The organism is Aeromicrobium sp. SORGH_AS_0981 (assembly GCF_031453195.1).
GTDB lineage: Bacteria > Actinomycetota > Actinomycetes > Propionibacteriales > Nocardioidaceae > Aeromicrobium.
The window spans coordinates 2307136-2363162 of record NZ_JAVIZD010000001.1; the positions used below are offsets into that span (position 1 = coordinate 2307136).

The 56027-nt window shown below is 72.3% G+C and carries 55 protein-coding genes and 1 riboswitch (1 of these 56 running past the window's edge); of the genes, 34 read left to right on the plus strand and 21 right to left on the minus strand.

The genetic code is table 11. The features are described from left to right. A protein-coding gene (lipA, locus tag QE370_RS11690) for a lipoyl synthase (protein WP_253023217.1) crosses the window boundary here: on the minus strand, nt 1–950 show its 5' portion. Its footprint begins 16 nt before the window's first position; only the first 950 of its 966 coding nucleotides appear in the window; it begins with the start codon at nt 948–950; the stop codon falls past the left edge of the window. Nucleotides 951–1028: 78 nt separating this feature from the next. On the opposite strand from lipA, the gene QE370_RS11695 reads away from it, so the two are divergent. The 4 genes from QE370_RS11695 (at nt 1029) to QE370_RS11710 (ending at nt 5713) form a co-directional block, all read left to right on the plus strand. Then, nucleotides 1029–2300, plus strand: coding sequence for a sensor histidine kinase (locus QE370_RS11695; RefSeq protein WP_309634462.1), 1272 nt, complete (start codon nt 1029–1031; stop codon nt 2298–2300). Continuing rightward, on the plus strand, nt 2297–2953 hold the full coding sequence (locus QE370_RS11700; protein WP_309634463.1) for a response regulator transcription factor: 657 nt from the start codon (nt 2297–2299) through the stop codon (nt 2951–2953). The genes QE370_RS11695 and QE370_RS11700 overlap by 4 nt, the downstream gene beginning before the upstream one ends. Before the next feature lie 676 nt (nt 2954–3629). Then, on the plus strand, nt 3630–4508 hold the full coding sequence (locus QE370_RS11705; protein WP_309634464.1) for an ATP-binding cassette domain-containing protein: 879 nt from the start codon (nt 3630–3632) through the stop codon (nt 4506–4508). Next, nucleotides 4505–5713, plus strand: a complete 1209-nt coding sequence (locus tag QE370_RS11710) for an ABC transporter permease (protein WP_309634465.1) — start codon at nt 4505–4507, stop codon at nt 5711–5713. Before QE370_RS11705 ends, QE370_RS11710 begins: the two co-directional genes overlap by 4 nt. Before the next feature lie 41 nt (nt 5714–5754). Here the strand turns inward: QE370_RS11710 and lipB are convergent, their stop codons facing one another. Then, nucleotides 5755–6480, minus strand: a complete 726-nt coding sequence (gene lipB / locus QE370_RS11715) for a lipoyl(octanoyl) transferase LipB (protein ID WP_309634466.1) — start codon at nt 6478–6480, stop codon at nt 5755–5757. Between the two features lie 67 nt (nt 6481–6547). On the opposite strand from lipB, the gene QE370_RS11720 reads away from it, so the two are divergent. After that, nucleotides 6548–6973, plus strand: coding sequence for a hypothetical protein (locus QE370_RS11720; protein ID WP_309634467.1), 426 nt, complete (start codon nt 6548–6550; stop codon nt 6971–6973). 3 nt (nt 6974–6976) lie between these two features. On the opposite strand, the gene QE370_RS11725 is transcribed toward QE370_RS11720, so the two are convergent. The 3 genes from QE370_RS11725 to lpdA are packed head-to-tail and all read right to left on the minus strand — an operon-like array spanning nt 6977 to nt 11187. Then, entirely contained in the window at nt 6977–7867 is an 891-nt protein-coding gene (locus QE370_RS11725; protein ID WP_309634468.1) for a TIGR01777 family oxidoreductase, read from the minus strand. A gap of 7 nt (nt 7868–7874) precedes the next feature. Beyond that, the gene (gene sucB, locus QE370_RS11730; protein ID WP_309634469.1) at nt 7875–9752 is read right to left on the minus strand and encodes a 2-oxoglutarate dehydrogenase, E2 component, dihydrolipoamide succinyltransferase; all 1878 of its coding nucleotides are present in this window, start codon (nt 9750–9752) and stop codon (nt 7875–7877) included. Nucleotides 9753–9774: 22 nt separating this feature from the next. Further along, complete coding sequence (gene lpdA / locus QE370_RS11735) at nt 9775–11187, minus strand: dihydrolipoyl dehydrogenase (protein WP_253025535.1); 1413 nt, start codon at nt 11185–11187, stop codon at nt 9775–9777. Nucleotides 11188–11389: 202 nt separating this feature from the next. Between lpdA and QE370_RS11740 the strand changes: the two genes are divergently transcribed. Next, nucleotides 11390–11992, plus strand: coding sequence for a hypothetical protein (locus QE370_RS11740; protein ID WP_253025523.1), 603 nt, complete (start codon nt 11390–11392; stop codon nt 11990–11992). A gap of 103 nt (nt 11993–12095) precedes the next feature. On the opposite strand, the gene QE370_RS11745 is transcribed toward QE370_RS11740, so the two are convergent. The 3 genes from QE370_RS11745 to QE370_RS11755 are packed head-to-tail and all read right to left on the minus strand — an operon-like array spanning nt 12096 to nt 15401. Next, nucleotides 12096–12551, minus strand: coding sequence for an ASCH domain-containing protein (locus QE370_RS11745; protein ID WP_253025521.1), 456 nt, complete (start codon nt 12549–12551; stop codon nt 12096–12098). Then, nucleotides 12551–13918, minus strand: coding sequence for a serine hydrolase domain-containing protein (locus QE370_RS11750; RefSeq protein WP_309634470.1), 1368 nt, complete (start codon nt 13916–13918; stop codon nt 12551–12553). The genes QE370_RS11745 and QE370_RS11750 overlap by 1 nt, the downstream gene beginning before the upstream one ends. After that, complete coding sequence (locus QE370_RS11755; protein ID WP_309634471.1) at nt 13911–15401, minus strand: leucyl aminopeptidase; 1491 nt, start codon at nt 15399–15401, stop codon at nt 13911–13913. The genes QE370_RS11750 and QE370_RS11755 overlap by 8 nt, the downstream gene beginning before the upstream one ends. 39 nt (nt 15402–15440) lie before the next feature. Here QE370_RS11755 and gcvT point away from each other — a divergent pair, with 39 nt between their 5' ends. Together gcvT and QE370_RS11765 are read left to right on the plus strand one after the other, a co-directional pair. Then, on the plus strand, nt 15441–16556 hold the full coding sequence (gene gcvT / locus QE370_RS11760) for a glycine cleavage system aminomethyltransferase GcvT (protein ID WP_309634472.1): 1116 nt from the start codon (nt 15441–15443) through the stop codon (nt 16554–16556). Between the two features lie 87 nt (nt 16557–16643). After that, a complete protein-coding gene (locus QE370_RS11765) occupies nt 16644–16838 on the plus strand; it encodes a hypothetical protein (protein ID WP_067858399.1) in 195 nt (64 codons plus the stop codon). A gap of 33 nt (nt 16839–16871) precedes the next feature. Here the strand turns inward: QE370_RS11765 and QE370_RS11770 are convergent, their stop codons facing one another. Then, a complete protein-coding gene (locus QE370_RS11770; protein WP_253025503.1) occupies nt 16872–17438 on the minus strand; it encodes a DUF3043 domain-containing protein in 567 nt (188 codons plus the stop codon). A gap of 69 nt (nt 17439–17507) precedes the next feature. Here QE370_RS11770 and QE370_RS11775 point away from each other — a divergent pair, with 69 nt between their 5' ends. The 11 genes from QE370_RS11775 to QE370_RS11825 all read left to right on the plus strand — a co-directional run bounded on the left by QE370_RS11775 (nt 17508) and on the right by QE370_RS11825 (nt 28277). Continuing rightward, the gene (locus tag QE370_RS11775; RefSeq protein ID WP_309634473.1) at nt 17508–18218 is read left to right on the plus strand and encodes a PspA/IM30 family protein; all 711 of its coding nucleotides are present in this window, start codon (nt 17508–17510) and stop codon (nt 18216–18218) included. Continuing rightward, complete coding sequence (gene htpX / locus QE370_RS11780; RefSeq protein WP_253025498.1) at nt 18193–19098, plus strand: zinc metalloprotease HtpX; 906 nt, start codon at nt 18193–18195, stop codon at nt 19096–19098. The genes QE370_RS11775 and htpX overlap by 26 nt, the downstream gene beginning before the upstream one ends. A 27-nt stretch (nt 19099–19125) precedes the next feature. Then, complete coding sequence (locus QE370_RS11785; RefSeq protein WP_253025496.1) at nt 19126–19698, plus strand: PspA-associated protein PspAB; 573 nt, start codon at nt 19126–19128, stop codon at nt 19696–19698. A gap of 37 nt (nt 19699–19735) precedes the next feature. Next, nucleotides 19736–21004 carry an aminotransferase class I/II-fold pyridoxal phosphate-dependent enzyme gene (locus QE370_RS11790; protein WP_309634474.1) on the plus strand — a complete coding sequence of 423 codons (1269 nt, stop codon included), beginning with the start codon at nt 19736–19738 and terminating at the stop codon, nt 21002–21004. Nucleotides 21005–21008: 4 nt separating this feature from the next. Next, the gene (locus tag QE370_RS11795) at nt 21009–22109 is read left to right on the plus strand and encodes a glycerate kinase (RefSeq protein WP_309634475.1); all 1101 of its coding nucleotides are present in this window, start codon (nt 21009–21011) and stop codon (nt 22107–22109) included. A gap of 121 nt (nt 22110–22230) precedes the next feature. Continuing rightward, complete coding sequence (locus QE370_RS11800; protein WP_067858379.1) at nt 22231–22608, plus strand: iron-sulfur cluster assembly accessory protein; 378 nt, start codon at nt 22231–22233, stop codon at nt 22606–22608. A 339-nt stretch (nt 22609–22947) separates the two neighbouring features. Continuing rightward, nucleotides 22948–23922: a PfkB family carbohydrate kinase gene (locus QE370_RS11805; protein WP_253025784.1), complete on the plus strand. Its 975-nt coding sequence runs from the start codon at nt 22948–22950 to the stop codon at nt 23920–23922. Nucleotides 23923–24042: 120 nt separating this feature from the next. Then, nucleotides 24043–24891 carry a cytochrome c oxidase subunit II gene (gene coxB, locus QE370_RS11810; protein WP_309635258.1) on the plus strand — a complete coding sequence of 283 codons (849 nt, stop codon included), beginning with the start codon at nt 24043–24045 and terminating at the stop codon, nt 24889–24891. Between the two features lie 86 nt (nt 24892–24977). Further along, entirely contained in the window at nt 24978–26648 is a 1671-nt protein-coding gene (gene ctaD / locus QE370_RS11815; protein ID WP_309635259.1) for a cytochrome c oxidase subunit I, read from the plus strand. A gap of 3 nt (nt 26649–26651) precedes the next feature. Beyond that, a complete protein-coding gene (locus tag QE370_RS11820) occupies nt 26652–27056 on the plus strand; it encodes a cytochrome c oxidase subunit 4 (protein ID WP_308207072.1) in 405 nt (134 codons plus the stop codon). 39 nt (nt 27057–27095) lie between these two features. Further along, nucleotides 27096–28277, plus strand: a complete 1182-nt coding sequence (locus QE370_RS11825; protein ID WP_309634476.1) for an Ig-like domain-containing protein — start codon at nt 27096–27098, stop codon at nt 28275–28277. An 800-nt stretch (nt 28278–29077) separates the two neighbouring features. Here the strand turns inward: QE370_RS11825 and QE370_RS11830 are convergent. The 4 genes from QE370_RS11830 to QE370_RS11845 form a co-directional block, all read right to left on the minus strand. Then, nucleotides 29078–30781: a cytochrome bc complex cytochrome b subunit gene (locus QE370_RS11830; protein ID WP_067858368.1), complete on the minus strand. Its 1704-nt coding sequence runs from the start codon at nt 30779–30781 to the stop codon at nt 29078–29080. Further along, on the minus strand, nt 30778–31845 hold the full coding sequence (locus QE370_RS11835; RefSeq protein ID WP_253025780.1) for a ubiquinol-cytochrome c reductase iron-sulfur subunit: 1068 nt from the start codon (nt 31843–31845) through the stop codon (nt 30778–30780). The genes QE370_RS11830 and QE370_RS11835 overlap by 4 nt, the downstream gene beginning before the upstream one ends. Before the next feature lie 5 nt (nt 31846–31850). Next, complete coding sequence (locus QE370_RS11840; RefSeq protein ID WP_253025778.1) at nt 31851–32681, minus strand: c-type cytochrome; 831 nt, start codon at nt 32679–32681, stop codon at nt 31851–31853. A gap of 96 nt (nt 32682–32777) precedes the next feature. After that, a complete protein-coding gene (locus QE370_RS11845; RefSeq protein ID WP_236749881.1) occupies nt 32778–33347 on the minus strand; it encodes a heme-copper oxidase subunit III in 570 nt (189 codons plus the stop codon). A 93-nt stretch (nt 33348–33440) separates the two neighbouring features. On the opposite strand from QE370_RS11845, the gene QE370_RS11850 reads away from it, so the two are divergent. Both QE370_RS11850 and trpD read left to right on the plus strand, forming a co-directional pair. Continuing rightward, complete coding sequence (locus QE370_RS11850; RefSeq protein ID WP_374208294.1) at nt 33441–33851, plus strand: hypothetical protein; 411 nt, start codon at nt 33441–33443, stop codon at nt 33849–33851. Then, entirely contained in the window at nt 33848–34894 is a 1047-nt protein-coding gene (gene trpD, locus QE370_RS11855; RefSeq protein ID WP_253025775.1) for an anthranilate phosphoribosyltransferase, read from the plus strand. Before QE370_RS11850 ends, trpD begins: the two co-directional genes overlap by 4 nt. A 9-nt stretch (nt 34895–34903) precedes the next feature. Here trpD and QE370_RS11860 read toward each other — a convergent pair whose 3' ends face one another. Both QE370_RS11860 and QE370_RS11865 read right to left on the minus strand, forming a co-directional pair. Beyond that, the gene (locus QE370_RS11860; protein WP_067858357.1) at nt 34904–35179 is read right to left on the minus strand and encodes an Lrp/AsnC family transcriptional regulator; all 276 of its coding nucleotides are present in this window, start codon (nt 35177–35179) and stop codon (nt 34904–34906) included. Then, nucleotides 35176–36915 (minus strand): DEDD exonuclease domain-containing protein, encoded by a 1740-nt coding sequence (locus tag QE370_RS11865; RefSeq protein ID WP_309634477.1) that lies wholly within the window; start codon nt 36913–36915, stop codon nt 35176–35178. The genes QE370_RS11860 and QE370_RS11865 overlap by 4 nt, the downstream gene beginning before the upstream one ends. 802 nt (nt 36916–37717) lie before the next feature. Here QE370_RS11865 and QE370_RS11870 point away from each other — a divergent pair. The 3 genes from QE370_RS11870 (at nt 37718) to QE370_RS11880 (ending at nt 40463) form a co-directional block, all read left to right on the plus strand. After that, on the plus strand, nt 37718–37939 hold the full coding sequence (locus QE370_RS11870) for a hypothetical protein (protein ID WP_067858351.1): 222 nt from the start codon (nt 37718–37720) through the stop codon (nt 37937–37939). A gap of 95 nt (nt 37940–38034) precedes the next feature. Then, nucleotides 38035–38198: riboswitch (cyclic di-AMP (ydaO/yuaA leader) on the plus strand. Between the two features lie 24 nt (nt 38199–38222). After that, on the plus strand, nt 38223–39188 hold the full coding sequence (locus QE370_RS11875) for an NlpC/P60 family protein (RefSeq protein WP_309634478.1): 966 nt from the start codon (nt 38223–38225) through the stop codon (nt 39186–39188). Nucleotides 39189–39215: 27 nt separating this feature from the next. Then, nucleotides 39216–40463, plus strand: a complete 1248-nt coding sequence (locus QE370_RS11880; protein ID WP_309634479.1) for a hypothetical protein — start codon at nt 39216–39218, stop codon at nt 40461–40463. Here the strand turns inward: QE370_RS11880 and QE370_RS11885 are convergent. Continuing rightward, entirely contained in the window at nt 40430–42217 is a 1788-nt protein-coding gene (locus QE370_RS11885; RefSeq protein ID WP_309634480.1) for an AMP-dependent synthetase/ligase, read from the minus strand. The two genes, QE370_RS11880 and QE370_RS11885, sit on opposite strands and share 34 nt — an antisense overlap. Nucleotides 42218–42318: 101 nt before the next feature. Here QE370_RS11885 and QE370_RS11890 point away from each other — a divergent pair, with 101 nt between their 5' ends. The 4 genes from QE370_RS11890 to QE370_RS11905 are packed head-to-tail and all read left to right on the plus strand — an operon-like array spanning nt 42319 to nt 45130. Beyond that, nucleotides 42319–42756 (plus strand): SRPBCC family protein, encoded by a 438-nt coding sequence (locus QE370_RS11890; RefSeq protein ID WP_309634481.1) that lies wholly within the window; start codon nt 42319–42321, stop codon nt 42754–42756. Then, complete coding sequence (locus QE370_RS11895) at nt 42749–43078, plus strand: hypothetical protein (RefSeq protein ID WP_309634482.1); 330 nt, start codon at nt 42749–42751, stop codon at nt 43076–43078. Before QE370_RS11890 ends, QE370_RS11895 begins: the two co-directional genes overlap by 8 nt. Continuing rightward, complete coding sequence (locus tag QE370_RS11900) at nt 43075–44094, plus strand: ROK family glucokinase (RefSeq protein ID WP_309634483.1); 1020 nt, start codon at nt 43075–43077, stop codon at nt 44092–44094. Before QE370_RS11895 ends, QE370_RS11900 begins: the two co-directional genes overlap by 4 nt. A 1-nt stretch (nt 44095) precedes the next feature. Beyond that, complete coding sequence (locus QE370_RS11905; protein ID WP_253025969.1) at nt 44096–45130, plus strand: ROK family glucokinase; 1035 nt, start codon at nt 44096–44098, stop codon at nt 45128–45130. On the opposite strand, the gene QE370_RS11910 is transcribed toward QE370_RS11905, so the two are convergent. After that, nucleotides 45036–45479, minus strand: a complete 444-nt coding sequence (locus QE370_RS11910; RefSeq protein WP_309634484.1) for a hypothetical protein — start codon at nt 45477–45479, stop codon at nt 45036–45038. The genes QE370_RS11905 and QE370_RS11910 overlap by 95 nt on opposite strands. Then, nucleotides 45472–46245 carry an alpha/beta fold hydrolase gene (locus QE370_RS11915; RefSeq protein ID WP_309634485.1) on the minus strand — a complete coding sequence of 258 codons (774 nt, stop codon included), beginning with the start codon at nt 46243–46245 and terminating at the stop codon, nt 45472–45474. Before QE370_RS11915 ends, QE370_RS11910 begins: the two co-directional genes overlap by 8 nt. A gap of 80 nt (nt 46246–46325) precedes the next feature. Between QE370_RS11915 and QE370_RS11920 the strand changes: the two genes are divergently transcribed. The 3 genes from QE370_RS11920 (at nt 46326) to QE370_RS11930 (ending at nt 49138) form a co-directional block, all read left to right on the plus strand. Beyond that, nucleotides 46326–47078 (plus strand): 1-acyl-sn-glycerol-3-phosphate acyltransferase, encoded by a 753-nt coding sequence (locus QE370_RS11920; protein WP_067858325.1) that lies wholly within the window; start codon nt 46326–46328, stop codon nt 47076–47078. Between the two features lie 121 nt (nt 47079–47199). Then, on the plus strand, nt 47200–47703 hold the full coding sequence (locus QE370_RS11925) for a DUF427 domain-containing protein (RefSeq protein ID WP_253025953.1): 504 nt from the start codon (nt 47200–47202) through the stop codon (nt 47701–47703). Between the two features lie 133 nt (nt 47704–47836). Further along, the gene (locus QE370_RS11930) at nt 47837–49138 is read left to right on the plus strand and encodes a class II 3-deoxy-7-phosphoheptulonate synthase (protein WP_253025992.1); all 1302 of its coding nucleotides are present in this window, start codon (nt 47837–47839) and stop codon (nt 49136–49138) included. A 57-nt stretch (nt 49139–49195) separates the two neighbouring features. On the opposite strand, the gene pknB is transcribed toward QE370_RS11930, so the two are convergent. Further along, nucleotides 49196–51235, minus strand: a complete 2040-nt coding sequence (gene pknB / locus QE370_RS11935; RefSeq protein ID WP_309634486.1) for a Stk1 family PASTA domain-containing Ser/Thr kinase — start codon at nt 51233–51235, stop codon at nt 49196–49198. 130 nt (nt 51236–51365) lie between these two features. After that, entirely contained in the window at nt 51366–52394 is a 1029-nt protein-coding gene (locus QE370_RS11940; RefSeq protein ID WP_309634487.1) for a polyprenyl synthetase family protein, read from the minus strand. Nucleotides 52395–52433: 39 nt separating this feature from the next. Between QE370_RS11940 and metF the strand changes: the two genes are divergently transcribed. Next, nucleotides 52434–53342 (plus strand): methylenetetrahydrofolate reductase [NAD(P)H], encoded by a 909-nt coding sequence (metF, locus tag QE370_RS11945; protein ID WP_253025947.1) that lies wholly within the window; start codon nt 52434–52436, stop codon nt 53340–53342. 13 nt (nt 53343–53355) lie between these two features. Here the strand turns inward: metF and QE370_RS11950 are convergent, their stop codons facing one another. Beyond that, complete coding sequence (locus QE370_RS11950) at nt 53356–54636, minus strand: FAD-dependent oxidoreductase (protein ID WP_309634488.1); 1281 nt, start codon at nt 54634–54636, stop codon at nt 53356–53358. Between the two features lie 74 nt (nt 54637–54710). On the opposite strand from QE370_RS11950, the gene QE370_RS11955 reads away from it, so the two are divergent. Then, nucleotides 54711–55442: a methyltransferase domain-containing protein gene (locus QE370_RS11955; protein WP_309634489.1), complete on the plus strand. Its 732-nt coding sequence runs from the start codon at nt 54711–54713 to the stop codon at nt 55440–55442. Nucleotides 55443–55464: 22 nt separating this feature from the next. Next, a complete protein-coding gene (locus tag QE370_RS11960; protein WP_253026636.1) occupies nt 55465–55857 on the plus strand; it encodes a DUF3040 domain-containing protein in 393 nt (130 codons plus the stop codon). Nucleotides 55858–56027 lie beyond the last annotated feature (170 nt).

The window sequence follows — 56027 nt, forward strand, 5'->3', positions numbered from 1 at the left end:
GTGTGGCGGAGCACGACCTCGCCGGTGGACTCACGCTTCTCGACGGCCTGCTGGTAGAGGCGTCCGGCGCGGTACGACGAGCGCACGAGCGGGCCCGACATGACGCCCGCGAAGCCGATCTCGTCGGCCTCGTCCTTGAGCTCGACGAACTCCTCGGGCTTCACCCAGCGCTCGACGGGGTGGTGGCGCGGAGAGGGGCGCAGGTACTGCGTGATGGTGATGAGGTCGCAGCCCGCCTCGTGCAGGTCGCGCAGCGCCTGCGAGACCTCCTCGCGGGTCTCGCCCATGCCGAGGATGAGGTTGCTCTTGGTGACCAGGCCGTAGTCGCGCGCCTGCGTGATGACGTCGAGCGAGCGCTCGTACGTGAACGCCGGACGGATGCGCTTGAAGATGCGCGGCACGGTCTCGACGTTGTGCGCGAGGACCTCCGGCCGAGAGCTGAAGACCTCCTCGAGCAGGTCGGGCTTGCCGTTGAAGTCGGGGATGAGGTTCTCGACACCGGTGCCCGGGTTCAGCTCGTGGATCTTGCGGACCGTCTCGGCGTACAGCCACGCGCCACCGTCGGGCAGGTCGTCGCGGGCGACGCCGGTGATCGTCGAGTAGCGCAGCTCCATCTTCTGCACGCTCTCGGCCACGCGACGCGGCTCGTCGCGGTCGAGCGGAGCCGGCTTGCCGGTGTCGATCTGGCAGAAGTCGCAGCGTCGCGTGCACTGCTCGCCGCCGATGAGGAAGGTGGCCTCGCGGTCCTCCCAGCACTCGAAGATGTTGGGGCAGCCGGCCTCCTGGCAGACCGTGTGCAGACCCTCGCCCTTCACCAGCTTCATCAGCTCGTTGTACTCAGGACCCATCTTCGCGCGGGTCTTGATCCACTCGGGCTTCTTCTCGATCGGGGTCTGGCTGTTGCGGACCTCGAGTCGAAGCATCTTGCGGCCGTCCGGTGCGATCGTCACGCCGTCCAGCGTACGCCGCCGTCCCAGCGTCGCCACGGGCGCACGCCTACCCGGGCGTAGCCTCGCTAGGGTCGAGGCGTGAGCATCCTCGACCGCTCCTGGACCCGACCGCGGCCCACGCGCGCCCAGCTGGCGACCGACGTCGTCCTGGGGGTCGTCGCCGCCCTCGTGAGCGTCGCGTCCGTGCAGGTCTACGCCAGCGCCTCGGGCGTCTCGACGGGCTGGAAGGGCGTCGAGGGCTACCTGTGGTTCGGGCTCGGCGGACTCGCGCTGTGCTGGCGCCGCCAGTACCCGCTGACCGTCCTCGTGGTGGTCTCGGCCGTGTTCATCGTCGTCGGCGAGCGGCTGCTCGAGCTGGGCGCCGTGTTCACGATCCAGATGGTGCTGTTCGCCGCGCTCTACGCCGCGTGGGCGTGGTCGCGGCGGCCGAGGTCGCTGATGGTCGTCACCGTCGTGGTGCTCGTCGGCATGTTCGGCTGGCTGCTGTGGTCGTTCGGCCGCGACCTCATGCCGCCACTGGGGGAGCAGACCGGGCTGCTGCCGCCCAAGGTCGCGCTCATCGTCTACAGCGTCGCGCTGAACGTCATGTACTTCTTCGGCGCCATCGCCTGGGGGCAGGCCGCCTACCTGAGCGCCCGCCGCAGCGCGCTCGTCGAGGACCAGCGCGAGCGCGAGCGGGCCGTGCAGGACGTCGAGCAGCAGCAGGCCGTGCAGGCCGAGCGGGTGCGCATCGCCCGCGACCTGCACGACGTCGTCGCGCACCACGTCAGCGGCATCGGCGTGCAGGCGGCGGGTGCCAGCCGCCTGCTCGAGGCCCGCCCCGAACGAGCCCGCGAGGCGCTTGGGGCGATCGAGACGTCGTCGCGCCAGGCCGTCGCGCAGATGCACCAGATCGTCGGGTTGCTGCGCTCCGACGACGAGACCGCGCCCACCAACCGTGGCCCGCAGCCGGGCCTCGACGACGTCCGCCAGCTCGCCGTGACCACCGACCGCCCGTCCGTCGAGGTGCACTGCGTCGGGGAGACGTTCCCCGTCCCGGACACGGTCGGGCTGTCGCTCTACCGCGTCGCGCAGGAGGCGCTGAGCAACGTGCGACGCCACTCCGCGGCGACGTCGGCGCGGGTGACCCTGCGCCACCTCAGCGAGCCGGGGGAGCGCGCCGCGGTCGAGGTCGAGGTGCTCGACGACGGTCCGGTCCGCTCCACGCCCCGCGAGGACGGCGGCGGGTTCGGGCTCGACGGCATCCGCGAGCGCGTCGCCATGCACGGCGGCCTCGCCGACATCGGCCCCCGACCCGCGGGCGGCTTCCGCGTGCGGGTGCGCATCCCCGTCGACCGGGAGGACGCATGAGCGACCCGACCCCCATCCGCGTCCTGCTCGTCGACGACCAGGAGCTGATCCGCGCCGGGTTCTCGATGATCCTGGAGATCGAGGACCACATCGAGGTCGTCGGCGAGGCGCGCGACGGCGACGAGGCGCAGCGCCAGGTCGCGGCGCTCTCGCCCGACGTCGTCCTCATGGACGTGCAGATGCCCGGCACCGACGGCATCACCGCCACCGAGCGCATCGTCGCGGACCACCCCGGCACGCGGGTGCTCATCCTCACGACGTTCGACGACGACGAGTACCTCTTCGCAGCCCTCCAGGCCGGGGCCAGCGGCTTCCTGCTCAAGAACTGCCCGCCCGAGGACCTCGTGAGCGCCATCGGCCTCGCCGCGCAGGGCCACGGGCTGCTCGCGCCCGAGGTCACGCGTCGGGTCATCGCCCGCTCCACCGGTCGCGCCCGCGGCGACGCGACCGTCCTCGACGACCTGACCGACCGCGAGCGTGACGTGCTCCGCGCCCTCGCGCGCGGCCTCAGCAACGCCGAGATCGCCGCCGAGATGTACGTGAGCAGCGCGACCGTGAAGTCGCACGTCTCGCGCATCCTCACCAAGCTCGGCGCCCGCGACCGGGTGCAGGCGGTGATCGTCGCGTTCGAGTCGGGCCTGATGGATGACTGAACCCGATGCCCGAACCCGACTGAGCGCAGCGAAGGAGCGGTGAGGGCAGGTCGAGTGGTCTCACCGGCGAAGCCGGTTCCCTCTGTATCGAGACCTCGGCAGCGAAGAAGCTTGGGTGCGTGCTCGCTCGACGCTGATCCGCGCCGAGTGGTCTCGATACGTCGATGCGGCGCTCGTGCCTCGCGCGCGTCGACTACTCGACCAGCGGTTGGAGGGCGTGCCCGCTCGACGCTGATCCGCCCCGGGTGGTCTCGATACGTCGATGCGGCGCTCGTGCCTCGCGCGCGTCGACTACTCGACCAGCGGTTGGAGGGCGTGCCCGCTCGACGCTGATCCGCCCCGGGTGGTCTCGATACGTCGATGCGGCGCTCGTGCCTCGCGCGCGTCGACTACTCGACCAGCGGTGGGGGTGGGTGCTGGGGTGGATGCACGATTCTGCGTTCGCGTGCGGGAGGGTCGAGGACGCTGCGTTCGTGAGGGGATCCCGTCACGAACGCAGACGCGTTCGCCCTCCGTCGGTGGATTCCCCACCGCAGGAGCGGTCCTGAGGGTGCAGATCCACCGATGGGGCGTGAGATCGCCGGAGACGAGACGCAGCAACGGGTAGCCGGAGGGAGGAGGCGGCGTGGCCGCGCGGCCGATGCGGCGAACCTGGACGGATCTCTAGCGTGGACGCATGATCACCGTCGAGAAGCTCAGCAGACGCTACGGGGACGTCACGGTCGTCGACGACGTGTCCTTCGAGGTCCGGCCAGGACGCACCACGGGCTTCGTGGGCGCGAACGGCGCGGGCAAGACCACCACCATGCGCATGATCATGGGGGTGCTCGGGGCCAGCGCGGGAGACGTGCTGTGGAACGGGCAGCCGATCACCGCCGACGTGCGCCGCTCCTTCGGCTACATGCCCGAGGAGCGCGGGCTCTACCCGCGCATGAACCTCGTCGACCAGCTCGTCTACTTCGCGCGCCTCCACGGCCTCGACCCCCGCGACGCCCGCTCGCGCGTCGACGAGCTGCTCGAGCACTTCGACCTCACCGACCGCGGCGGCGACCTGCTCGACACGCTCTCGCTCGGCAACCAGCAGCGCGTCCAGATCGCCGCGTCGCTCGTGCACCGCCCGAGCGCGCTCGTGCTCGACGAGCCGTTCTCCGGCCTCGACCCGCTCGCCGTCGACTCGATGGTCGAGCTGCTGCAGCAGGAGGCCGCCGACCTGCCGCTGCTGTTCTCCAGCCACCAGCTCGACCTCGTCGAGCGGCTCTGCGACGACCTCGTCATCCTCTCCGGCGGCCGCGTCGTGGCCGCCGGACCCGTCGACGAGCTACGCGACCGTGGTGCCGTCCGCTACCGCGTCGTCATGGACGACACCGACGCCGCCTGGCTGCGCGACCTGCGCGGGGTGCGCACCCTCGACGTCGACGGCGAGGAGGCGCTCGTCGAGCTCGACGGACTCCAGCCCGCCGAGCTGACGCGTGCCGCCTTCGAGCGCGGTCCGGTCGTCGAGGTCGCCCGCGTGCACCAGCCCCTGTCCGACATCTTCCGGGAGTCCGTCCGATGAGCACCCACACCCCGCACCCCGACCAGAGCAGCGGCACCCGCGCGCCGCGCGACGCGTGGAAGGTCGTCGCGCGTCGCGAGATCGACGTGCAGGTGCGGACCAAGTCGTTCCGCATCGGCCTGCTCGTCACGGTCGTCGGCATCGTCGCCACGATCGTCGGCGTCCACTGGTTCCAGAACCGCGACACGACCCAGACGGTCGCCGTCGTCGAGCCCGCGGCCGCCGCGGTGGTCAAGGCCGCCGACCAGCTCGCCGGCGACGACACCCTCACCATCCGCTCGAAGGACGTCGCCGACACCGCCGCCGCGGAGCGAGCGGTGAAGGACGGCGACGTCGACGCCGCCCTGCTCGCGACCGACGACGGCTATGAGCTGGTGGGGGAGCGCGACATCGACGCGACCGTGCAGCAGTCCGTGACCGCAGCGGTGCGCGCGACGGCCCTGCAGGAGAACGCCGCCGCGCAGGACGTCGACCTGTCGGCACTCGACGCCGGCACGACCACGTCCGAGCGGCTGCTCGACCGAGGGGCCGACGACGGCGGGCTGCGTCAGGCGACGTCGTTCGTCTTCGTCCTGCTCTTCTACCTGACCGCGATCGTGCTCGGCATGGGCATCGCGAACAGCGTGACGCAGGAGAAGGAGAGCCGGGTCGTCGAGATCCTGGCCGCCGCCGTCCCCATCCGTCAGCTGCTGTGGGGCAAGGTCGTGGGCAACACCGCGCTCGCCGTGCTGCAGATCGTCAGCTACGCCGCAGCCGGGGTCGTGGGGCTGCTGCTCACTGGGCAGACCGGTGCGCTCGACGTGGTCGGCCTGCCGATGCTCTGGTACGTCGTGTTCTTCCTCGTCGGCTTCGTCGCCCTTGCAAGCCTCTGGTCGGTCGCCGGGTCGCTCGCCTCGCGCACGCAGGACCTCCAGTCGACGACGATGCCCGCGCAGATGCTCCTGCTCGTGCCCTACTTCCTCGCCATCCTGGGCGGCGAGAGCATCAAGACGGTCGTGTCGATGATCCCCGTGGTCTCGTCGATGATGATGCCGGCGCGGCTCGTGGAGGGGTCGGTGCCTGCCTGGCAGGTCGCGGTCGCCCTCGGCGGCACGCTGCTCGCGGCGGTGCTGCTGGTGCGCGTCGGAGCCCGCGTGTTCGAGCGGACGCTGCTGCGCACCGGCGACAAGATCGGCTACCGCGAGGCGCTCTCGCTGGCCGAGTAGGCCCTGCGTCAGTCCTGGGTCAGCTCTGGGTCAGTCCGACGTCAGGACGGCGCCGCCCCCGGGAGCCCGAGCACGGGCACCTGGGGGTGGGCGTCGTCGTGGACGAGGTCCGGCGACGACGCGTACGGCTCCCAGCCCAGCAGGTCGACGAGGTGCGGACGCACCGCGTCGGCCGCCTCCGGCACGCGGACCCGGCGTCCCAGCTCCGCGGTCAGCGTGGTCACGCCGGCGTCGGCGATGCCGCAGGGCACGAACCGGTCGTACCAGGCGAGGTCGACGTCGGCGTTGAGCGAGAAGCCGTGCATCGTCACACCGCGGGTCACGCGGATGCCGATCGCGGCGATCTTGCGCTCCGGGCCGCGGTGGTCGGCGGCCACCCACACCCCCGAGCGGCCCGGCACCCGGCCGGTCGCGACCCCGAGGTCGGCGACGGCGCGGATCAGCGCCTCCTCCACCCGTCGGACGTAGTCGACGACGAGCACGTGGGAGGGCAACCGCGTGATCGGGTAGCCCACCAGCTGGCCCGGGCCGTGGAACGTGATCTTGCCGCCCCGGTCGACGTCGACGACCGGCGTGCCGTCGAACGGACGCTCGTGCGCCTCGGTGCGCTTGCCGGCCGTGTAGACGGGCGGGTGCTCGAGCAGGAGGGCGGTGTCGCCGATCTCGTCGGTCACCCGCTGCGCGTGCAGCTCGCGCTGCAGCTCCCAGGCCGCCTCGTAGTCGAGGGCGCGGTCGCCGTACCAGTCGTCGATGATCTGCAGGCTCACGCTCCTACCGTAGCCCCGGTGTGGACGGCCGCTCGACGCGCGCGGGCGGGACGTCGAGGCTGACGCCATGACCAGCTGGCTGGCGGCGCTCGTGACGTGGTGCAGCACGCTGCTCGGCACGGGAGACGCCGACGCCGCCTGCCTCGAGCTGGGCCGTCTCGACGCCCGACGGGCGGTGGCGTTCCTGAGCGGCGACCCGGAGCGGCTCCGCGACGTCTACGCCACGCCCACGCTGCGCGAGGCCGACGCGAGCGTCCTGCGCGGATGGTCCGACCGGGGGCTGCGGCTCGAGGGCATGGCGCAGCAGCGGACGTCGTGCCACGTGGTCGCGCGGTCGAGCCGTCAGGTGGTGCTCGACGTCGTCGACCGGCTGGGGCCCACCCGTGCCGTAGGCCCGCAGCAGGCGTACCGGCTGCCCAGCGACCAGCCGACCCGACGCAGGGTCGTGCTCACGTGGACGGCCGACGGGTGGCGCATCGGCGCGGCCCGGTGAGCGTCAGGCGAGGGCGGAGCGGAGGGCCGACGCGAGGTCGGCGTCCTCGAAGACGAACCCGTTGTCGAGCAGCACCCGCGGCACCATGCGCAGCGAGCCGAGCAGGTCGTCCGAGAGCGCCCCCAGCGCCACGCGCAGCACGGGAGCCGGCGCGACGAGCACGGTCGGGCGGCCCAGCACGTCGCCGAGCGTGTTCGTGAACTCGGCGTTCGTCGGCGCCTCCGGCAGCGACAGGTTGACCGGGCCGCTGATGCTCTCGCGCTCGAGCAGGAAGGCGACGGCGCGCACCCAGTCGCGGCGCGACATCACCGACATGCGCTGGCGACCGTTGCCGAGGCGCGGACCCAGTCCGAGCTTGAACGGCAACAGCATCGGCCCCAGCAGGCCGCCCTCGTCGTCGAGGGGGAGACCGGTGCGCAGGTGCACCACGCGCTGGCCGGCCTGCTCGGCCTCGACCGTGGCACCCTCCCACGCGACGCAGAGGTCGGCGAGGAAGCCCTCGCCGCGACCGGCCGACTCGGTCAGCCGGTCCTGGCCGCGATCGGCACCGTAGATGCCCATGGCCGACCCCGACAGCAGCACCGTCGGGGAGCTCGACGCCGCCACCGCCCGCGCGATGGTCGTGGTCGAGTCGACCCGCGACGACCACAGCTGCTTCTTGTAGCTCTTCGTCCGGGGCCACCGGGCGATCGTCGCGCCCGACAGGTTGACGACGGCGTCGGCGCGGTCGACCAGCACCTGGTCGATCCGGCCGGCGGCGGGATCCCACAGGGAGGCGTCAGGACCGGGGGTGCCCGAGCGCACCAGGCGCGTCACCTGGTGGCCCTGGTCCCGCAGGTGCGAGACCAGGGCCGAGCCCAGGAAGCCGGACGCGCCGCCGACGACGACGTGCATCAGCGGGTCAGAGCTCGCCCTCGAAGGAGCCGCTCTGCAGCCGCTCCTTGACCGCCGTCAGGAACCGACCGGCGTCGGCGCCGTCGATGAGGCGGTGGTCGTAGGTGAGTGCCAGGTACGCCATGCTGCGCACCGCGATGCTGTCGCTGCCGTGGGCGTCGGTGATGACCACCGGACGCTTGACGACGGCACCGACGCCGAGGATCGCGACCTGCGGCTGGTTGATGATCGGCGTGTCGAAGAGCGCGCCGTTGCTGCCGAGGTTCGTGATCGAGAACGTGCCACCGGACAGCTCGTCGGGCTTGATCTTGTTCGTGCGGGTGCGCTCGGCCGCGTCGGCGATCTTGCGCGCCAGCCCGGCGATCGAGAGGTCGCCGGCGTCCTTGATCGTGGGCACGAGCAGACCGCGCTCGGTGTCGACGGCGATGCCGAGGTGCTCGCCGGCCGGGTACGTGACCGTGCCGGCCTCGAGGTCGAGCGCCGCGTTGAGCGTCGGGTACTGCTTGAGCGCCTCGACGGCCGCCTTCGCGAAGAACGGCAGGAACGTCAGCTTGACGCCCTCGCGCTCGAGGAACGCGTCCTTGTGCTTGGCGCGCAGTCGGGCGATCTCGGTGACGTCGACCTCGTGCACCTGCGTGAGCTGGGCCGAGATCTGCAGCGACTCGGTGAGCCGCGACGCGACGACCTTGCGCAGCCGGCTGAGCTTCTCCGTCTTGCCACGCAGTGGCGAGGGCTCGGACGAGGCGGCCGGCGCGGGGGCCGACGGGGCCGTCTCGGCCGGGGCGGGCGCCGCAGCCTCCTCGGCCTTCTTGGCGGCGTCGAGGACGTCCTGCTTGCGGATGCGACCGCCGACGCCGCTGCCGGTGACGGCGGCGAGGTCGACGCCGTGCTCCTTGGCGAGCTTGCGCACGATCGGCGTCACGTAGGTGTCGCCGCCGCTCTGCGTCGAGGCGCCCGACGTCTGCGGGGCCTCCTGCTTCGGCTCGGGACGCGCCTCGTTCTCCGGGTGCGCCTGCTTCTCGGGCTGGGCGGTCGGGGCGGAGGCGGACGGGGCGGGTGCCGAGTCCTCCTTCGTGACCTCCTCGGCCTTCTCCGGCTGGCTCTTCTCGGCCTCGGCGGCCTCCTCGAGCTCCTCGGCCTGCGCCGGGTCCTCGGCGGGGTCGCTGTCGAGCGACGGGGCCTCGTCGGACGAGCCGCCCGAGGAGGAGCCCGCGGCGGACGGGTCGCCGACGACGGCCAGCACGGCGCCGACCTCGACGGTCTCGTCCTCCTCGACCTTGATCTCGAGGATGGTGCCCGCGACGGGGGAGGGGATCTCGGTGTCGACCTTGTCGGTGGAGATCTCGAGCAGCGGCTCGTCGACCTCGACGGTGTCGCCGACGTTCTTGAGCCAGGTGGTGACGGTGCCCTCGGTGACGCTCTCGCCGAGCTCGGGCAGCGTGACCTCGGTGCCCTCGCCGGTCGACTGCGTCTCCAGGTGCGGCTCCTCGCCGTGCTGGTTGACCGGGGTGCCGTCGCTCTCGCGCGCCGGCTCCTCGCCGGGCTGCTCGGCGGACGCCTCGTCGGAGGAGCCCTCCTCGACGTCGGCGTCCTCGGTCTCCTCCGGCTCGGCCGGGGCCTCGCCGCCGGCGTCGGACGGGCTCTCGTCGGCGTCGCCGATCACGGCGAGGTCGGCGCCGACCTCGACGGTCTCGTCCTCCTCGACCTTGATCTCGAGGATGGTGCCCGCGACGGGGGAGGGGATCTCGGTGTCGACCTTGTCGGTGGAGATCTCGAGCAGCGGCTCGTCGACCTCGACGGTGTCGCCGACGTTCTTGAGCCAGGTGGTGACGGTGCCCTCGGTGACGCTCTCGCCGAGCTCGGGAAGGGTGACGGTCGTTGCCATGATGTCGTCCTCGTCGTTCGGGTCAGGCGTGCGAGTGGAGGGGCTTGCCGGCCAGGGCGAGGGCAGCCTCGCCGAGAGCCTCGTTCTGGGTGGGGTGCGCGTGGATCAGCTGCGCGACGTCCTCGGGGTAGGCCTCCCAGTTGACGATCAGGGAGGCCTCGCCGACCTGCTCGCCGTAGCGGGCGCCGATCATGTGCACGCCGACGATCGGGCCGTCCTTCTCGCGGACGAGCTTGATGACACCGGCCGTGCCGAGGATCTGGCTCTTGCCGTTGCCGCCGAGGTTGTACTCGACCGTCTCGACGTTCTCGTCGCCGTACTTCTCCTTGGCCTGCGGCTCGGTGATGCCGACCGACGCGAGCTCGGGGTCGCAGTAGGTGACGCGCGGGATGCCGGGGTCGAGGACGGGCTGCGGGGACAGGCCCGCGATCTCCTCGGCCACGAAGATGCCGTGCGCGAAGCCGCGGTGCGCGAGCTGCAGGCCGGGCACGAGGTCGCCGACGGCGAACACGCCGGGGACGTTGGTGCGCAGCCGCTCGTCAGTGGGGACCCAGCCGCGGTCGACCGTGACACCGGCCTCCTCGAAGCCGTTGCCGTTGCCGTTCGGGCCCCGGCCCACCGCGACGAGGACGAGGTCGGTCTCGATGGTCGAGCCGTTCTCGAGAGAGACCGTGACGCCGCTGTCGGTCTGCTCGACGCCGGAGAACTTGGTGCCGGTCTTGAAGGCGATCTTGCGCTTGCGGAACGCGCGCTCGAGGTTCTTCGACAGCGTCGGGTCCTCCAGCGGGACCAGCGACGGGAGCGCCTCGATGATGGTGACCTCGGCGCCGAAGGAGCGCCAGACCGACGCGAACTCCACGCCGATGACGCTGCCGCCGATGATGACGACCTTCTCGGGGACCTCGCTCATCGTGAGGGCCTCCTCGCTCGTCACGACGCGGCCGCCGATCTCGAGGCCGGGCAGGCTGCGGGCGTACGAGCCGGTGGCGAGCACGACGTTGCGGCCGGTGTACTGCTGGCCGTCGACCTCGACGACGCCGCCGCCGTTCGCGTCGGTGGAGGCGAGGCGACCCTCGCCCTCCACCACCGTGATGCCGCCGGACTTGATGAGGCCCTGCAGACCCTTGTAGAGACGATCGATGACGCCGGCCTTGTAGCTGTTGACCTGCGCCATGTCGATGCCCTCGAACGTCGCCTTGACGCCGTAGGTCTCGCTGTGGCGGGTCTCGTCGGCGACCTCGGCGGCGTGCAGCAGCGCCTTGGTCGGGATGCAGCCGTTGTGCAGGCAGGTGCCGCCGAGCTTGCCCTTCTCGACGAGCGCGACGCTGAGGCCGAGCTGCACCGCACGGAGGGCGCAGGCGTAGCCGCCGCTGCCGCCGCCCAGGATGACGATGTCGAAGGTGTTCGTGCTCTGGTCGCCCGGGCTGTCCGCCACAGTGTCCTCCCGCGTGGAATGGTCGTTCGCCAGCCATCTTGTCACCCTCGGCCCACGCCGCACCACGGGGGGAGCGACCGGTGAGTAGGTTCTCCGGACTCGTCCGCGGGGGTCGTCGTCGGGGGTCGTCGCAGGGCTCGTCCGGGGGAGTGGTCGGCTCGTACCGGGCCCGCCGCCACCAGGGGTCGGGCAGAATGTCGCCATGGCACTGTTCGGCCGCCGACGCGGCAGCTCCGACCGCCGCGCCGTGCGTGACGACATGGCGGCGCTGCGCGACTGGGCGACCATCCGTCACGGCGTGGAGGCGTACGTCGAGCCGCGCACCTCCTTCAACGAGCCGACGGTGGTGCTGGTCGCGTCCGACGGCGAGTCGATCCGCCGTCGCGTGGAGTCCTACAAGGCGGCCGCCGAGCTGGCGCGCAAGCTCGGGATCCCGGTCTACGACGCGAACCGCGTGGGCTACCCCCAGCGCATGCGCGACTACGCGGTGCGCCAGCAGGGTCGCTCCAGCGGCCACACCGCGTCGTCCACCAGCCGCGACCCGCGTCGCTCCACCGCCGGCGGCGGGCCCACGCGGCCGGCAGCCGGACCCCGTCCGCTGTCGCCGAGCGAGCGCGACGCCATCGCGACGCTGCAGGTCTCGGCCGACGTCGCGGGTGGCGACGTCACCGTCCGCCCCGACGACGAGGTGCTGCGCCGCTGGTGGAAGCAGGCCCGCGCCCGCTCGCACCCCGACCGTCGCGGCGGCGACCGTACGGAGTGGGACGAGGTCGAGCGGGCCGCCCAGACCCTCAACCTCTCCTGACCGCTTCCCTGCACCCCGGGATCCCGCTCGTCCCCACGATTCGGAACGTCATCGCCCGTTCCGGTGCCGAAAGTGGGCGATGACGTTCCACATCGTGGGGAGGTCAGGGGCGGGGGTCGGCGTGCTCGGGGGGCCAGACCACCGCGAAGCGCTCGAACCTGGTCTCCATCGCGTCGACGTCGACGTCGTCCGCGAGGCCCAGCACGCGGCGGGCGAAGTCGCGGTGCGCCTGGAGCCACCAGCCGCGGGTGAGGTCGCCCTCGCCCTCGTCGCGCGCGAACGCGTCGTCGACGGAGTCGAGGCGTCCGACGCGCACGTCGACGGTCCGCAGCACCACCCGCGACCTCCCGGAGCCGTCCAGCACGACCCAGTGGTCGCCGACGCGGACCGGGTGGTCGTCGGGGCACACCGGGCCGGCCGTCGCGCGCTTGCCGCCGCCGACGACGAGCGCGAGGAGCTCGTCGGCCATCGCGGGCGAGTCGCCGAACGGCTCGACCGCGGGCTCGACGTCGGCCGCCTCGGGGTGCGCGGCGACGTACGCGGCCCAGAGGTCGTCCATCAGGACCAGCCGGCGTCGTCGAGACCGCCCGGCACGTCGACGTCGGGCGACGGGTCGTAGGGCGTGCGGGTGAACACGAAGCTCGCCAGCGTCAGCTGCACCGGTCGGCCGTCGGCGTCACGCCGGACCGCAAGACGCTCGCCCTCGTGGTAGCCCTCCAGCCCGACCCAGGTGCCGTCGGCGTCGGCCCGGAAGCGGGCCCCGCGGCCCGTGCCGGGCTCGCCCAGCACCAGGTGCTCGCCCTCGAGACGGGCGGGGTAGCGGGCGGTGCCCCAGAACCAGTCGCCCACCAGGTCGAGCCGGTCCGCGTGGCCGGGCCGGCGTGTCCAGGCCGGACCAGCCACGGGCTCCAGCTCGCGCAGGAGGTCGAGCAGGTCGGTGGCCAGGGGGCCGAGGCCGGAGGTGGCGTTGGCGAGCACGACGACGCCGTCCCCGGTGTCTGCGTCGACCCGCAGGCCCGCGAGGAAGCCGGGCATCGACCCGCCGTGCCCCACGAAGCGGCGACCGCCGACGTTCCAGACCTGCCAGCCGAGCGCGTGGGCCCCGGTCCAGGGCTGCCGGGGGACGTCGCTCACGGCGACGGGCCGCAGCATCTCCTCGAGCGTGCCCGACGCGAGCAGGTCGTCGGTGCGGCCGGCGGCGAACGCGGCCCAGCGCGCGAGGTCCTCGGCGCTCGACCACAGCTGGCCGGCGGGAGCGAGCGCCTCTGCGTCGTGCTCGGGCTCCACGTGGGCGACGTCGGCGAACGGGTGCACGGCCAGGCCCGGTGCCGCCTCGGGGCCAGGTCGCAGCGTCGTCGCGGTCATGCCGAGCGGCTCGAGGAGGTCGGCGACGACGCTCTCGTGCCACGACGTGCCCCGCAGGCGGGCGACCAGCTCGCCCAGCACGCCGAAGCCGGTGTTGGAGTAGTGGAACCGCGTGCCGGGAACGTGGACGAGCCGCGGGGCGGCCGACGCGAGCAGGTCCCGCCACGCCAGCCCGGGCGAGCGCTCCCACCACGAGGCGTCGGTCTCGGCCTGCAACCCGGCGGTGTGGCTGAGCAGCTGCGCGACCGTGACGTCGAGGTCGAGCTCCGGCAGGTGCCGACCGATCCGGTCGTTGAGGTCCAGGTGTCCCTCGTCGCGCAGCCGTAGCACCTGCACGGCGACGAACGTCTTCGTGATCGAGCCGATCCGGTACGCGGTCCGGGGCGTGGCCTCGGGCGACGCGTCGGTGCCGTCGAGGTGGCCGGCCGCGCCGGACCACACGGTCCGACCCCCGCGCACGAGGGCGGCGCTGACCGACGGCAGCCGCCGGTCCCGCTGCTCGGCGGCGACGCGGGCGTCGAGCCGACGACGGGTCGTCTCGAGCAGGCCCGGCTCAGTCACCGGACGCGAGGTCCGACGCGAGACGCACGAGCGTGCGGACCGAGACGCCGGTGCCGCCGGACGGCGTGTAGCCGTGCTCGCCGCCGTCGTTGAACGACGGCCCGGCGATGTCGAGGTGCGCCCAGGGGGTGTCACCGACGAACTCGCGCAGGAACGCGGCCGCGAACAGCGTCCCGCCGTAGGGCTTGGGGTTGTGCTGGCGGATGTCGGCGATCTTCGACGACGTCACCGCCGACTTCATCTCCTCGACGATCGGCAGCGGCCACATCGACTCGCCGGTCGTCCGCGCGGCGTCGAGGATCGCGTCGCTGAGCGCGTCGTCGTTGCCCAGCACGCCGGTGGTGCGCTCCCCGAGCGCGACGACGCAGGCGCCGGTGAGGGTGGCGACGTCGACGATGCGGTCGGCGCCGGCCTCGACGGCGAGGGCGAGACCGTCGGCGAGGACGAGGCGGCCCTCGGCGTCGGTGTTGTGCACCTCGACGGTGGAGCCCGAGCGCATGGTGAGGACGTCACCCGGGCGCGTGGCCGAGCCGCTGGGCATGTTCTCGGCGAGGCAGGCGAAGGCCGTGACCTTGACCGGCAGGCCGAGCTCGGCGATGGCGAGCGTGGCGGCGACCACCGCGGCGGCGCCCGCCATGTCGATCTTCATGGTCTGCATGCCGGAGCCGCTCTTGATCGAGAGGCCGCCGGAGTCGAACGTGATGCCCTTGCCGACCAGGGCGAGGTGCGTGACGGCCTTGCGGGGCTCGTAGGAGAGCCGCACCAGACGCGGGGGAGCCTCCGAGCCGGCGCCGACACCGAGGATGCCGCCGCACCCCTCCTTCTCGAGCCGCTTCTCGTCCCACACCGAGACCTTCACCGGCTGGCGTCCGGCGACCTCCGCGATCTGGTCGGCGAAGGCCGGCGGGCGCAGGTCTCCGGGCGGGGTGTTGACCCAGTCGCGGGCCAGGGCGGTGGCGCGGGCGACGACCGCGGCGTGCTCGACGGCCTCGACGACCGTGCTCTGGCGCCCGAACGCCGACAGCACCGTCACCGCGCCCAGGCGCGCCTCGTCGTCGGACGCCTTCGTCTTGTAGGCCTCGTAGCGGTAGGCGCCGAGCAGCGCGCCCTCCGCGACCGCGACGACGTCGTCCGCGCCGGCCGGCTGCAGCGCCAGGGCGGTGGTCGAGGCCTTCAGCCTGATCGCCGCGCGCACGCCCGAGGCGGCGGCGCGGCGCAGCTCCTCGGCGTCGGGCTCCTCGCTCAGGCCGACGGCGACGACCGTGGACGCCTTCGTGGCCTCCCCGCCGGGCGCCACGACGACCTGCCCCTTCTCGCCGGTGAAGCCGAGCAGGGCCAGCGTCGGGGCGAGGTCGGCCGCGTCGTCGTCGGTCCGCACGCCGAGCACGAGGACGTCGGTCTTGACCGTCGAGGTCTTGGAGGTGCTGACGGAGACGTCAGGCAAGGAGGAGGCGGACGAGCGGACGGGCGTCGAAGGGGCCATGTCGCCCATGTAATCACGCAGCCCGCTACGTTGGCCGACATGGACCTGCTCCGTTCGCCGCTGCACGACCACCACGTGGCCCTCGGCGCCAAGATGGCCGAGTTCGGGGGCTGGTCGATGCCCCTGGAGTACCCGTCGGAGTCCGGCGGCGGTGTCCTCGCCGAGCACGCGGCCGTGCGCGAGGCGGCGGGCCTGTTCGACGTGAGCCACCTGGGCAAGGCCAGCGTCCGTGGAGCGGGCGCCGTCGACCACGTGAACGCGCACCTGACGAACGACCTGCGCCGCATCCGTCCCGGCCAGGCCCAGTACACGCTCTGTTGCGACGAGGACGGCGGCACCGTCGACGACCTCATCGCCTACGTGCGCAGCGACTTCGACGTCTTCCTCGTGCCCAACGCCGCCAACACGGCCGCGGTCGTGGAGCGGCTGCGCGCCGACGCGCCGGCCGGCGTCGAGGTCGTCGACCGCCACCGCGAGCTGGCCGTCCTCGCCGTGCAGGGCCCCGCGGCCGACGCGGTGCTCGCCGGGGTGGGGGTGCCCACCGACCACGGCTACATGTCGTTCGTCGAGGCGCCCGTCGGCGGCGCCGAGGCGATCGTGTGCCGCACCGGCTACACGGGGGAGAAGGGCTACGAGCTCGTCGTCCGTGCCGACGACGCCCCCGCCGTCTGGGAGGCGCTGCTGGCCGCCGGCGAGCCGCACGGGCTGCGGCCCTGCGGTCTCGGCGCGCGCGACACGCTCCGCACCGAGATGGGCTACCCGCTGCACGGCCACGAGCTGTCCGCCGAGATCTCCCCGGTCATGGCCCGGGCCGGCTGGGCCGTCGGCTGGGACAAGCCGACCTTCACCGGCAAGGACGCCCTCGTGCGTCAGCGCGAGGAGAAGAGCGTCCCCCTGGTGCGGGGCATCGTCTCCACCGGCCGGGGGATTCCGCGGCCGGGCATGGTGGTGCGGGCCGTCGGACCCGACGGCAAGCCCGGCGACGTCGTCGGCGAGGTGACGTCCGGGACCTTCTCGCCCACCCTCCGGCAGGGGATCGGCCTGGCGCTGCTCGACCGCGCGGTCGGCGACGGCGACGACGTGCTCGTCGAGGTGCGACGTCGCGCGGAGCCGTTCAGGGTGACCAAGCCGCCGTTCGTCGCCGCCTCGACCTGAGTCCAGAGATCGTCCCGGCCTGCCGCACGGTCACGTCGGGGCGAGGATGGCACCACCGACCACGCACGACCGATCAGGAGGACGTCGATGAGCTGGACCTGGCTGCTGGAGACCGCCGACGGGCAGGAGAAGGGTCGTTCCGACGCCTTCGACAGCCGCGGCGACGCCGAGACGTGGATCGGCGAGACCTTTGCCGAGCTGCTCGACCAGGGCGTCGACCAGGCTCGGCTGCTGGACGGCGACACCGAGGTCTACGGACCGATGTCGCTGCACGGCGAGTAGCGCGGGCGGGCGCCTCGCCCGCCAGTACCGGGGTCAGACGCGCTCGCGAGGCTCCTCGCCGCGCGCGATCGCCGGCTTCGGCAGGCGGAAGCGGCGCAGCTGCGTGCTGCGCAGGACGGCGTAGCCGGTCGCGCCGCGCGTCGACTCGCCCGGGAAGCGCAGCTTCAGCTGCTTGCGCAGGCCGCTGACCAGCAGGACCTCGTCGAGGATCGTCAGCAGGATCATGGCCGGCCACGCGATGACGGCGATCGTCTGCGTGGCCAGGGTCGGGACGACGCTGCAGATGAACACCACCACGAGCAGGGGCAGCAGGTACTCGGCGACGTTGCGACGACGGTCGACGTAGTCGCGCACGAACGCGCGCACCGGGCCGCGGTCGCGCGGCGGGAGGGCGTCGCCCTTGCCGGCCCGCAGGGCCTCCTGCTGGCGACGGCGCAGGTCGGCGCGCGCCTGACGGTCGCGCTGCATCTGCTCCTTGCGCGTCATCGGCGTCTTCATCGCCTTCTTGCGCGCCGCCTCGGCCTCCTTGCGGCTCGGCGTCGCACGGCCCTTCTTGGCGGCCTGGGTGCGGTCGTCGGGGGCGGCGTTCTCCTGCGTCACGGCGTCACCCTACACAGCGCGCCCACGTGGTCCGGACGTCCACGTGCCGCAGCCCCGTAGGCTGACCGCATGGGCATCGGACGCAGGATCCGCGACATCTGGCGGTCGCGCTCGCACCGTGAGCTCGACGGCGACGCGCTGCGCAGCTCCCTCGACGACACCTACCGTGCGCAGCTCGCCCACCTGCAGAAGGTGCGCCGTGGCGTCGCCGACGTCACCACCAGCCGCAAGCGCGTCGAGGTGCGGCTGCGCCAGCTCGAGCAGCAGGCCGCGACGTTCGACGCGCAGGCACGCGAGGCCGTGGAGCGCGGCGACGACACCGCCGCCCGTACGGCGCTCGGCCGCAAGGTCGGGCTCGAGGACTCCCTCGCCGACCTGCGCGAGCGGCACGCCGCGCTGCAGCAGGAGGAGGCGACCATCACCGACGCCGCCACCCGGCTCGAGGACAGCATCGAGGACTTCCGGCTCCGCAAGGACACGCTGACGGCCCGCGCGTCGGCGGCCGAGGCCCGCTCCCAGCTGACCAGCGCCGACACCGGCATCGCGTCGTCGTTGAGCAGCGTCAACCAGCAGATGGAGGCCGCCGAGCGGCACACCCGCGAGCTGGAGGCCCGCGCCGACGCGGTCGACGAGCTCGTCGCCGACGGCATCGTCTCGCGACCGGGGGAGAGCAGCGACGACCTCGAGGCCCGGCGCTTCGACCGCGAGCTGGGTCTCGACGTCCCGCAGGGCACCGAGGTGGAGGGAGAGGGCCGTGGCCCGCAGCAGGTTCAGGGCTGACCGGGGGCTCACGCTCCGCATGGGCGGGGTGAGCCTCGGGCTGGGCGCGCTCTACGTCGCGTTCGGTGCCGTCCTCATCTCCTTCTCCGGCAGCGCGGTGGTGGGCCTGGTCATCACCGTCGCCCTCGCCTGGGGACAGTGGTACTTCTCCGACAAGCTCGCCCTCAAGTCGATGGGAGCCAAGGTGGTCAGCGCCGAGCAGGCGCCCGAGCTGCACGCCATGATCGACCGGTTGTGCGTGATGGCCGACATGCCGAAGCCGACCGTGGCCGTGGCCGTCACGGACATGCCCAACGCGTTCGCGACCGGCCGCACGCCGCGGCACTCGGCCGTGTGCGTCACGACCGGCATCATGCAGCGCCTCGACGCCGACGAGCTCGAGGGCGTGCTGGCGCACGAGCTGTCGCACGTGGCGAACCGCGACGTCTCCGTCATGACCGTCGCGTCGTCGCTCGGCCTGCTCGCCGGCTTCATCACCCGCTGGGGCCTCTACCTCGGCGGTGGCGGCAACAACCGCGACAACCGCAACGGCAACGGCGTGCCGTTCATCGTCGTGTTCCTCGTGAGCATGGTCGTCTACTTCGTCAGCTTCCTGCTGACCCGCGCACTGTCGCGCTACCGCGAGCTCAGCGCCGACCGCAGCGGTGCCTACCTGACGGGTCGCCCGTCGAAGCTCGCGTCGGCGCTGGTCAAGATCTCCGGCGACATGAGCCGCATCCCCAACGAGGACCTGCGCGGCGCGCAGGCACTCAGCGCGTTCTTCTTCGCGCCCGCCATCAACCGCGCGTCCGTGAACGCCGTCATGGCCACCCACCCGCCTCTGGAGCAGCGCCTCGCGCAGCTGGCCAAGGTCGGCGCCGAGCTGTCGGATCCGATCTGATGGGCCCGATCTGATGGGCCCGATCTGATGGGCTGGCTCGACGGCATCCTCGGCCGCTCCAAGCCGCCGGAGGCCGACCTCGACGTCCTCTTCGGGGTGCCCCAGGCGGCCCTGACGCTCGAGGCGGCAGGCTTCACGGCCACAGGCGCGGGAGCCGTGTGCTTCCGCGACGTCGACGGCGTCAGCGACGACCGCGTCATGGCCGAGGTGCAACAGGTCATCGGCACCGACGCCTCCGCGACGGTGGCCGTCACCGACGACGGCCAGGGGTTCCGCTGGCTCCAGGTCACGCGGGCACCGGGCGACCTGCAGGGGCTCGTGAGCGACCTGCACGCCGCGAACTCCTCGATGGCCGACGCGGGCTTCGGCCCCCAGCTGCTCTGCTCCACGGTGCTCTTCACGACGCCCTCCGGTGGTCCCCTCGGTCTCGTCTACCTCTTCAAGCAGGGCACCTTCTACCCGTTCGCACCGCAGGCCGGACGGCGTCGCGACAACGCCGTCGAGCTGCAGGTGCGGGCGCTCGTCGAGGGCGACGTGCCCGTGGAGAGGACGCTGGAGCGCTGGCTGGCGCTCTGGGACGCCCCCGGACTGTCCGTCTGACGACGTCGGGTCGCACGACCTTCGGTAGGTTGGGCCCGTGAGCCTCGACACCCTCTCTCCCGACGAGATCCGCGCCCTCCACGACGAGCAGCAGACCGCCTACGAGCAGCTGAAGCAGGCTGGTCTCGCGCTCGACATCACGCGTGGCAAGCCGTCGGCGGCGCAGCTCGACCTCTCCAACGCGCTCCTCGACCTGCCCGGCCAGGACTACAAGGACGCGGCCGGCACCGACACGCGCAACTACGGCGGCGTCGTCGGCAACGTGCAGCTGCGCGAGATCTTCGCCGAGCTCCTGCACGTCCCCGTGGAGCAGCTGGTGACGGGCGACAACGCCAGCCTGGCGATCATGCACGACCTCATCGTCTTCGCGATGCTCAAGGGCACGGTCGGGTCGGAGCGGCCCTGGGCGCAGGAGGAGGAGGTCGTGTTCCTCTGCCCGTCGCCGGGCTACGACCGGCACTTCGCGATCTGCGAGCAGTACGGCATCACCATGCGCACCCTCGACATGCTCGACGACGGCCCCGACATGGCCGCGGTGCGCGAGGCGGTCACCGACCCTGCGGTCAAGGGCATCTGGATCGTCCCGACCTACGCGAACCCCACGGGCGCCGTCGTCAGCGAGGCGGTCGCCGCCGAGCTCGCCGCGCTCGAGACCGCCGCGCCGGACTTCCGGATCTTCTGGGACAACGCGTACGCCGTGCACCACCTCACCGAGGAGCGCACCAAGACCGCCGACATCGTCGGCCTGTGCGCGGCGTCGGGGCACCCGGACCGGCCCTTCGTGCTCGCGTCGACGTCGAAGATCACGTTCGCCGGCGCCGGCGTGAGCTTCTTCGCCTCCTCGCCCGACAACATCGCCTGGTACACCGGGCTCGTCGGCAAGCGGACCATCGGACCCGACAAGGTCAACCAGCTGCGCCACGTCCGCCTGCTCGGCGACGTCGACGGCGTGCACGCGCTCATGGACCAGCACCGCGAGATCCTCGCGCCGAAGTTCGCCGTCGTGCAGGAGGTGCTGTCGACGCGGCTCGGCGGCCTCGACGTGGCCACCTGGACCGAGCCCCGGGGCGGCTACTTCGTCAGCCTCGACGTCCCCGACGGCTGCGCCACCCGCGTGGTGCGGCTGGCCAAGGAGGCGGGCATCGCGCTCACCCCGGCGGGTGCGTCGTTCCCGTACGGCAAGGACCCGCGCGACCGCAACATCCGCATCGCGCCGTCGTTCCCGCCGATCGAGGAGCTGCGCACCGCGATGGAGGGCCTGGCCACGTGCGTGCTGCTCGCGGCCACCGAGCAGCGGCTGGGCTGATCCCGTGCGCGTGCTCGTGGCGCCGGACAAGTTCGCCGGCACGCTGAGCGCGCCCGAGGCGGCCCGGGCGATCGCCCGAGGGTGGGCCCGGACGTCGCCCGACGACGAGGTCGTCCGGCTCCCGATGGCCGACGGCGGACCCGGGTTCGTCGACGCCCTGCACGACGCGCTCGGCGGCCGGTTGCACGTCGTCCCCGTGCGCGGGTCGACGGGTGCCGAGGTGCCCGTGACGCTGCTCGTCGTCGACGACGTCGCCTACCTCGAGTCGGCGCAGGCCTGCGGGCTGCAGCTCGGTCCGCCGTCCGCCCGGACCGCGTCCACCTGGGGCGTGGGCGAGGCGGTGCGGGCCGCCGTCGAGCTCGGGGTGTCGAGCGTGGTCGTGGGGCTCGGCGGCAGCGCCACGAACGACGGGGGAGCCGGGTTGCTCGGTGCCCTGGGCGCGACCGCCGACCGCCCCCTCGACGCCGGCCCGGACGGCCTGCGGGGGATCACCTCCGTCGACCTTGCTGCCGCCCTGCGGGTCGTCGAGGGCGTCGACCTGGTCGCCGCGAGCGACGTGGACGTGCCGCTGCTGGGTCTCTTCGGCGCCACCAAGACGTTCGGGCCGCAGAAGGGCCTCGACGACGCGGACCTGCTGGAGGTCGACGGCCTGCTCGACACCTGGGTCGACGCCGTGTGCGGTCCCACTCCGGCGCAGCGGCGCGTGGCGGACGCCCCCGGTGCCGGCGCGGCAGGCGGTCTGGGCCTGGGGCTGCTGCTCCTCGGCGCCGACCGGCGTCCTGGCGTGGCGGTCGTGGCGGAGGCCGTCGGGCTGGACGCCGCCTGCGCGGCCGCCGACCTGGTGGTCTCCGGCGAGGGCTCCTACGACCACACCTCGCGCAGCGGCAAGGTCGTGCACGGGGTCGCCCAGGTGGCGGGACGGCACGCCCGACCGTGCCTGGCGGTCGCCGGTCGGGTCACGGTGGGAGCACGGGAGATGCGGGCCATGGGCGTCGAGTCGGCGTACGCGATGCTCGACCTGGTGGGGGAGGAGCGCTCGTTCGCGGACCCGTCGGGCGCGCTGGCCGACGTCGCCGAGCGGGTGGCGCGCACCTGGTCGCGCTGATCGGTGCCCCGCGCGTCCGCGCCCGGCGAGGGATCTCCTGAGGATCGGCGCGTACGATGGAATGGAACCGGCTTCCTCCTGGTTGTCGACCAGGAGAGCACCCGAGACCGACGGAGATGACATGAGCGTCGACAGCAGCACCACCCCCGAGACCACCGAGACCGCCGCCCCGGCCGACGGTGTGAACCTGTCCGCGAACGCTGCGGAGAAGGTGCGGAGCCTGCTCGCCCAGGAGGGTCGCGACGACCTCGCCCTGCGCATCGCGGTGCAGCCCGGCGGCTGCTCTGGCCTGCGCTACCAGCTGTTCTTCGACGAGCGCACGCTCGACGGCGACGAGGTCCGCGACTTCGACGGCGTGAACGTCGTCGTCGACCGCATGAGCCTGCCGTACCTGCACGGCGCGTCGATCGACTTCGTCGACACGATCGAGAAGCAGGGCTTCACCATCGACAACCCGATGGCGACCGGCTCCTGCGCCTGCGGCGACAGCTTCCACTGATGGAGTGACCTCGGGAGCTCTGCGATCGAGCCACCTCGCGAGCCCTGCGAGCGACGGTGGCGAGAGGTCGAGTCGTGCACGCCGAAGGCGTCGGACCGTATCGAGACCTCCAAGCGGTCCAGACCCCGCCACGAGGTGAGCAGCCGACGCTGACCGCCCAGAGTGGTCTCGATACGTCGAGGCCAGCTCGTTCCTCGCGGCCTCGCCTACTCGACCAGCGGAAACGTCCCCCCGCCCACCTGAACAGTCCTCGACGAGCGGCGCGACGCGACGTCACGCCCGACTTCCTCACACGACGGCCCCCTGCGGACGCAGGGGGCCGTCGTCTAGTCTCGTCTGGTGCATCTCGCGATCGCCGGCTCTGTGGCCACCGACCATCTGCAGGTCTTCTCGGGGAAGTTCTCGGACTCCCTGGTCCCGGACCAGCTCGACAAGCTGTCCGTCTCGTTCCTGGTGGAGGACCTCGACGTCCGCCGCGGCGGGTGCGCCGCGAACATCGCGTTCGGCCTGGCGGCGCTGGGGCTGCGGCCGACGCTGGTGGCGTCGGTGGGGCGTGACTTCGCCGACCAGGGCTACCAGCAGTGGCTGGAGGACGCGGGCGTCGACTGCTCGCGCGTGCACGTGTCGCCCGACAAGCACACGGCGCTGTGCACGATCACGACCGACGACGCGCACGCGCAGATCGTCACGTTCTACGCCGGCGCGATGGCCGACGCCCGCACGATCGACGTGCTCGAGCTCGGCGACTTCGACCTCGTCCTCATCGGCCCGGACGACCCCGAGGCGATGAACCGGCACACGGCGGCGTGCCGCGAGGCGGGGGTGCCGTTCGCGGCGGACCCGTCGCAGCAGCTGGCGTGGGCCGACGGCGACCTGATCCGCGACCTCGTCGACGGTGCGGCCTACCTCTTCAGCAACGACTACGAGTCGGCGCTCATCCAGACGAAGACCGGCTGGAGCGAGGACGAGGTGCAGGCGCACGTCGGCACGCGCGTCGTGACCCGCGGCAAGGACGGCGTGACGGTCTACCCGTCCGACGGCGCGCCGATCGAGGTCGCGGCGATCCCCGACGTCGACGCGGTCGACCCCACGGGCGTCGGCGACTCCTTCCGTGGCGGGTTCCTCGCGGGCGTGGCCGCCGGCCTGGACCTGGAGCGGTCGGCGCAGATCGGCTGCACGATCGCGGCCAGCGTCGTCGAGACGACGGGTACCCAGGAGTACACGCTGACGCGCGAGGCGTTCCTCGACCGTCTGGGCTCGGCGTACGGCGACGACGCGCGGGCCGAGGTGTCCGCCGCGCTGGACCTCGCGTGAACGTCCCCGACACGGCTCGGGGCAAGGGTGCCCTTACCTGCTCGACGAGCGACGAGTGAGGGTACTGTGAACAGGTCATCGCATGAGTGGTGTGGACAAGAAAGGCGCCTCGTGGGTCGGATGAAGCTGGCGGCTGCTGTCGTCGTCGCAGTTCTCCTGAGTGGTTGCTCGCCCGTCGCGGACCACGACATCAAGCGCCTCGCGCTTCCTGTCGCCGCCAGTGACCGGTCGCAGCCCGTGTGGGACCTGTGGCTCGGCGCCTGGATCGCCGTGCTGGTCGTGTTCGTGCTCGTCTTCGGGCTCATCGTCTACGCCTCCGTGCGCTATCGCCGTCGCAGCGACGACGAGGTGCCGACGCAGGTGCGCTACAACCTGCCGCTCGAGGCGCTGTACACGATCGCCCCGGTGATCGTCGTCGCGGTGTTCTTCTTCCACACCGTCACGAGCCAGAACGAGGTGCTCGAGAAGGTCGACAACCCCGACCACACGATCGAGGTCGTCGGCTCGAAGTGGCAGTGGGCCTTCAACTACCTCGACGAGGACGCCACGCAGGGCGAGGACGTCTACGACTTCGGCACGCCCGACCAGCCGGCCGAGCTCTGGCTGCCGAAGGGCGAGTCGGTGCGCTTCAACCTGCGCAGCCCCGACGTGATCCACTCCTTCTGGATCCCCGAGTTCTACTTCAAGATGGACGTCGTCCCCGGACGTGACAACACGTTCGACATGACGCCGACGCGCGAGGGCACGTTCACCGGACGGTGCGCCGAGCTGTGCGGGCTGTACCACTCGCGGATGATCTTCAAGGTCAACGTGGTCTCGCCCGAGGAGTACGAGGCCCACCTCCAGGACCTCGTCAGGATCGGTCAGATCGGTGCCCCCGCGGGACAGAAGGAGGCCGACGCGGTCGCCGGTCTGCGCGGCGCCGACACGGAGGACGACCAGGACGTCCAGGACGGAGCGGGTAACTGATGGCCACCACTGCGGCATTCGACGACGGTCGGGAGACCACCACCGTCCGTCGCGAGACGACGCTCGGCCAGAAGGTCGTCACGATCATGACGACCACCGATCACAAGGTGATCGGCAACATGTACCTGGCGACGTCCTTCATCTTCTTCCTGATCGGCGGCGTGCTCGCGCTGGCGATCCGCGCGAACCTCATGCAGCCCGGCTCGAACCTGCTGTCGGACGAGGCCTACAACCAGGCCTTCACGATGCACGGCACGATCATGCTGCTGATGTTCGCGACGCCGCTGTTCTTCGGCTTCGGCAACGCGATCATGCCGCTGCAGATCGGTGCGCCCGACGTCGCGTTCCCGCGCCTGAACATGTTCAGCTACTGGCTGTACCTGTTCGGCTCCACGATCGTGGTCTCCGGCCTGTTCGTGCCCGGCGGCGCGGCCAGCTTCGGCTGGTTCGCGTACGCCCCGCTGTCGGACGGCGTCAACTCGCCCGGCATCGGCGGTGACCTCTGGGTCATGGGTCTGTGGATGTCGGGTCTGGGCACGATCCTCGGTGCCGTCAACTTCATCACCACGATCTTCTGCATGCGCGTGCCCGGCATGACGATGTTCCGCATGCCGATCTTCGTGTGGAACACGCTGGTCACCAGCCTGCTGGTGCTCATCGCGTTCCCGATCTTCGCCGCCGCGCTCCTGACGCTGGCCGCGGACCGGATGCTCGGTGCGCACGTGTTCGACGCCGCGAACGGTGGCCCGATCCTGTGGCAGCACCTGTTCTGGTTCTTCGGGCACCCCGAGGTGTACATCATCGCGCTGCCGTTCTTCGGCATCATCTCCGAGATCCTGCCGGTCTTCAGCCGCAAGCCGATCTTCGGCTACGTCGGTCTCGTGGCCGCGACGCTGCTGATCGCGGCGCTCTCGGTGGCGGTGTGGGCGCACCACATGTTCGTCACGGGTGCGGTCGACCTCGCGTTCTTCAGCTTCATGACGTTCCTGATCGCGGTGCCGACCGGGGTGAAGTTCTTCAACTGGATCGGCACGATCTGGGGCGGGAGCATCTCGTTCGACACCCCCATGGTGTTCTCGCTCGGCTTCCTCGTGACCTTCCTCTTCGGTGGTCTGACGGGTGTCATCCTGGCGTCGCCGACGCTGGACTTCCCGCTCTCGGACTCCTACTTCGTCGTGGCGCACTTCCACTACGTCGTCTTCGGCACCGTGGTGTTCGCGATGTTCGCCGGCTTCTACTACTGGTGGCCGAAGCTCACCGGGCGGATGCTCGACGAGAAGCTCGGCAAGATCCACTTCTGGCTGCTGTTCATCGGCTTCCACATGACCTTCCTCGTCCAGCACTGGCTGGGTGTCGAGGGCATGCCGCGCCGCTACGCCGACTACGGCCCCAACGACGGCTTCACGACGCTGAACGAGATCTCCTCGATCGGTGCCTTCCTGCTCGGTGCCTCGACGCTGCCGTTCCTGTGGAACGTGTGGAAGTCGCGCAAGAGCCCGCTGGTCAAGCTCGACGACCCGTGGGGCTGGGGCCGCTCGCTGGAGTGGGCCACGAGCTCGCCCCCGCCGCGGCACAACTTCCACTCCCTGCCCCGGGTGCGCAGCGAGAGCCCCGCGTTCGACCTGCACCACCCGGAGATCGCCGAGCTGGAGCTGCTGCACAACCCCGACGAGGGCGGCATCTTCGCCGACGCCCCGAACACGAACGGCAAGGGTGCGGCCATCAAGGACGCCAAGCAGCAGAAGGACGGTGAGTGACCGATGAAGGGCATGAAGGCCGAGTACTGGGTCATCATCTCCTGCGGGATCTTCTTCGTCTTCATCGCGCCCGTGTACTGGGTGCTGACGGAGGACCCGACGGGCACCACGGCGCTCGTCATGACGTTCCTGCTGTGCGCGCTGCTCGGCTTCTACCTCTACGTGGTCGCCAAGCAGATCCCGGCCCGTCCGGAGGACCTCGACGACGCCGAGATCGCCGACGGCGCGGGTGAGCTGGGCTTCTTCCCGCCGTACAGCTGGTGGCCGCTCTACTGCGCCCTGGCGCTCGGGACGATCGTCCTGGGCGTCGTCGTCGGATGGTGGCTGTTCATCATCGGCGCCACCATCGGCGCGGTGACGGTCTGCGGCTGGGTGTACGAGTACTACCGGGGCGTGCACGCCCACTGACTGGTCGGTGCGTTCGTGCTCACCACGTAGAATGACGCGGTGAGCACGACGAACCGTTCCCTGCGCCTGCTGGTGGGTGCCGTCCTCCTGGTCACCCTGGGGGCCTGCACGGCCGCCCGTTCCGAGCAGCCGTCGGCGTCACCGACGCAGCAGCCGGCCACGGTGAGCGCGAACGTCGAGGACCAGGCGTCCGACGTCCCCGTCGACACGGTCGTCTCGGTCGAGGTGCAGCACGGCACCGTCACGGAGGCGTCGCTGACGTCGTCGGACGGCAAGCAGGTCGTCAAGGGCGAGGGCGGGGACGGTCGCTGGGCGGCCACGTCGCGGCTGGAGCCGGGCACCGCGTACACGCTGACCGCACAGGCGGAGGGCACCGACGGGAAGCCGGCGAAGCTGGTGCGTACCTTCACGACGCGGGCCCTGACGCTGGACCAGCAGACGTACCCGGCGGTCGCCCCGCTCGCGAACGAGACGGTGGGCGTGGGCATGCCGGTCATCGTGACGTTCGACGTGCCCGTGGAGAACAAGAAGCTGTTCGAGCAGCACATGCACGTCACCTCCACCCCGAAGGTCGAGGGTGCCTGGCACTGGATGAGCGACACGGTGGTGCACTACCGGCCGAAGGAGTTCTGGCCCGCCGGCACGAAGGTGTCGGTCGACCTCGACCTCAACAGCCTGCCCGCCGGCAACGGCGTGTACGGCCAGCAGGACCAGCACGTGCCGTTCACGGTAGGACGTCGCATCGTGTCGACGGTCGACGTCGCACGGCACACGCTGACGATGAACGTCGACGGCCGCGACGTGCGCACCATCCCGGTCTCGACCGGCAAGCCGGGCCACGAGACCCGCGGCGGCACGAAGGTCATCATGGAGAAGTTCGCGTCGGTCGACATGGACGCCGCCTCGACGGGAGTCTCGGAGTCCGACCCCGACTACTACGACATCAGCGACGTCCGGTGGGCGATGCGGGTGACGAACTCCGGCGAGTTCCTCCACGCCGCCCCCTGGTCGGTCGGCTCCCAGGGCCGGGAGAACGTGAGCCACGGCTGCGTCGGCATGAGCACCGCCGACGCCCAGTGGATCTACGACCAGTCGCGCCGCGGCGACGTGGTGAAGTTCGTCAACAGCGGCCGGTCCCTCGAGCAGAACAACGGCTGGACCGACTGGAACACCCGCTGGAGCGACTGGGTCCAGGGCTCCGCCCTCAAGCGCGCCTCTTGACCCCCTCCGGCCCGTCCGGCGGGGGAGAGGTAAGGCTCGGGCGCGCGGGCGCGTCCTGCCTGCGTGTGGGGCGGCTGAGGGCTCGTCCTGCGGCTGCGTCGGGGCGGCTTGTCGTCGACCTGCGGCTGCATTGGGGCGGCTCTGTGCTCGGGTGGGGCTGCGCTGGCGCGGCTTCGACTCGTCCTGCGCTCCGCAAGGGCCTCGACCGGGCGGCTGGCAGCGGCGGCGGCGCCGGTTCTCGGGCTGCGGGTTGGTGCTGGGTTGACGCAAGAGTCTGCGTCTGCGCGTGCCGTCGGTGGATCTGCAACCTTCTGAGCGCTCTACAGGTGGCAGATCCACCGCCGACGGGGCCAGACGTGGCAACGATGCTCCCTTCTCGTGGACCGTGCCACGAGAAGGGAGAAGCGCTGCCCACCCCACCCCCAAGTGCACCCAAGCTTCTTCCTTCGTGCGCTTGAGGCTGGACGCTTCTGCGTTGGTGACGGGATCCCGTAGCAGACGCAGAATCCTTGGCCTTCAGCACACGAACGCAGCATCGTGCGTCCACCCCGAGCGCAACCCGCGGCCCGAGACCCCAGACCAGCGCGGTCGCCAGCTGCCCGGTCGAGGCCCTTTCGGAGACCACCCCCAGCGCCAGCCGAGGCAGTGCACCAGCACGACGAGACCCCCCGCAGCAGCGCACCAGCAAGCCCAGACCCCCGAAGGCCGGCGCAGTCGCAGCCCCACCACCGGCAGGGCAGGGGAGGGGACGACGAAGGGCCCCGGAGTGCTCCGGGGCCCTTCGTCGTGCGTGCGGTCGGTCAGTGCGACTTCGGGATGCCGGTCTCCGACACGCCCTGGAAGTCCTCACCGAGGTGCACGGGGTGACCCTCGATCTCGGCCAGGTGCTCGTCGGCGTGCTCGACCTCGGCCAGCGTCGGCTTGTCGATCGCACCCTTGTAGTAGAACGAACGCACCCGGTGGCGGACCTTCGCGACCCGGCCGTGCGGCAGCGCGACGCCGTTCTCGTCCGTCTCGGCCGGAGCCTCGAGGGCCGGGAGGCGGTCGTGCGCCGTGAGGCGGTACTGCTCCGTGACCGGGAGCGGGGCGTGACGCTCCGCGTAGCTGCCGTCGGGCGAACGCTCGATGACACCGGTCTCGTAGCCGTGCAGGATCTTGTTCTGGTCGGCGCGCTGCAGACCGATGCAGATCCGTCGCGTGATGATGAACGCGATCACCGGGAACAGGAAGATGCCGATCCGGAAGATGTGCGTCAGCGCGTTGATGCTCAGGTGGAACTGCGTGGCGATGATGTCGTTGCCGCCGGCAGCCCAGCCGACACCGTAGAACGTCATGCCGGCGACACCGAGACCCGTGCGGGTCGGGGCGTTGCGCGGACGCTCCAGCAGGTGGTGCTCACGCTGGTCGCCGGTCACCCAGCGCTCCACGAACGGCCACAGGGCGAGGACCGTGAACAGCAGGCCCAGTCCGCCGACACCCGGGATGAAGACGTTCCAGCTCCAGGTGTGGCCGAGGAAGGTGCTCTCCCAGTTCGGCATGATGCGCACGAGACCCTCGGAGAAGCCCATGTACCAGTCGGGCTGCGAGCCGGCCGTGACCTCCGACGGGTTGTACGGACCGTACGCCCACACCGGGTTGATCTGCACCAGCGCGCCCATGAGGGCGGTGAAGCCGAAGACGACGAAGAAGAAGCCGCCGGCCTTGGCCGCGTACACGGGGAGCATCGGGTAGCCGACCACGTTGTCGTTCGTGCGTCCGGCGCCCGGCCACTGCGTGTGCTTGTGGTAGACGAGCAGCAGCATGTGCGCGGCGATCAGCCCGAGCAGCAGCGCGGGGATCAGCAGGATGTGCGCCATGTACAGGCGGGGGATGATCTCCTCGCCCGGGAACTCGCCGCCGAAGATGAAGAACTCCAGGTAGGAGCCGACGAGCGGGATCGAGCGGATGAGACCGTCGACGAAGCGCAGGCCCGTGCCCGACAGCAGGTCGTCGGGGAGCGAGTAGCCCGCGAAGCCCTCGACCATGCCGAGCGCCAGCAGGCCGACGCCGATGAGCCAGTTGATCTCACGCGGCTTGCGGTACGCGCCCGTGAAGAAGATGCGCAGCATGTGGGCGAGCATCGCGCCGACGAACAGCGCTGCGGCCCAGTGGTGGATCTGCCGCATGAGCAGACCGCCGCGGATGTCGAAGGAGATGTGCAGCGTCGAGGCGTAGGCCTGCGACATCTCCAGCCCACGGAACGGGGCGTAGGAGCCGTCGTAGACGACCTCGGACATGCTCGGCTGGAACCAGAACGTCAGGAAGACGCCGGTGAGCAGCAGCACGACGAAGCTCCACAGGGCGATCTCGCCCAGCATGAACGACCAGTGCTCCGGGAAGACCTTGCGCAGGTTCTTCTTCGCCACCCCGGCCAGTCCGAGGCGGTCGTCGAGCCAGCCGACGGGACCAGCGGCCTTCTTGCCGAAGCCCGTGTCCTCGACCGGCGTGTAGGTGTCAGTGCTCATGACTCACCATCCAGTCTCTTCTGGTCGCGCGCAAGCTCGGGATAGCTGGGCGCCACGATCTCGGGGAAGTCGCTCATCGCGATGATGTAGCCCTCGGAGTCCACGCCGAGCGGCAGCTGCGGCAGCGGACGGTGGGCGGGGCCGAAGATGACCTTGCCGTTGTCGGCGAGGTCGAACGTCGACTGGTGGCAGGGGCAGAGCAGGTGGTGCGTCTGCTGCTCCCACAGCGAGATCGGGCAGCCGACGTGCGTGCAGATCTTGGAGTAGCAGAGGATGCCGTCGATGCCCCAGTTCTCGCGACCCTCGGAGGGCGTGATGTCCTCCGGGCGCATGCGCACGACGATGATGGCGGCCTTCGACTTGGCCGCGAGGAGCTCGTGGCCGTGGACCTCGGCCTCCTCCTCGCCCTCGGCGGGGAAGAAGACGGCCGGCTCGGCGTTGATGAGCTGACCGACCTCGATCTCCTCGGGGCGGATGGGCAGGCCCGAGACGTCGTTGACGACGCGCATGCCCTTCTTCCAGACGGTCTCGTCCTGGCCGTGGGGGAGCGGGCCGAGGTCGCGCAGCAGCACGACCGACGGGACCGCGAGCGCGCCCACGGAGAGGAAGAGGCTGTTGCGGATGAGCGGACGACGCCCGACGCCCGACTCCTGCAGGCCGGCGTTGATGTCGGCCATGACGGCCTCGCGGTCCTCGGCGGAGGAGCGGGCCGGGTGACGCATCTCGACCATCTCGTGGTCGCCCATGAGCTTCTTGGCCCACTGGATGATCCCGACGCCGATCAGCAGCAGACCGCCGCCGAGCGTCGCGCCGAGCGCGAAGTTCGACGCGGACCAGTTGAGGAACGTCTGGTCGGAGTCGATCGCGAAGTAGGAGACCGCGAACAGCACGAACAGCAGCGCCGCGACCGTGAACATGCCGGAGATCTGACGCTCGGCGCGGCGCTCCTGCGCCGGGTCGACGTCGGTGGGCCGCCACTGGTGCGGCTGCAGGCCCGGGTCCTGCACCGGCTCGGTGCGGACGGGGGTGCTGCTGCTGTCGTGGGACTGGATCTCGTCACTCATCTCGTTCAGGCCTTCTTCTTCTTCGATCGCGCTCCGTGGGCACCGATCCAGATCGCGAAGCCGATCAGACCGCCGATGCCGAGGACCCAGACGAACACGCCGTCGACGACCGGGCCGAGGCCGCCGCCGCCGATGCCGCCGTAGTTCGGCTGCTCCTGGACGCGCTTGATGTAGGCGATGACGTTGCGCTTGTCCTCAGGGGTGATGAGGTCGTCGTTGAAGACCGGCATCTGCTGCGGCCCGGTGACCATGGCCTCGTAGATGTGCTTGGCGCTGACGCCCTTGAGCGTCGGGGCGTAGCGGCCGTTCGGCAGCGCGCCGCCGGCGCCGACGGAGTTGTGGCAGGCGGTGCAGTTGGTGCGGAAGAACTCGCCGCCCTCGCGCAGGCCCTCGACGTCGACGTCCTGGTAGTTGAGGTACTCCTCGGCCGGGATGGCCGGCCCGGGGGCCAGCGACGCGATGTACGCGGACAGCTGGCGCGTCTCCTCGGCGTCGTACTCAGGTGCCTTGCGCGGCGCCTGCGGGGCGCTCTGCGCCATCGGCATGCGGCCGGTGCCGACCTGGAAGTCGACGGCGGCGGCGCCGACGCCGATCAGCGACGGCCCGTAGTTGCCGCCGTCCTTGGTCGTGATGCCCTCGGCGTTCTGCCCGTGGCAGCTGGCGCAGCCGATGAGGAAGAGCTCGCGCCCCGCCTCGACGTCGCGTGCCGTGTACTGCTCCGCCTGTGCGGGCTTCGGGGCGAGCGCGGACCAGAGCCCGGCCGCGGCCACGAGACCGAGCACCAGGACGACGAGTCCGGCGAGGGGGTGACGGCGGCGGGTCGACAGAGTGCGCACCGAGAACCTCATTCCTGTCAGGGGTAACCAGCGTACCTAGCGTTCTGCCAGGTCCGCAGGCTTAGGTTGGCCTAACGCCGAGCCGTGCGGCAGGCGTCAGCGGATCAGGTAGATGGTCGCGAACAGGGCGACCCAGACGATGTCGACGAAGTGCCAGTAGTACGACACGACGATCGCGGAGATGGCCTGCTCGTGCGTGAAGCGGCGGGCGACGAACGTGCGGCCGATCACCAGCAGGAAGGCCAGCAGACCGCCGACGACGTGGATGCCGTGGAAGCCGGTGGCGAGGTAGAAGAGGGAGCCGTAGGCCGAGGACGGGATGGTCACGCCCTCGTGGACCAGCTCGGCGTACTCGAACGCCTGGCCGCCGATGAAGATCGCACCCATGACGTAGGTGAGGACGAACCACTCGCGCATGCCCCACTTGCGGAACTGCAGCAGGGTCCCCGTGCGTCCGGGACGGCCGCGCTCGGCCGCGAAGACGCCGAACTGGCAGGTCAGCGACGACAGCACGAGGATCGAGGTGTTGACGGCTGCGAACGGCACGTTCAGCAGCTGCGTCTCCTGGTCCCAGAGCGCCGGCGTGACGTTCTTGACGGTGAAGTACGCGGCGAAGAGGCCGGCGAAGAACATCAGCTCGCTCGAGAGCCAGACGATCGTGCCCACCGTCACCATGGAGGGACGTCCCTCGGTGCCGTGGAGTCGGGACGCGGGGATCACGGAAGTAGTGGCCACGCGCTCATTATGTACGATTCCCACGTGACCGAGCGCAGCAGGTTCCGAGTCCTGGTCTACAGCGACGACCGAGACGTGCGGAACGCCGTCATGGCGGCGCTGGGCACGCGCCCGCACCCCGACCTCCCGGAGGTCGAGTTCGTCGAGTGCGCGACGGAGCCGGTCGTCTGGCAGCACCTCGACGACGCCCGTCGCCGCCCCGACCTCGTCGTGCTCGACGGCGAGTCGACGCCCGTCGGCGGGCTGGGCGTCGCGCGGCAGATGAAGGACGAGGTCTTCCAGGCGCCGCCGGTGCTCGTGCTGACCGGCCGCCCGCAGGACGCCTGGCTCGCGACCTGGTCGCGCGCCGACGCCGCCGTGTCCCACCCGATCGACCCGCTGCGGCTCGCCGAGGTGTTCGTCGACCTCGCGCGCTCCGTGCTGCAGCCCGGGTGAGCGCGCGCACCTGGCCCGACGTGCTCGACGAGCTCGTCGGAGGCCGCGACCTGGACTCCGCGTCGACCGCGTGGGCGATGGCGGCGATCCTCGAGGGCGAGAGCACACCGGCGCAGATCGCCGCGTTCGCGGTGGCGCTGCGCGCGAAGGGCATCTCCCAGGCCGAGCTGCAGGGACTGGTCGACGCGCTGCTGTCGCACGCCGTCCTCGTCGACGTCCCCGGCCGTGTGGTCGACATCGTCGGCACCGGTGGCGACCGGGCCAAGACGGTCAACATCTCCTCCATGTCGGCCGTCACGGCGGCCGGGGCGGGTGCGCCCGTCGTCAAGCACGGCAACCGCGCCGCGTCGAGCCAGAGCGGCACCGCCGACGTGTTCCAGGTGCTGGGCGTGCGGCTCGACGTGCCGGCCGAGTCGGTGCCGGCGGTGCTCGAGCGCGCCGGCATCACCTTCTGCTTCGCCCCGCTGTTCCATCCGGGGCTGCGCTTCACCGGGCCGCCGCGGCGCGAGATCGGCATCGCCACCCCGTTCAACGTCCTCGGCCCGCTGGTCAACCCCGCGCGTCCGCAGGCGTCGGCGGTCGGGTGCTCCGACCTGCGCACGGCACCGCTCATGGCGCAGGTCTTCGCCGACCGCGGCGACGACGCGTTCGTCTTCCGCGGCGACGACGGTCTCGACGAGATCACGACGACGACCACCACCCGTGTGTGGACGGTCGTCGGCGCCGACGTCGAGGAGGAGGTGCTCGACCCGCGCGAGCTCGGGTTCTCGCTGTCGTCGCCCGAGGCGCTGCGCGGTGGCGACCCCGTGCACAACGCCGACGTGTTCCGCAGGATCCTCGACGGCGAGGTCTCGCCCGTCCGCGACGCCGTGCTGCTGAACGCAGGTGCTGCGCTCGCGGCCTACGACGGCGGCAGCGGACCGCTGCTGGAACGGCTGGCCGCGGGTGTCGAGCGGGCCCGGGCGTCGATCGACTCCGGGGCCGCGCGCGACGTGCTGGCCCGCTGGTCCGCCGTCACGCAGGAGCTGGCGCCGACCGACTGAGCCGTCGGCTCAGAGCCCGATGCTGAACGCGTCCTCGAGGTCGTGCCGGCTGAACGTCTGGAAGGCGATCTGCGTCTGCGTCGACAGCACGCCGTCGACCTTGTTGAGCCGGTCGGCGACGACCGCGGAGACGTCGTCGATGCGCGGCACCCGCACCATCGCGACGAGGTCGAGGTCGCCCGTGACGGAGTACACCTCGCTCACCCCGTCGAGGTCGGCGATCTGCGCGGCGGTCTCGGACAGCCGGGACACCTCGGCCTGGATGAAGACGATGGCGGTGATCACGCCGACAGCCTAGACCGCGTGGCGCGCTGGTCGTCGGACTCCGTCGGGAGGGCGGCGACGTGCCGGGCCGCGCCGGCCGTCGGGACCTGCCAGGACCCTCGCACCATGCGCACGCCCGGGGACTCGAGCCAGCGCAGGAGCGCCTCGGTCTCCTCGACCGAGGCCGCCGGCGCCGGGTGGGTGCCGTTGCTGGGCGTGGGCACGTCCTCGGCGGTGGCGAGCAGCGTGTCGACCCAGGCGGCGGGGTGCACGTGCCGGGGGAGCAGGCCCGCGGCGGCGAGCCGGCCGTGGCGCACGACGTGCACCTCCCAGCCCTTCTCTGCCGGTGCGGCCGCCACGAGCTCGGCGACGTCGGTGAGCTGCCGCAGCCGCTGCGTGCGGTCGACGGCCCGCAGCGACGCGGCCAGCCGGTCGCGTACCTGCGCCGCCTCCTCGTAGCGCTGCTGCGCCCCGAGCTCGCCCATGCGGGCGCGCAGCCGCTCGACGACCTCGGCGGGATCGCCTGTGAGCGCGGCGTCGAGACGGGCGACCTCGGTGGCGTAGACGTCGGGGTCGAGGTCACCGGTGCAGGGCGCGAGGCAGCGTCCGAGGTCGGCCAGCGCGCACGTGCTGCCGCGCGGTCGGCGTCCCATGCGGGTGGTGCACTGACGCACCTGGAACGTCTCGTGCAGCGCCGCCAGCGCCAGCTCGCCCTGGCTGCGGTGGCCGAAGGGACCCACGTACACGGCGTCGTCGTCGAGCACGCGACGCACCACCGACAGCCGCGGCCAGGGCTCGCGGGTGAGCTTGATCCACGACTGGCGCTCGGGGAAGCGTGAACGCCGGTTGTACGGCGGGCGGTGCGCGGCGATGAGCCGCAGCTCGCGCACCCGCGCCTCGAGCGCCGTGGCGCAGACGACGGCGTCGACGCGTTCGGCGAGCTTGACCATCTCGCCCATCCGGGTGCGCGTCTCCGCGGCGGTGAAGTAGCTGCCGACCCGCTTGCGCAGGTCGCGCGACGTGCCGACGTAGAGCACGTCGTCACGCGTGTCGCGGAAGAGGTAGACCCCCGGCTCGTGCGGCAGGTGCTGGGCGAGGTGACGCTTGCGGCGCTGCTCGGGCGTCACCTTGGAGGTGAAGGTGACCGCGTCCTCGAGCGTGTGCACGCCGAGCGAGCCGAGCCGCTCGAACAGCCCGTGCAGCACGTCGACGGTCGCGCGGGCGTCGTGCAGGGCGCGGTGGTCGGGGGTCGTGCCGGCACCGAAGTGCGCGGCGAGCGTCGAGAGCTTCACGTTGCGCACCTCCTCGCGCAGCAGCGCCCGACGCGCGAGCACCGCGGTGTCGAGCACCTCGAACCGCGGCCACGGGATGCCCAGCTCGCGCGCGTTGTGCTTCAGGAAGCCGACGTCGAAGGGTGCGTTGTGCGCCACCAGCACGCTGCCCGCCGCGAGCTCGAGGAAGCTGGGCAGCGCCTCGGCGATCCGCGGCGCCTCCACCACCATCGCGTCGGTGATGCCCGTGAGGACCGTGATGAACGCCGGGATGCTCTCCTCGGGGTTCACGAGCGTCTGCAGCTCGCCCAGCACCTCGCCGCCGCGCACCTTGACCGCACCGATCTCGGTGATCCGCGCCCCCGCCTTCGGCGACCCGCCCGTCGTCTCGAGATCGACCACGCAGAACGTGACGTCGCTCAACGGCCGGCCCAGCTCCTCGAAGCTGGCCTGGTGGTGCACGGGTCGCGTGGGCTGGCTGGTCACGGAGGTGACCGTAGGCGTCGGGTCGGACAGAGTCGGGGGGTCTTGTCTTGTCCTGCGGCTGCGCTGGTGCGGCGTCTCGTCGACCTGCGGCTGCGTCGGTGCGGCTTCTCTTTCGGGTGGGGCTGCGTCGGCGCGGCTTGTCGTCGACCTGCGCTCCGCAAGGGCCTCGACCGGGCGGCTGGCGACCGCACTGGCCTGGGAACTCGGGCTGCGGGTTGCGCACTAGGTGGACGCACGATTCTGCGTTTGCGCCCCCTCAGCGGTAGATGTGCCACCGAATCGGACCGGGCGGTGGATCGGCCACCCTTCTGAGCGCTCTAGAGGTGGTGGATCTACCGCTGAGGGGGCGGGGGTGGCAGGGCTTCTCCCTTCTCGTGGCACGGTCCACGAGAAGGGAGAAGCGCTGCCCGTCCCACCCCCAAGGGCGCCCTTGATTCTTCCGTCGTGCGCTGGGGGTCGAACGCTTCTGCGTTGGTGACGGGATCCCGTACCAGACGCAGAAGGCTTGGCCTTCCAGCGCACGAACGCAGGATCTTGCGTCCACCAAAGGCCACAGCCCGAGACTCAGCCGCAGGAGCACCCAGCCGCCCGGTCGAGGCCTTTTCGGAGACCACCCCCAGCGCCAGCCGAGGCAGCGCACCACCACGACGAGACCCCCGCAGGCAGCGCACCAGCAAGCACAGACCCCCGCAGGCGGCGCACCAGCACGACGAGACCACAGCAGCCCCCGCCCGACGCCCCCAGCGACAGCCGGTATCGCGCTGCAGGGTTTCTGTCGGGACCGCTGTCTAGCGTCGTGGGCATGAACAGTGAATCCGTCGTCATCGACTGCGACAGCTGCCTGGTGCGCAGTGCCAGCGCGTGCGGCGACTGCGTGGTGAGCGTCCTGCTCGGGGGGCCGCCGCAGGGGGTGGAAGTGGCGCCGGAGGAGATGGCGGCGCTCACGGCCCTCGCCGACGAGGGGCTCGTGCCGCCGCTGCGGCTCGTGACCCCGCTGTCGGGCCCCGACGTGCAGGCAGGGTGACGCGGCTCGCCGTGGGAACCCCTCCTCGACGCGACCCCTCGTCGGCTAGACTCGGCCACTGTGCGACCGGAGCATGCTGCTCACCCTGAGCGGCATCGGACGCACCGCCGAACCGGCCCGGGCGTGGGGAAGACGTCCAGGCCGGACCGGGGAACCATGTTCCTGGGGTGAATCGTGGCGCCGTCCCGCACGGTGCCGCGTAGGGCAGACCTTGGCCCGAACCCGTCAGCTCACCCGGTAGGCGACGAGGACACTGGAGAGAGCACACGTGCACCGACGAGGCATGCCCCGGACGACCCGCACCCATCGCACCGCCGCCGCGGTCGCCGTCCTGACGGTCGGAGCGACGCTCGGCGTCGTCGGCCCCGCGCAGGCCGACCGCGTGACCCCCGCCGACGTCGAGAAGGCGTTCCACGAGGCCGAGGTCGCGAACGAGCAGGCCAACCAGCTCGAGGAGGACGTCAAGGAGGCGCGCGCCGAGATCGCCGACCTCGACGCCGACATCGCCGACCAGCTCGCCGTGTACGAGCGTCAGCGCAAGGCGCTCGGCGCGTCCGTCGTCCAGCAGCAGCTCGACAACCCGCTCGGGCCGACCGCGAGCCTCTTCGGCAGCAAGGACCCGCAGCAGTTCCTCGAGGGCCTCGGTGCCGTCCAGGCCCTCAACAGCACCCGCGCCGACGCCGTCGAGGCGTTCGCCGCCACCGCCAAGGAGCTCAAGAACCGGCGCACGCTGCTGAAGGAGCGCAAGGCCGAGCTCGACCGCGACCGCGACCGTGCCGACGCGAAGCGCGACGAGATCGAGAGCCGCTACCAGGAGGCGAAGACGGCCCTGTCGCGGCTGTCCGCCCCGCAGCAGAAGACGCTGACGAAGAGCGACACCACCGTCGACTTCAAGGTCGAGGCCAGCGGCCGCGGCGCCGCCGCCATCCAGTTCGCGATGGCCCAGCTCGGCAAGCCCTACATCTACGGTGGGGTCGGCCCCGACGGCTACGACTGCTCGGGCCTGGTCATGAAGTCCTTCGAGGCTGCCGGTGCGTCGCTGCCGCGCGTCGTCGGCCCGCAGTACCAGGCCTCGCAGCCCGTCCCGATCAGCCAGGTCCAGCCCGGCGACATCGTGTTCTTCCCCGACATGTCGCACGACGGCATCTACCTCGGCGACGGCAAGGTCATCCACGCACCGCGTCCGGGCAAGACGGTCGAGATCACCACGCTCTCCATCGGCTTCACCATGGCCGGCCGCGTCGGCTGACCCTGCGATGACCCACCCGCGTCGGCCATGAGGAGGCCGTCGGCCAACGTCGTGGCCGTCGCCGTCCTCCTGGCCGTCGCCGCGGCGGTGCTGCTGTGGCAGCGACCCTGGGCGGGGCAGCCGACCGCCGGCCCCGAGCCGGTGGCCGTGCCCGCCGACGCCCGCGCCGTGCTGGCCGACCAGCTGCAGGCCCTGTCCGACGCCGACACCGAGCAGGCGTTCGCCGCCGCGGCGGGGTCGACCGCTCGGGCCCGCACGTTCGCGCACGAGGCCTGGGACGCCCGCCGCGACCTCGGCGTGGAGTCGGTGACGCTGCGCTACCTCTCCGGCGGCGACGTCGCCGACCGCGCCGACGGCTCGACGCTGGCCACCGTCGAGGTGTCCTGGCGAGCCGGGGCCGACTCGCCGGTGGCCGGGACGGCCGTGCGGTCGAGCCGGGTCGGGCTGCGGCTCGACCCCCAGCGCGACGGGACGTTCGCCGTCCGCAGCGCCACCAACGTCGGGCAGGACCGTCTGCCGCTGTGGCTGGCAGGTGACGTGCGGGTGGGCGAGGGCCCCGACGACGTACGCGTCGTCAGCGTCGACGGTGGCGTGCCCGACCTCGACGCCCTCGCCGCCGCCACGCGTGCCGACCGTGCCGTGCGCGCGACGGTCGCCGACGCCGACGGACGTCTCACGGTGGTCGCGCCGCGCTCACGGGCGACCACCGCGGCGCTCGTGGGGGAGACCCAGGACGAGGTGGCGGCGATCGCCGGCGTGACGACGACGGTCGACGGCACGACCGGGACCGCCCGCGTCATCGTGCTCAACCCCGACCTCTTCGCCGACATGGACGCCCGCGCCCGGCAGGTCGTCATCACCCACGAGGCGGCCCACCTGCTCACCGGCGCGGTGGGCACGTCGATGGTCACGTGGGTGGCGGAGGGCTTCGCCGACTACGTGGCGCTGCGCGGCGACGACGCACCGCTCGCCGTCAGCGCGGGGCAGGCGCTCGCACAGGTGCGGGCCGACGGCCCGCCGCGCACGCTGCCCGACGCCGACACGTTCGCCGCTGCGGGCGGGCACGGGCTGGGTGCCGTGTACGAGTCGGCCTGGCTCGTGTTCCGCATGCTCGCGCAGGAGCGCTCGAACGAGCGCATCGTCGCCTTCTACGAGTCCGTGCGCGACGGCGCCGACGTCGAGGACGCCGCACGGCGTCACCTGGGGCTCAGCGTCGCGCAGATCACCGCGCAGTGGCGGTCCTACCTGGAGAAGAGCGCCTCGACGGTGTCGTGAAGGTCGCGCAGCACCGCGGTGCGCTTCACCTTGAACGACGGCGTGAGGTAGCCGTTCTCCTCCGTCCAGTCCTCCTCGAGGATCACGAACTTGCGGATCGACTCGGCCTGGGAGACCAGCGAGTTCGCGTCGTCGACCGCCGACTGCACGGCGGCCTCGAGCTCGGGGGAGGCCAGGGGGCCGTCCCACGCCTCGCGGTCGATGGTGACGAGCGCGGCGATGAACGGCTTGCCGTCGCCCACGACGAGGCACTGGCTCACGACAGGGTGCGCCCGGACCCGGTCCTCGAGCACCGCCGGGGCGACGTTCTTCCCGCCCGCGGTGACGATGATCTCCTTCTTGCGACCGGTGACGCGCACGTAGCCGTCGTCGTCGACGTCGCCGAGGTCGCCGGTGGCGAACCAGCCGTCGGCGTCGAGGGCGGCTGCGGTGGCCTCGTCGTTCTCCCAGTAGCCGTGGAAGACCTGCGGGCCGCGGAACAGCAGCTCGCCGTCGTCGGCGATCCGCACCTCGGTGTCGGGGAACGGGCGACCGACGGTCCCGACGCGCTGGGCGGTCGGCGTGTTGACGCACAGGGCGGCGGTCGTCTCGGTCAGGCCGTAGCCCTCCAGGACGGTCACCCCGATGCCACGGTAGAAGTGCGCGAGCCGGTCGCCGAGGGGCGCGCCGCCGGAGATGGCCCACTCGGCGTGGCCGCCGAGCGCGGCCCGCAGCTTGCCGTAGACGAGCCGGTCGAAGAGGGCGTGCCGCGCGGCGAGCACCGGCCCGACGCGCTTCGGTGCGCCGCGTCGCGTCGTCGCGTCCTGCGCCTTGCTGTAGGCGATGGCCGTCGCCACCGCGCGGTCGAAGACGCGGCCCTTGCCGTCGGCGTAGGCCTTGGTGCTGGCGGAGTTGAAGACCTTCTCGAAGACGCGCGGCACGGCGAGCACGAAGGTGGGCTGGTACTCGCCGAGGTCGGCCACGAGGTCCTTGACGTCGGCGGTGTGCCCGAGCCGCGCGCCGGAGCGGATGGCGCCGACCTGGATGATCCGCGCGAAGACGTGCGCCAGCGGGAGGAACAGCAGGGTGGACGCACCCTCGCGGCCGAACAGCTCGGGCAGCCGCTCGAGAGCCCCGCCCAGCTCGGCGCGGAAGTTGCCGTGCGTGAGCCGGCAGCCCTTCGGCCTCCCGGTGGTGCCCGACGTGTAGATGAGGGTGGCGAGCGAGTCGGACGTGAGCGTCGCGCGCGCCTGCTCGAGCTGCGCGTCGTCGACCTGCGACGCGTGTGCACGGACGGTGTCGAGGCCGCCGTCGTCCAGGCACCAGACGTGCTGGAGGGCGGCCGTCGCGTCGCGCACGGAGTCGACACGCTCGCGGTGGTGCGGGCTCTCGACCACGGCGGCGACGGCACCGGAGTCGGAGAGGATCCACGAGATCTGCTCGGCCGAGGACGTCTCGTAGATCGGCACCGTCACGGCACCGGCCCACCAGATGGCGTAGTCGACGAGCGTCCACTCGTACCGGGTGCGCGACAGCAACGCCACGCGGTCGCCGGGGCGCACGCCCGCGGCGAGCAGGCCCTTGGCGACCTGGACGACATCGGCGTGGAACGCGCCGATGCTCACGTCGGACCATCCGTCGGGCCCGCGGCGCGCCAGGGCGACCGCGTCGGGGTCGCGTGCGAGCCGGTCGAGGACGTCGTCGGTCAGGTTGCCCAGGTCGGTCGACGCCGGCGAGGCGGCGGGGACTCGGGTGGCATCGTCCGCAGCAGTCACGTAGCGCAGGCTACTCGCCGTCGACGCCGCACCGGAGGCGTGGGGCGGCGGCGACGCGCCGTCCCACTACGATGAGGATCCGACCGACCGAGGAGGGCTGCATGGCGCGCACGACCAGCGACATCGTCATCGATGCCGCGCCCTCCGCCGTCATGGCGGTCATCGCCGACTTCGACGCCTACCCGGCGTGGGCCACGGGCGTGCGGCAGGCCGACGTGCTGGCCACCGGCGCCGCCGGACGGGCCGACCACGTGCGCTTCACGCTCGACGCCGCCCCGATCCGCGACACCTACGAGCTGCTCTACGCGTGGGACGGCGACCGGTCGGTGTCGTGGCGCCTGGCCGAGAAGGCCACGGTCCTCACCGCGCTCGACGGCACCTACGCGCTCGCGGTGGTCGACGGCGGGACGCGGGTCACCTACCAGCTGGCCGTCGACGTGGCCGTGCCGCTGCTCGGCACGCTCAAGCGCAAGGCGGAGAAGGTCATCATCGACGCGGCGCTGAGTGGGTTGAAGCAGCGGGTCGAGAGCCTTGCCTGAGGACGAGGTCGGGTCCCTCGGGCAGGAGACCCTGAAGCTGTTCCGCGCGCTCGCCGTCGACACCGAGTCGGTCGCCGGCGCCGTGCGCGACGCCCCGGACCGCGACGACCCAGAGACCGGGGCTGGAGGCGGGTCGCAGCACGTCTGCACGACGAGCTGGTGCCCCGTGTGCCAGGTGGTCGGCTTCGTGAAGGACAACCCCGAGGTGGTCGAGGAGGTCGCGCTGGCGGCCCTCCACCTCGCCCGGACGGTGCGCGACGCCTTCGAGGCCGCCACCCGCACGGCCGCACCGGCCGACGACGAGGAGGAGACGCGCCCATGACGGGTCAGCGCAGCACGGACCGCCCGCCGACCCTCGGCGTGGGCGTCGACATCGGCGGCACGAAGGTCGCCGCGGGGCTCGTCGATCCCGACGGCACGATCCTGGACAGCGTCTCCGAGCCCACGCCGGCAGGCGGGAAGATCGCGGCGCTCGTGGCCGACCTCGTCGACCGGCTGCGCGAGCGCGCCGACGCGCCCGTGGCCGGCATCGGCGTGGGTGCTGCGGGCTTCGTCTCCGCCGACCGCTCGACGGTCACCTTCGCACCGAACATCGACTGGCGCGACGAGCCCCTCGGCGCCGAGATCGCGCGGCTGCTCGACCTGCCGGTCGTCGTCGAGAACGACGCGAACGCGGCCGCCTGGGGCGAGTACCGCTTCGGTGCCGGCGCCGACTCCGACGACCTGCTGCTCGTGACGATCGGCACCGGCGTCGGTGGCGGCGTCATCCAGGACGGCGACCTCGTCCGGGGCGGCTTCGGCGCCGCCGCGGAGGTCGGCCACCTACGCCTCGTGCGCGACGGCCGGCTGTGCGGCTGCGGCCAGCACGGCTGCTTCGAGCAGTACGCGAGCGGCAGCGCCCTCGTGCACGACGCGCGGGAGCGCGCGGCGTCCGACGACCCCACGGCGGCGGCCCTGCTGTCGCGGGCCGGTGGCGTCGACGCGATCACCGGTCCGATGGTCACCGACCTCGCCCAGCAGGGCGACGCCCTGTGCGTCGACCTGCTGCACGACCTCGGCACGTGGATCGGCGAGGGCTGCGCCTCGCTCGCCGCCGTCCTCGACCCGACCGTCATCGTCATCGGCGGGGGCGTGGGCGCGGCCGGCGACCTCGTGCTGGGGCCGGTCAGGGCCGCGTTCGAGGAGCACCTGCCCGCCCGGTTCCACCGACGCGTGGCCGAGGTCCGCCTCGCGACGCTCGGCAACGAGGCCGGCATCGTCGGCGCGGCCGACCTCGGGCGTGCCGCGTCCGACCGCACCACCACCACGTCGGCGTCCGCCGACCGGACAGGAGACTGACGTGGCGGACAGGCTCGCCGTCGGCATCGACATCGGCGGTACCAAGATCGCGGCCGGCGTGGTCGACGAGGACGGCCGGGTCATCGCCCGCACGCGTCGAGAGACACCGACGACGGAGCCCGAGGCCGTGCTCGACGCGATCGTCGAGATCACCGCCGAGTTCCGCGCCGAGCTGCCGGTCAAGGCCGTCGGCATCGGTGCGGCCGGCTTCGTCGACGCGTCGCAGTCGACCGTGCTCTTCGCGCCCCACCTCGCGTGGCGGCACGAGCCGCTGCGCGACCGGGTGGCGCGTCGCACGATGCTGCCCGTCATGGTCGACAACGACGCCAACACGAGCGGGTGGGCGGAGTGGCGCTTCGGCGCGGCGCAGAACGAGCCCGACCTGGTCCTCATCACGCTGGGCACCGGCATCGGCGGGGCGCTCGTCATCGACGGCCTGCCCTACCGCGGACACTTCGGCATCGCCGGCGAGTTCGGCCACATGCAGGTCGTGCCGGGCGGCAACGCCTGCGAGTGCGGCAACCTGGGCTGCTGGGAGCAGTACGCCAGCGGCCGCGTGCTCGGGCGACGCGCTGCCGCCGCCGTGGCGGAGGGGTCGCCCATCGGTCGACGGCTGGTCGAGGCGGCCGGCGGACCCGAGCGGGTCGAGGGTGCGCACGTGACGCCCCTGGCGGAGTCGGGCGACGAGGAGGCGATCGCCTGGATCGCCGAGGTCGGCGACTGGCTCGGCGTCGGGATGGCGAACCTCGCCGCCGCGCTCGACCCCGGCCTCTTCGTGGTCGGCGGTGGCGTGAGCGACGCCGGGGAGATGCTCCTCGGGCCCGCACGCGAGGCCTACTCGCGGACCCTGACGGGGCGCGGCTACCGCTCGGAGGCGCGGATCGTCCGCGCGCACCTCGGACCCGAGGCGGGTCTCATCGGCGCCGCCGACATGGCCCGCCTCACAGCGCGGCGCCGTCGTCCGGCCAATCCTGCTGCCCGGGTCCGTGTTCGGGCAGCTGCGCGATCAGGTAGATCGCCGAAGCGACGAAGGTGAGCGCCGCGCCCAGCAGCACGGGGCGCGACAACCAGCTGCCGCCGACCGTCGCGAGCACGAGCAGGAGGGGCGAGCCCACCAGGCCCGCCCAGGCCGTCGCGCGACCCCGGTGCAGCGGCCGCGCCGGACCCGGCCGGACGTGGCGGTAGAACTGCTCGTCGACCGGGTCAGGCTGGTCGTCGAGGTCGACCGGCTCGGGCTCGGGCTCCGGCTCGACCGGCTGCTCGACCCCGAGGGGGAACGGCAGGTCGAGGTCGAGCCGCTCCACGATCGCGTCGAAGGCGTCGCGGTCGCTGCTGCGACGCGCCTCGCCGTCGTCGTCGGGCGTGCGGTCGTCGCGGTCAGCCACGGTCTGCCCCGCCCGTGACGTCCGCGACGAACGCAGCGGACCGCTCCTGGATGAGCGGGGCGTCGTGGTCGACGGTCGCGACGTGGTAGCTGTCGGTCAGCTCGACCACCGTCAGGAGCTCGGGTCGCACGCCCTCGCGCACGAGCGCCAGGGTGCTGTCGTCGACGACGTGGTCCTCGACGGAGCGGAAGAACAGCACGGGGGACTGCACACGGTCGAGGCCGGCGCGGACGTCGTCCCACAGCTGCATCATCGAGTGCAGCGCGCGCAGCGGCGTGCGGTCGTAGGCGCCCTCGCTGACGCCCGGCTTCTTGATGTCGCCGCCGATCGCGGCCATCGACGGCAGCACGTGCTTGAGCACGGGCACCGCCTTGAGCCGCGGGTCGCGCGACGCGACGGCCGGGTTCACGAGCACCACGCCCGCGACGTCGGCGGGGCGCTGCTCGGCCAGGCGCAGCGCGAGGCAGCCGCCCATCGACAGCCCGGCCACGACGACGGCGTCGCACCGCTCCCGGAGGGCGTCGAGCTCGTGGTCGAGCGCGCCGTACCAGTCGCGCCAGGTGGTGCGGTTCATCTCCTGCCAGGTGGTGCCGTGCCCCGGCAGACGCGGCACCCGGACGGTGTACCCGCGGTCGGCGAGGTCGCGGCCCCAGTCGACCATCGACGCGGGGGATCCCGTGAAGCCGTGACTGAGCAGGACACCGACGCGGCCGGCGTCGTGGGCGAAGGGCTCGGCTCCGGGCACGACGGAGGGGGACGGGCTCATGGAACCATCCTCTCCCACGGTGTCGCCGCCGCACACCCCCCGGATCGCGGTAGTGTCCGGGTGACGCTGAGGAGGCGACGTTGTTCTACTGGTTCCTGAAGTTCCTGGCCCTGGGTCCGCTGCTGAAGCTGATCTTCAGGCCGTGGGCCGAGGGCACCGAGAACGTGCCCAAGGAGGGCGCGGTCATCCTCGCGAGCAACCACCTGTCCTACAGCGACTGGTTGTTCATGCCGCTGGTGATCCCGCGGCGCGTGACCTTCGTGGCGAAGGCGGAGTACTTCGAGACGCCCGGCATCAAGGGCTGGTTCCAGAAGAAGTTCTTCTCCGGCGCCGGGCAGGTCCCGATCGACCGGTCGAGCGGGTCCGCGGCCGCCGGCGCGATCGCCACGCAGCTGCGCCTGCTCTCGGAGGGCGAGGTCTGCGGGATCTACCCCGAGGGGACCCGCTCCCACGACGGCAAGCTCTACCGCGGACGCACGGGCGTGGCACGCATCGCGCTCGAGTCCGGGGTGCCGGTGATCCCGCTCGCGGTCATCAACACCGACGTCGTGGCTCCTCCCGGCAAGGTCTTCGGCCGGATGGCCCGGCCCGGCGTCCGCTTCGGCGAGCCGCTCGACTTCAGCCGCTACGAGGGGCTGGAGGGCGACCGGTTCATCCTGCGGGCCGTCACCGACGAGATCATGTACGAGATCATGCGGCTCTCCGGCCAGGAGTACGTCGACCTGTACGCCCAGGACGCGAAGAAGCGTGACCGCGAGGCCGAGCGCGAGGCGGCGAGGACGGCCGAGCGCGCGGAGTCCGACGAGGTCTGGGACCAGATCAAGCCCGAGTGACGGCCCGTCGCCGCAGCCACCCCCTCGGTCCGGCACTCGTCGTGCACGGCGGAGGTCGGGCGACGACGATGGGAGCAGGGTCCGCAGGCGTCGGGCCCGCGACCAGCGGAGGACGACCGGCATGAACGCGGACGAGGACCGGCACGAGACCCGACGGCCCGACGTGGAGGACGTCTGGTCCTACCCGCGCCCGCCCGCCGTCGTCCCCAGCTCCGAGACGGTCGTCGTCGAGCTCGGCGGCCTCGAGGTCGTGCGGACCACGTCGGCCCTGCGGGTCCTGGAGACGAGCCACCCGCCCACCTACTACCTGCCGATCGCGGACGTCCGTGACGGCGTCCTGCGGTCCGTCGCCCGGCGGACGTGGTGCGAGTACAAGGGTGAGGCGGCCTACTTCGACCTCGTGGCGGGCGACCGCGTGGTCCCCGCCGGCGCGTGGACCTACCCCGCGCCGACCCGGGGCTACGAGGTGCTCGTCGACCACGTGGCGCTCTACCCCGCGCGGATGGACCGCTGCACCGTCGACGGCGAGGTCGTGCAGGCCCAGGACGGCGACTTCTACGGCGGCTGGATCACCTCGCGGGTCGGGGGACCGTTCAAGGGAGCCCCCGGCACGCTGCACTGGTGAGCCGGTTCGTGCCAGCCAGCCCGAGCCCGGCGTCGTGCGCCGAGCGTCGCTCCGGCGGACGGGTTTCGAGCCTGCGGGGGAGCCGCACTAGACTCTCCTGGTGAGCATTCCGAGCCTCGACGACCTGCATGCGATGGGAGCTGCCCAGCAGCCCACCTACGCCGACCCCGCTGCCCGCGAGCGCGCGCTCGAGCAGCTGCGCCGGATGCCGCCCCTGGTCTTTGCCGGCGAGTGCGACGACCTCCGCGACCGCATGGCTGCCGTGGCCCGCGGCGAGGCGTTCCTGCTGCAGGGCGGCGACTGCGCCGAGACCTTCGAGGGCGTCACCGCGGAGAACGTGCGCAACAAGCTGCGGGTGCTGCTGTCGATGGCCGTCGTCCTGACGTACGCCGCCAGCGTGCCCGTGGTCAAGGTCGGCCGGCTCGCGGGGCAGTACGCGAAGCCGCGCTCCCGCGACACCGAGACCCGCGACGGCGTGACCCTGCCGGCCTACCGCGGCGACGCCGTCAACGGCTTCGACTTCACGCCCGAGTCGCGCGTGCACGACCCGCAGCGTCTCGTCGACGTCTACCACGCGTCCAGCGCCACGCTGAACCTCGCGCGCGCCTTCACCACGGGCGGCTACGCCGACCTGCGGCAGATGCACGAGTGGAACAAGGACTTCGTCAAGAACAGCCCGGTCGGCGTCAGCTACGAGCAGGTGGGCGGCGAGATCGACCGCGCCCTCGCGTTCATGGACGCCATCGGCGTGGAGCCCGACGCTTTCCGCTCCGTCGACTTCTACTCCTCCCACGAGGCGCTCATCCTCGAGTACGAGCACGCCCTCACGCGGGTCGACTCGCGCACCCAGCGCTCCTACGACGTGTCCAGCCACTTCGTCTGGATCGGCGAGCGCACGCGCCAGCTCGACGGCGCCCACGTGGAGCTGCTGAGCCACATCGCCAACCCGATCGGCGTCAAGCTCGGCCCGACCACGTCGGCCGACGACGCGATCGCGCTGTACGAGAAGCTCAACCCCGAGCGCGAGCCCGGCCGGATCACGTTCATCACCCGCTTCGGCGCCGACAAGATCCGCGACCTCCTGCCGCCGCTGGTCGAGAAGGTGACCGCCGCCGGCCTCGAGGTCGCGTGGGTGTGCGACCCCATGCACGGCAACACCTTCGAGGCCTCCACGGGCTACAAGACGCGTGAGTTCGACGACGTCATCGACGAGACCCGCGGCTTCTTCGAGGTGCACCGCGCGCTCGGCACCTGGCCCGGCGGCATCCACGTGGAGCTGACCGGCGACGACGTCACCGAGTGCGTCGGCGGCGGTCGACGCGTCTCCGCCGAGGACCTCGCCACGCGCTACGAGACGCTGTGCGACCCGCGTCTCAACCGCGAGCAGTCGCTCGAGCTGGCCTTCCTCGTGGCCGACATGCTGCACCAGCGCTGATCCCGCGGCACCCGCCGACACCGACGCCCCCGGACGACGTCCGGGGGCGTCGGTCGTTCAGACGTAGATGACGACGGTCGAGCCGACCTTGGCCTGGCCCGAGCCCGGGTCCTGGAAGACGACGCGGTCGGAGCCGGGGATGCGGTTGCGCACGTCGACCTCGAAGCCGGCCTCCTCGAGCGCCTTCACGGCCTCGTCGCGCGGGCGACCGAGCACGTCGGGCACGTCGACCGACTCCGGGCCCTTGGAGACCTCGATCGTGACGGTGTCGCCGCGGAACAGGGTGCCGTCCCGGGGCGACTGGCTGATGACCCGGTCCTTCGGGACGTCGTCGGAGAAGGACTCGCGCACCGTGACGGCGAACGACGCCTCCTCCAGCGCCGCGCGCGCCTCCTGGCGGGTGCGGCCGGTCTGGTCGGGCACCTGGATCGGCTCGCGGCCCCGGCTGACGACGAGGTCGACGACGGTGCCGCGCCGGACCTGCTGGCCGACCTTGACGCCGGAGACGGCGACGACCTGCCCCTGGGGCACGGTCTCGTCGTAGCGCTCGGTCACGTCGCCGGCCTGCAGGTTGCGCCGCTCGAGCGCGGCGCGGGCGTCGTCGAGGGTCCGACCCGACAGGTCGGGCACGGCGTAGCGCTCCTTGCCCTTGGACACGACCGCGGTGATCCTCTGTCCGGGCAGCAGCCGCTCGCCGACGGCGGGGTCGGTGGAGATGACGGTGCCGAGAGGCGCCGTCTCGGAGAAGGCGCGCCGGGTGACGTCGAGCTCGAACCCTGCGTCCTTGGCCTCCTCGGCCGCCTGCGCCTCGGCCTGGCCGACCAGCTGGGGGACCGTCTCGTAGCGGCCGAAGCCCAGCCAGTAGCCGGCACCGGCCGCCACGAGCGCCGCGAGGAGCGTGGCGACGAGCAGCAGCCGGCCACGTCGTCGCGCGCGGTCGTCGCGGGTCCGCACGGGCGGCTCCTGCGGCGGGGGAGCGGCTGCGGCGGCGGGGGTGCGCGACCACGTGTCGCTGCTCCAGCGCATGGTCGGCTCCGCGCGGGCGACGACCTCGCCGGTCTCGCGGTCGACGAGGACGGTCTCGCCACCGTCGTCGTCCAGGGCCGAGGCGGCGGCCGGCGACATCGGACCCGAGAGGGCGCCGTCGGGGTACTCGTGCTCGAGCACGACCGGGCGGGTCGGCTCGTCGTCAGGGGCCGTGGTGCGCGGCAGCAGGTCGGCGGTGAGGTCGGGGTCGTCGGCCAGCCCCTCCACGAGCGCACGCTCGACCAGCCGGACCTGCCGCAGCAGCACGCCGGCGTCCTGCGAGCGCTGCGTGCGGTCGCGGACCGTGGCGCGGGCGACGAGCGCGTCGACGTAGGGCGGCAGCTCGGGGCGCAGCAGCGACGGCGGCGCGACGTCCTCGTGGACGTGCTTGTAGGCCACCTGGATCGGGGACTCGCCCGTGTGCGGCTTGACGCCCGTGAGCATCTCGTAGAGCAGCGCCCCGCACGCGTACACGTCGGAGCGGGCGTCGGCCCCCTCGTTGACGACGATCTCGGGCGCGAGGTAGGAGACCGTGCCGATGAGCGTGCCACCGGTGGCGGTGGTCGCGGCGCTGACGGCGCGGGCCAGCCCGAAGTCGGCGACCTTGACCTCGCCCTCGGGCGTGATGAGCACGTTCTCGGGCTTCACGTCGCGGTGCACCAGGTGCGCGCGGTGCGCCGCGGACAGCGCCGTGAGGACGTCGGCCAGGAGACGCAGCGCCCGCAGCGGACGCATGGGCGCCTCCTCGCGCATGACGTCGCGCAGCGTGCGCCCGGGCACGTACTCCATGACGAGGTAGGTGATGTCGCCGTCGCGGCCCTGGTCGAAGACGGCCACGACGCCGCGGTGGTTGAGCTTGGCGGCGGCCCGCGCCTCCCGCTCGAAGCGCTGCGAGAACTCCTCGTCGTCGCCGAGCCCGGCGTGCATGACCTTGACGGCGACCGGGCGGTCGAGCCGTTCGTCGTGCCCGAGGAAGACGCTGGCCATGCCGCCCCGCGCGATCCGCTCCGCCACCCGGTACCGACCGTCGAGGACACGTCCGACGAGCGCATCATCACGCGTGACCGTCACGCCGGACCTCCTCACGTCGGCTCCACAGGCCGGCTGACCCTGGGACGAGTGTAGAGAACAGCCTCGCGCGGACGGTGCTGCGCGGCCGTGTCCTCGTCGGGAGTTGCCCGCGCCGCCCGGTCCGCGGTGCTCAGGAGGAGCGTCGGGTCGCGCTGAGCGCCAGGGGTGCCAGGACGTCGCGTGCTGCCGGACCGAGCGCGTCGATCGCCTCGTCGACCTCGTCCTCGAGCCTGGCGATGTCGCGCTCGACGGCCGCGAGCGCGCCGGTGCGGGTCATGAGGTCCGTGAGCGGGGCCACGCCCTCGGCCGTGCCGAGCAGCCGGGTGAGCAGCTCACGGTCGTCGTCGGAGCCCAGCTCCAGGGCACGGGCCACCAGCACGGTCCGCTTGCCCTCGCGCAGGTCGTCGCCTGCGGGCTTGCCCGTGGCGGCCGGGTCGCCGAAGACGCCCAGCACGTCGTCGCGGAGCTGGAACGCCTGGCCGAGCGGCACGGCCACGGCGCTCAGTCCCGCCACCAGCGTGTCGTCGGCACCGGCCAGTGCCGCGCCGATGTGCAGCGGACGCTCCACCGTGTAGGAGGCGGCCTTGAACCGCACGATCGTCATGGCCTCCTCGACGGTGACGGTGGCGCGGGTCTGCGCCAGCACGTCGAGGTACTGGCCCGCGACGACCTCCGAGCGGCAGAGGTCGAGGTAGCGCAGCGCCTCGGGCACCCGGGGCAGGCCGGAGGCGCGCAGCTGCTCGTCGGCCCACGACAGCATGAGGTCGCCCAGCAGCACCGCGGCGGCCTGGCCGAAGCGGCCCGCGTCGCCCACGGACCCCTCGACCGCGCGGTGCCGCGCCTCGAAGTCGCGGTGCACGCTCGGGTTCCCGCGACGGGTGTCGGAGCCGTCCATCAGGTCGTCGTGGACGAGGGCGCTGCCCTGCAGCCACTCCAGCGACGCCGCTGCGGTGACGAGGGCGGGATCGTCGGGGTCGCCGCCGGCCACCAGCCAACCGGCTCGGCAGAAGAGCGGGCGCAGCCGTTTGCCGCCGGCGACGAAGGCCACGGCGCTGTCGAGGAACGGCGCCAGGTCGGTGCCGACGTCGGCGAGCTCGGCGCGGCGCCGACCGGCGAAGCGCTCGAGTCTCGTCGGCCACGGCGTCTCGGAACTCGACAAGATCGGCGGCTACCACGTCGCGGACGATACCGTTGGCCCGTGACCGACGCCCCCGCGCCCGTGCCCTCCCACTCCATCGTGGAGGACCTCCGCGACCAGCGTCCCTGCGTGTCCTTCGAGTTCTTCCCGCCCAAGGACGACGCGGGGGAGGAGGTCCTGTGGCGCACCATCGCCGACCTCGAGCCGCTGCGTCCGTCGTTCGTCTCGGTGACCTACGGCGCCGGCGGCACGAGCCAGGACCGCACGGTCCGGGTGACGTCGCGCATCGCTGAGGAGTCGCGGATCCGCGCCGTCGGCCACCTGACCCTGGTCGGGCAGAGCCGCTCGGAGATCGAGACGGTCCTCAAGCAGTACGCGGCATCCGGCATCCGGCACGTCCTGGCCCTGCGCGGCGACCCCAAGGGCGGACCCCGCGCGCCCTGGGAGACCCACCCGGAGGGCATGGACCACGCGGTCGAGCTCGTCGAGCTGGCCCGTGACCTGGGCGACTTCACGGTGGGCGTGGCGGCGTTCCCCGAGGGTCACCCCGACGCCGGGGGACTCGAGCCCGACGCGGACGTGCTCGTCGCGAAGCACCGGGCAGGCGCGGAGTTCGCGATCACGCAGCTGTTCTTCCGCGCGCAGGACTACGTCGACCTCGTCGAGCGGGTCCGCTCGCGCGGGAGCGACCTGCCGATCGTGCCCGGCATCATGCCGATCCTGAACTTCTCGCAGGTCGCCCGCATGGCCGAGCTGTCGGGCGCGGAGATCCCGCGCGAGGTCCTCGACGTCGTCGAGCCGGTGCAGGACGATCCTGCGGCGGTGCGCGAGCGTGGCATCGAGCTGGCCACCCAGCTGTGTCGCGACCTGCTCGCCCAGGGCGCGCCGGGTCTGCACTTCATCACGCTGAACCGCTCCAAGGCGACGCGCGAGATCTTCGAGACGCTGCGAGGCGAGGGCCTGGTCTGACCCCGACCCCCGCTCAGGCGGGGGTCGTCGGACGACGCGGCACCGCGCCGAGCCGTTCGGCGATCGCCTCGGTGGCGAGCCCGATCGCCTCCAGCGAGGGTCCCGGGTGCGCGTGCGCGCCGGCCATGACGACGCCGGGGGGCAGGGTCGGGCCCGGGCGCTGCAGCACCGTGCGCCAGCCTCGCCACTGCCAGCCCCAGTGACCCAGGCGCACGAGGTCGGCCGGGGCGAGGTCGTGGCGCTCCACCACCCGGTCGCGCAGGTCGATCCCGACCCGCACGAGCGCGACCAGCGGGTCCTCGGCCTTGTGGTGCGCGATCGTCCAGCAGCCGGGGGAGCCCTCCCAGAGGTGCAGTGGAGGGTCGGCGTGCACCGCGACGTCGCGGGCGAGGTCGGGTGCCGGGGCGTCCGGCGACAGGCGCACGAGTGCGCGGTGCGCGGGGATGCGGGGCAGCAGCGCCGGCTCCGGAAGCCCGTCGGGCCAGGTCGGCGCGCACCACGCCACGACGTCGGCCGCCACCACCCCGTCGTCGGTGCGGACGCCGGTGACGCCGGACGTGTCGCGCTCGACGCCCCAGGCGGAGCACCCCGTACGCACGTCGACGCGACGCTCCTCGAGACGTCGGGTGAGGGCGTCGGCGAGCGCCGGCATGCCGCCCTCGACCTCCCACCGCCCGAAGTTCCGCTCGACCTGGTGGCGCACCGCCGTGGCCGCGGGCACGGCGCGCGGGTCGTCGCCGGCGAGCACGACGTCGTCGAGCACCATGCGACGCATCCGGTCGTCGTCGAAGGTCCGCCCCACCTCGCGGCTCAGGGGGCGACGGGCACGGAGGGCGCGACGGGTCGTGCGGTCGAGCGAGTCGGCGTCCGGGACCTGGTTGAGCAGACGTCGCCGGACGAGGTCCCACGGCTCGGTCATCGGGTCGAGCCACGGGCTCCAGGGATCCTCGCCGAACGTCCCGAGGAAGGCGTCGACCTGGCCCGAGCGCCGGCCCATCGGCAGGTCCATCACGGTCCGGTCGGCGAACACGTGCCGGCGCCCGGGGAGCGTGTGCAGCGTGAGGGCCGCGTCGAGCGGCCGCCCCGACTTGCGGAAGAGGTCGCGCAGGACGCCGGGCAGCGTGAACGTGTCGAGGTCGAGCTGCCACAGCCCGTCGCCCGCCCGGTGGCCACGCAGACGTCCTCCGAGCCGGTCGCCGGCCTCGAGCAGCACCACCTCGTGCCGCAGCTTCGCGAGCCGCGCCGCCAGGGACGTGCCGGCGAATCCTCCGCCCACCACCACGACGCGCGCCATGGCCCGACCCTAGCGAGCGGCGGCGAGGGCCGGGAGCGTCCGGTCCCGCGGCCACGCTGTGACACAGTGACGCCATGCGTCCCGTGCGTCAGGAGATCATGTGGCAGGCCGTGCTCGACGCGGTCGCGGCCCTCGAGCGCAGCGGTCCGCTCGACGTCCTCGACGTCGGCGGTGGCACGGGTGGCGACGCGGTGCGGCTGGCGGCGCTCGGGCACCGGGTCACGGTGGTCGACCCGAGCCCCGACGCGCTGGCGTCGCTGGACCGTCGCGCCGCCGAGGCGGGCGTGCAGGACCAGGTCATGGGCGTGCTGGGCGACACCGGCGAGCTGGGGGAGGAGGTCACCCCCGCGGGCACGGACCTCGCGCTGCTCCACGGCGTGCTCGAGCACGTCGACGACCCGGCCGAGGCGCTGCGCACGGTCGCGGCGACGCTGCGCCCCGACGGCGTGCTGAGCGTCGTCGTCGCGGGGCGGCCGGCCGCGGTGCTCGCGCGGACCCTCGCCGGCGACTTCGCCGCGGCGTCCGCCCTCGCGCAGGCCCGCGTCGAGGGCTGGGACCTGCGCGCGCACGGCCCGCGTCGCTACGTGCCGGAGGAGCTGCACGAGCAGCTCGCGTCGGCCGGCTTCACCGTGCTGGCGCACGCGGGTCTGCGCACCTTCGCCGACCTCGTGCCGAGCGCCGTCGTGGACACGGAACCGGGAGCACGCGAACGCTTGTACGCTCTGGAACGTCTGGTCCGGACGTCCAGCGAGTTCTCAGGGATCTCGGCTGGTCTGCACACCATCGCCCGCCTAGACTTGGTCTAGACCCACCACCAGGAGGCCTCCGGTGCCACTCTCCGACGAAGAAGCCCGCCTGCTCCAGCAGCTCGAGCAGTCTCTCGCGGCCGAGGATCCCGACTTCGCGTCGACCCTCCGGGGCTCCAAGCAGGCCGCGCGCAACCGCAAGGTCGCCGTGCTGTCCGGGCTGGGTCTCGTCGTCGGCCTCGGCATCCTGTTCGCCGGTGCGGTCTCCGCCCTCACCTGGCTCGGCGTGCTCGGCTTCGTCGTCATGCTCGCCGGCGGCTACTTCCTCGTCACCGCGTGGCGCCACGGCCTCACGGCCGCGCCCGACGCCGGTCCCACGCGCTCGTCCGGTCCCAAGGGCCCGAAGCAGTCCGGCTCGTTCGTCGACCGCATGGAGGAGCGCTGGCAGCGTCGCCAGGACGGCGACGACCGCTGATCCTCCCGCGGACCCCCTGAGGTCCGCCCCCACACCTCCCCACACCGGGTTCCGCACCAGCGGGACCCGGTGTCGTCATGTCCGGCCCCTCCACGCGCCGGCAGCCCTCACCGAGCGGGGGAGAGGACGGGAGCGGACGCGCATCCGCTCCACTTCGCCCCACCTCGATC

Excerpts from the sequence above, each read along its gene's own strand:
- QE370_RS11900 (WP_309634483.1), top strand. The coding sequence starts at position 43,075 with ATGACGGGTCAGCGCAGCACGGACCGCCCGCCGACCCTCGGCGTGGGC.
- QE370_RS11820 (WP_308207072.1), top strand. The coding sequence starts at position 26,652 with ATGAAGGGCATGAAGGCCGAGTACTGGGTCATCATCTCCTGCGGGATC.
- QE370_RS11725 (WP_309634468.1), bottom strand. The coding sequence starts at position 7,867 with ATGCACGTCGTCGTCGGCGGCGCGTCCGGCTTCCTGGGCTCGGCCCTG.
- QE370_RS11915 (WP_309634485.1), bottom strand. The coding sequence starts at position 46,245 with ATGAGCCCGTCCCCCTCCGTCGTGCCCGGAGCCGAGCCCTTCGCCCAC.
- QE370_RS11745 (WP_253025521.1), bottom strand. The coding sequence starts at position 12,551 with ATGGACGACCTCTGGGCCGCGTACGTCGCCGCGCACCCCGAGGCGGCC.
- QE370_RS11930 (WP_253025992.1), top strand. The coding sequence starts at position 47,837 with ATGGGAGCTGCCCAGCAGCCCACCTACGCCGACCCCGCTGCCCGCGAG.
- QE370_RS11710 (WP_309634465.1), top strand. The coding sequence starts at position 4,505 with ATGAGCACCCACACCCCGCACCCCGACCAGAGCAGCGGCACCCGCGCG.
- QE370_RS11800 (WP_067858379.1), top strand. The coding sequence starts at position 22,231 with ATGAGCGTCGACAGCAGCACCACCCCCGAGACCACCGAGACCGCCGCC.
- QE370_RS11740 (WP_253025523.1), top strand. The coding sequence starts at position 11,390 with ATGGCACTGTTCGGCCGCCGACGCGGCAGCTCCGACCGCCGCGCCGTG.
- QE370_RS11950 (WP_309634488.1), bottom strand. The coding sequence starts at position 54,636 with ATGGCGCGCGTCGTGGTGGTGGGCGGAGGATTCGCCGGCACGTCCCTG.
- QE370_RS11925 (WP_253025953.1), top strand. The coding sequence starts at position 47,200 with ATGAACGCGGACGAGGACCGGCACGAGACCCGACGGCCCGACGTGGAG.
- QE370_RS11880 (WP_309634479.1), top strand. The coding sequence starts at position 39,216 with ATGAGGAGGCCGTCGGCCAACGTCGTGGCCGTCGCCGTCCTCCTGGCC.
- QE370_RS11890 (WP_309634481.1), top strand. The coding sequence starts at position 42,319 with ATGGCGCGCACGACCAGCGACATCGTCATCGATGCCGCGCCCTCCGCC.
- QE370_RS11875 (WP_309634478.1), top strand. The coding sequence starts at position 38,223 with ATGCCCCGGACGACCCGCACCCATCGCACCGCCGCCGCGGTCGCCGTC.
- QE370_RS11775 (WP_309634473.1), top strand. The coding sequence starts at position 17,508 with ATGGGCATCGGACGCAGGATCCGCGACATCTGGCGGTCGCGCTCGCAC.
- QE370_RS11700 (WP_309634463.1), top strand. The coding sequence starts at position 2,297 with ATGAGCGACCCGACCCCCATCCGCGTCCTGCTCGTCGACGACCAGGAG.
- gcvT (WP_309634472.1), top strand. The coding sequence starts at position 15,441 with ATGGACCTGCTCCGTTCGCCGCTGCACGACCACCACGTGGCCCTCGGC.
- ctaD (WP_309635259.1), top strand. The coding sequence starts at position 24,978 with ATGACGACCACCGATCACAAGGTGATCGGCAACATGTACCTGGCGACG.
- sucB (WP_309634469.1), bottom strand. The coding sequence starts at position 9,752 with ATGGCAACGACCGTCACCCTTCCCGAGCTCGGCGAGAGCGTCACCGAG.
- QE370_RS11765 (WP_067858399.1), top strand. The coding sequence starts at position 16,644 with ATGAGCTGGACCTGGCTGCTGGAGACCGCCGACGGGCAGGAGAAGGGT.
- QE370_RS11835 (WP_253025780.1), bottom strand. The coding sequence starts at position 31,845 with ATGAGTGACGAGATCCAGTCCCACGACAGCAGCAGCACCCCCGTCCGC.
- QE370_RS11870 (WP_067858351.1), top strand. The coding sequence starts at position 37,718 with ATGAACAGTGAATCCGTCGTCATCGACTGCGACAGCTGCCTGGTGCGC.
- QE370_RS11705 (WP_309634464.1), top strand. The coding sequence starts at position 3,630 with ATGATCACCGTCGAGAAGCTCAGCAGACGCTACGGGGACGTCACGGTC.
- coxB (WP_309635258.1), top strand. The coding sequence starts at position 24,043 with ATGAAGCTGGCGGCTGCTGTCGTCGTCGCAGTTCTCCTGAGTGGTTGC.
- QE370_RS11830 (WP_067858368.1), bottom strand. The coding sequence starts at position 30,781 with ATGAGCACTGACACCTACACGCCGGTCGAGGACACGGGCTTCGGCAAG.
- QE370_RS11785 (WP_253025496.1), top strand. The coding sequence starts at position 19,126 with ATGGGCTGGCTCGACGGCATCCTCGGCCGCTCCAAGCCGCCGGAGGCC.
- QE370_RS11755 (WP_309634471.1), bottom strand. The coding sequence starts at position 15,401 with ATGGCCCCTTCGACGCCCGTCCGCTCGTCCGCCTCCTCCTTGCCTGAC.
- QE370_RS11955 (WP_309634489.1), top strand. The coding sequence starts at position 54,711 with ATGCGTCCCGTGCGTCAGGAGATCATGTGGCAGGCCGTGCTCGACGCG.
- QE370_RS11720 (WP_309634467.1), top strand. The coding sequence starts at position 6,548 with ATGACCAGCTGGCTGGCGGCGCTCGTGACGTGGTGCAGCACGCTGCTC.